Source organism: Streptomyces sp. NPDC004126, from assembly GCF_050275515.1.
Taxonomy (GTDB): Bacteria; Actinomycetota; Actinomycetes; order Streptomycetales; family Streptomycetaceae; genus Streptomyces.
In genome coordinates, this window is the sequence record NZ_JBNNPF010000052.1 from 1 (window position 1) to 50,247 (window position 50,247).

The 50,247-nt window shown below is 72.8% G+C and carries 51 protein-coding genes; 38 read left to right on the forward strand and 13 right to left on the reverse strand.

Features of this window, described 5'->3' with window-relative positions; genetic code table 11:
- Positions 1–100: 100 nt before the first annotated feature.
- Positions 101–1,954 carry a phosphatidylglycerol lysyltransferase domain-containing protein gene (locus ACQKM2_RS33430; protein ID WP_427716509.1) on the reverse strand — a complete coding sequence of 618 codons (1,854 nt, stop codon included), beginning with the start codon at positions 1,952–1,954 and terminating at the stop codon, positions 101–103.
- 152 nt (positions 1,955–2,106) lie between these two features.
- Between ACQKM2_RS33430 and ACQKM2_RS33435 the strand changes: the two genes are divergently transcribed.
- Positions 2,107–3,216, forward strand: coding sequence for an alpha/beta hydrolase (locus ACQKM2_RS33435; RefSeq protein ID WP_427716511.1), 1,110 nt, complete (start codon positions 2,107–2,109; stop codon positions 3,214–3,216).
- A 68-nt stretch (positions 3,217–3,284) separates the two neighbouring features.
- On the opposite strand, the gene ACQKM2_RS33440 is transcribed toward ACQKM2_RS33435, so the two are convergent.
- Entirely contained in the window at positions 3,285–4,250 is a 966-nt protein-coding gene (locus ACQKM2_RS33440) for an ABC transporter ATP-binding protein (protein WP_427716514.1), read from the reverse strand.
- A gap of 161 nt (positions 4,251–4,411) precedes the next feature.
- Between ACQKM2_RS33440 and ACQKM2_RS33445 the strand changes: the two genes are divergently transcribed.
- The 5 genes from ACQKM2_RS33445 (at position 4,412) to ACQKM2_RS33465 (ending at position 8,286) form a co-directional block, all read left to right on the forward strand.
- Positions 4,412–5,125, forward strand: coding sequence for an ABC transporter permease (locus ACQKM2_RS33445; protein WP_427716516.1), 714 nt, complete (start codon positions 4,412–4,414; stop codon positions 5,123–5,125).
- A 4-nt stretch (positions 5,126–5,129) separates the two neighbouring features.
- Complete coding sequence (locus ACQKM2_RS33450; protein WP_427716519.1) at positions 5,130–5,795, forward strand: ABC transporter permease; 666 nt, start codon at positions 5,130–5,132, stop codon at positions 5,793–5,795.
- A 45-nt stretch (positions 5,796–5,840) separates the two neighbouring features.
- Positions 5,841–6,827, forward strand: coding sequence for an ABC transporter substrate-binding protein (locus ACQKM2_RS33455; protein ID WP_427716521.1), 987 nt, complete (start codon positions 5,841–5,843; stop codon positions 6,825–6,827).
- Positions 6,828–6,922: 95 nt separating this feature from the next.
- Positions 6,923–7,957, forward strand: a complete 1,035-nt coding sequence (locus tag ACQKM2_RS33460) for a hypothetical protein (RefSeq protein ID WP_427716524.1) — start codon at positions 6,923–6,925, stop codon at positions 7,955–7,957.
- Positions 7,957–8,286 carry a CPCC family cysteine-rich protein gene (locus ACQKM2_RS33465; protein ID WP_427716526.1) on the forward strand — a complete coding sequence of 110 codons (330 nt, stop codon included), beginning with the start codon at positions 7,957–7,959 and terminating at the stop codon, positions 8,284–8,286. Before ACQKM2_RS33460 ends, ACQKM2_RS33465 begins: the two co-directional genes overlap by 1 nt.
- Before the next feature lie 64 nt (positions 8,287–8,350).
- Here ACQKM2_RS33465 and ACQKM2_RS33470 read toward each other — a convergent pair whose 3' ends face one another.
- From ACQKM2_RS33470 to ACQKM2_RS33485, 4 genes are all read right to left on the reverse strand, one after another.
- Positions 8,351–8,683, reverse strand: coding sequence for a hypothetical protein (locus tag ACQKM2_RS33470; RefSeq protein WP_427716529.1), 333 nt, complete (start codon positions 8,681–8,683; stop codon positions 8,351–8,353).
- Positions 8,684–8,776: 93 nt separating this feature from the next.
- A complete protein-coding gene (locus ACQKM2_RS33475; protein WP_427716531.1) occupies positions 8,777–8,992 on the reverse strand; it encodes a hypothetical protein in 216 nt (71 codons plus the stop codon).
- Positions 8,993–9,029: 37 nt separating this feature from the next.
- Positions 9,030–9,878: an arylamine N-acetyltransferase family protein gene (locus tag ACQKM2_RS33480; RefSeq protein ID WP_427716533.1), complete on the reverse strand. Its 849-nt coding sequence runs from the start codon at positions 9,876–9,878 to the stop codon at positions 9,030–9,032.
- 100 nt (positions 9,879–9,978) lie between these two features.
- A complete protein-coding gene (locus tag ACQKM2_RS33485; protein ID WP_427716535.1) occupies positions 9,979–11,121 on the reverse strand; it encodes an NADH-quinone oxidoreductase subunit D in 1,143 nt (380 codons plus the stop codon).
- Positions 11,122–11,152: 31 nt separating this feature from the next.
- Here ACQKM2_RS33485 and ACQKM2_RS33490 point away from each other — a divergent pair, with 31 nt between their 5' ends.
- The 17 genes from ACQKM2_RS33490 to ACQKM2_RS33570 all read left to right on the forward strand — a co-directional run bounded on the left by ACQKM2_RS33490 (position 11,153) and on the right by ACQKM2_RS33570 (position 29,078).
- Positions 11,153–11,644, forward strand: coding sequence for a PH domain-containing protein (locus tag ACQKM2_RS33490; RefSeq protein WP_427716537.1), 492 nt, complete (start codon positions 11,153–11,155; stop codon positions 11,642–11,644).
- 179 nt (positions 11,645–11,823) lie between these two features.
- The gene (locus ACQKM2_RS33495) at positions 11,824–13,245 is read left to right on the forward strand and encodes a PH domain-containing protein (protein WP_427716540.1); all 1,422 of its coding nucleotides are present in this window, start codon (positions 11,824–11,826) and stop codon (positions 13,243–13,245) included.
- 1 nt (position 13,246) lies between these two features.
- Complete coding sequence (locus tag ACQKM2_RS33500; RefSeq protein WP_427716543.1) at positions 13,247–13,423, forward strand: hypothetical protein; 177 nt, start codon at positions 13,247–13,249, stop codon at positions 13,421–13,423.
- An 80-nt stretch (positions 13,424–13,503) separates the two neighbouring features.
- The gene (locus ACQKM2_RS33505; RefSeq protein ID WP_427716545.1) at positions 13,504–13,836 is read left to right on the forward strand and encodes a hypothetical protein; all 333 of its coding nucleotides are present in this window, start codon (positions 13,504–13,506) and stop codon (positions 13,834–13,836) included.
- 20 nt (positions 13,837–13,856) lie between these two features.
- A complete protein-coding gene (locus ACQKM2_RS33510) occupies positions 13,857–14,165 on the forward strand; it encodes a pore-forming ESAT-6 family protein (protein WP_427716548.1) in 309 nt (102 codons plus the stop codon).
- Positions 14,166–14,213: 48 nt separating this feature from the next.
- Positions 14,214–14,594 carry a DUF6507 family protein gene (locus ACQKM2_RS33515; RefSeq protein WP_385765385.1) on the forward strand — a complete coding sequence of 127 codons (381 nt, stop codon included), beginning with the start codon at positions 14,214–14,216 and terminating at the stop codon, positions 14,592–14,594.
- Entirely contained in the window at positions 14,591–16,801 is a 2,211-nt protein-coding gene (locus ACQKM2_RS33520; RefSeq protein ID WP_427716549.1) for a hypothetical protein, read from the forward strand. Before ACQKM2_RS33515 ends, ACQKM2_RS33520 begins: the two co-directional genes overlap by 4 nt.
- Positions 16,798–17,646 carry a hypothetical protein gene (locus ACQKM2_RS33525; RefSeq protein ID WP_427716551.1) on the forward strand — a complete coding sequence of 283 codons (849 nt, stop codon included), beginning with the start codon at positions 16,798–16,800 and terminating at the stop codon, positions 17,644–17,646. The genes ACQKM2_RS33520 and ACQKM2_RS33525 overlap by 4 nt, the downstream gene beginning before the upstream one ends.
- 77 nt (positions 17,647–17,723) lie before the next feature.
- Positions 17,724–18,716 (forward strand): hypothetical protein, encoded by a 993-nt coding sequence (locus ACQKM2_RS33530; RefSeq protein ID WP_427716552.1) that lies wholly within the window; start codon positions 17,724–17,726, stop codon positions 18,714–18,716.
- A complete protein-coding gene (locus tag ACQKM2_RS33535) occupies positions 18,713–19,456 on the forward strand; it encodes a hypothetical protein (RefSeq protein WP_427716555.1) in 744 nt (247 codons plus the stop codon). The genes ACQKM2_RS33530 and ACQKM2_RS33535 overlap by 4 nt, the downstream gene beginning before the upstream one ends.
- Positions 19,453–20,031 (forward strand): hypothetical protein, encoded by a 579-nt coding sequence (locus ACQKM2_RS33540; protein ID WP_427716556.1) that lies wholly within the window; start codon positions 19,453–19,455, stop codon positions 20,029–20,031. Before ACQKM2_RS33535 ends, ACQKM2_RS33540 begins: the two co-directional genes overlap by 4 nt.
- Positions 20,032–20,080: 49 nt before the next feature.
- Positions 20,081–20,263: a hypothetical protein gene (locus tag ACQKM2_RS33545; RefSeq protein ID WP_050779875.1), complete on the forward strand. Its 183-nt coding sequence runs from the start codon at positions 20,081–20,083 to the stop codon at positions 20,261–20,263.
- Between the two features lie 22 nt (positions 20,264–20,285).
- Positions 20,286–21,626, forward strand: a complete 1,341-nt coding sequence (gene eccD / locus ACQKM2_RS33550) for a type VII secretion integral membrane protein EccD (protein WP_427716609.1) — start codon at positions 20,286–20,288, stop codon at positions 21,624–21,626.
- A gap of 16 nt (positions 21,627–21,642) precedes the next feature.
- The gene (locus ACQKM2_RS33555) at positions 21,643–22,875 is read left to right on the forward strand and encodes a hypothetical protein (RefSeq protein ID WP_427716559.1); all 1,233 of its coding nucleotides are present in this window, start codon (positions 21,643–21,645) and stop codon (positions 22,873–22,875) included.
- Positions 22,872–26,882 (forward strand): type VII secretion protein EccCa, encoded by a 4,011-nt coding sequence (gene eccCa / locus ACQKM2_RS33560; protein ID WP_427716561.1) that lies wholly within the window; start codon positions 22,872–22,874, stop codon positions 26,880–26,882. The genes ACQKM2_RS33555 and eccCa overlap by 4 nt, the downstream gene beginning before the upstream one ends.
- A gap of 4 nt (positions 26,883–26,886) precedes the next feature.
- Complete coding sequence (locus ACQKM2_RS33565) at positions 26,887–28,299, forward strand: DUF6177 family protein (protein ID WP_427716563.1); 1,413 nt, start codon at positions 26,887–26,889, stop codon at positions 28,297–28,299.
- Positions 28,300–28,463: 164 nt separating this feature from the next.
- A complete protein-coding gene (locus tag ACQKM2_RS33570; RefSeq protein WP_427716566.1) occupies positions 28,464–29,078 on the forward strand; it encodes a hypothetical protein in 615 nt (204 codons plus the stop codon).
- Between the two features lie 24 nt (positions 29,079–29,102).
- On the opposite strand, the gene ACQKM2_RS33575 is transcribed toward ACQKM2_RS33570, so the two are convergent.
- Both ACQKM2_RS33575 and ACQKM2_RS33580 read right to left on the reverse strand, forming a co-directional pair.
- On the reverse strand, positions 29,103–29,780 hold the full coding sequence (locus ACQKM2_RS33575) for a response regulator (protein ID WP_427716569.1): 678 nt from the start codon (positions 29,778–29,780) through the stop codon (positions 29,103–29,105).
- Between the two features lie 59 nt (positions 29,781–29,839).
- Positions 29,840–31,042, reverse strand: coding sequence for a sensor histidine kinase (locus tag ACQKM2_RS33580; protein ID WP_427716572.1), 1,203 nt, complete (start codon positions 31,040–31,042; stop codon positions 29,840–29,842).
- A 107-nt stretch (positions 31,043–31,149) separates the two neighbouring features.
- Here ACQKM2_RS33580 and ACQKM2_RS33585 point away from each other — a divergent pair, with 107 nt between their 5' ends.
- A complete protein-coding gene (locus ACQKM2_RS33585) occupies positions 31,150–32,136 on the forward strand; it encodes an SAM-dependent methyltransferase (protein WP_427716575.1) in 987 nt (328 codons plus the stop codon).
- 75 nt (positions 32,137–32,211) lie between these two features.
- Here the strand turns inward: ACQKM2_RS33585 and ACQKM2_RS33590 are convergent, their stop codons facing one another.
- Together ACQKM2_RS33590 and ACQKM2_RS33595 are read right to left on the reverse strand one after the other, a co-directional pair.
- Positions 32,212–33,762, reverse strand: coding sequence for a M28 family metallopeptidase (locus ACQKM2_RS33590; protein ID WP_427716578.1), 1,551 nt, complete (start codon positions 33,760–33,762; stop codon positions 32,212–32,214).
- Between the two features lie 174 nt (positions 33,763–33,936).
- Positions 33,937–35,061, reverse strand: coding sequence for a DUF5937 family protein (locus ACQKM2_RS33595; RefSeq protein WP_427716581.1), 1,125 nt, complete (start codon positions 35,059–35,061; stop codon positions 33,937–33,939).
- A 187-nt stretch (positions 35,062–35,248) separates the two neighbouring features.
- Here ACQKM2_RS33595 and ACQKM2_RS33600 point away from each other — a divergent pair, with 187 nt between their 5' ends.
- Positions 35,249–35,458 (forward strand): hypothetical protein, encoded by a 210-nt coding sequence (locus ACQKM2_RS33600; RefSeq protein WP_427716583.1) that lies wholly within the window; start codon positions 35,249–35,251, stop codon positions 35,456–35,458.
- Between the two features lie 44 nt (positions 35,459–35,502).
- Here ACQKM2_RS33600 and ACQKM2_RS33605 read toward each other — a convergent pair whose 3' ends face one another.
- Both ACQKM2_RS33605 and ACQKM2_RS33610 read right to left on the reverse strand, forming a co-directional pair.
- On the reverse strand, positions 35,503–35,913 hold the full coding sequence (locus tag ACQKM2_RS33605; protein ID WP_427716586.1) for a hypothetical protein: 411 nt from the start codon (positions 35,911–35,913) through the stop codon (positions 35,503–35,505).
- A 174-nt stretch (positions 35,914–36,087) separates the two neighbouring features.
- Positions 36,088–37,209 carry a threonine aldolase family protein gene (locus ACQKM2_RS33610; protein ID WP_427716588.1) on the reverse strand — a complete coding sequence of 374 codons (1,122 nt, stop codon included), beginning with the start codon at positions 37,207–37,209 and terminating at the stop codon, positions 36,088–36,090.
- 167 nt (positions 37,210–37,376) lie between these two features.
- Here ACQKM2_RS33610 and ACQKM2_RS33615 point away from each other — a divergent pair, with 167 nt between their 5' ends.
- From ACQKM2_RS33615 to ACQKM2_RS33670, 12 genes are all read left to right on the forward strand, one after another.
- Positions 37,377–38,291: a Rossmann-like and DUF2520 domain-containing protein gene (locus ACQKM2_RS33615; RefSeq protein ID WP_427716591.1), complete on the forward strand. Its 915-nt coding sequence runs from the start codon at positions 37,377–37,379 to the stop codon at positions 38,289–38,291.
- Positions 38,288–39,295, forward strand: coding sequence for a pantoate--beta-alanine ligase (panC, locus tag ACQKM2_RS33620; RefSeq protein WP_427716593.1), 1,008 nt, complete (start codon positions 38,288–38,290; stop codon positions 39,293–39,295). Before ACQKM2_RS33615 ends, panC begins: the two co-directional genes overlap by 4 nt.
- Positions 39,292–41,031, forward strand: a complete 1,740-nt coding sequence (locus ACQKM2_RS33625; protein ID WP_427716595.1) for an L-aspartate oxidase — start codon at positions 39,292–39,294, stop codon at positions 41,029–41,031. The genes panC and ACQKM2_RS33625 overlap by 4 nt, the downstream gene beginning before the upstream one ends.
- Positions 41,032–41,033: 2 nt before the next feature.
- Positions 41,034–42,002, forward strand: coding sequence for a carboxylating nicotinate-nucleotide diphosphorylase (gene nadC, locus ACQKM2_RS33630; RefSeq protein ID WP_427716612.1), 969 nt, complete (start codon positions 41,034–41,036; stop codon positions 42,000–42,002).
- Between the two features lie 4 nt (positions 42,003–42,006).
- Positions 42,007–42,816 carry a type III pantothenate kinase gene (locus tag ACQKM2_RS33635; protein WP_007264823.1) on the forward strand — a complete coding sequence of 270 codons (810 nt, stop codon included), beginning with the start codon at positions 42,007–42,009 and terminating at the stop codon, positions 42,814–42,816.
- 157 nt (positions 42,817–42,973) lie between these two features.
- Positions 42,974–43,726, forward strand: coding sequence for a GntR family transcriptional regulator (locus tag ACQKM2_RS33640; protein ID WP_427716597.1), 753 nt, complete (start codon positions 42,974–42,976; stop codon positions 43,724–43,726).
- A 135-nt stretch (positions 43,727–43,861) separates the two neighbouring features.
- Positions 43,862–44,053, forward strand: a complete 192-nt coding sequence (locus tag ACQKM2_RS33645; RefSeq protein ID WP_125818651.1) for a DUF397 domain-containing protein — start codon at positions 43,862–43,864, stop codon at positions 44,051–44,053.
- Between the two features lie 98 nt (positions 44,054–44,151).
- Positions 44,152–44,754 carry a hypothetical protein gene (locus ACQKM2_RS33650; RefSeq protein WP_427716598.1) on the forward strand — a complete coding sequence of 201 codons (603 nt, stop codon included), beginning with the start codon at positions 44,152–44,154 and terminating at the stop codon, positions 44,752–44,754.
- A 13-nt stretch (positions 44,755–44,767) separates the two neighbouring features.
- Complete coding sequence (locus tag ACQKM2_RS33655; protein WP_362467440.1) at positions 44,768–44,935, forward strand: hypothetical protein; 168 nt, start codon at positions 44,768–44,770, stop codon at positions 44,933–44,935.
- A gap of 126 nt (positions 44,936–45,061) precedes the next feature.
- Complete coding sequence (locus tag ACQKM2_RS33660) at positions 45,062–45,535, forward strand: BlaI/MecI/CopY family transcriptional regulator (protein WP_427716601.1); 474 nt, start codon at positions 45,062–45,064, stop codon at positions 45,533–45,535.
- A gap of 9 nt (positions 45,536–45,544) precedes the next feature.
- Positions 45,545–46,078 carry an amino-acid N-acetyltransferase gene (locus ACQKM2_RS33665; protein WP_007264818.1) on the forward strand — a complete coding sequence of 178 codons (534 nt, stop codon included), beginning with the start codon at positions 45,545–45,547 and terminating at the stop codon, positions 46,076–46,078.
- A 165-nt stretch (positions 46,079–46,243) separates the two neighbouring features.
- Positions 46,244–46,582: a histone-like nucleoid-structuring protein Lsr2 gene (locus ACQKM2_RS33670; protein ID WP_007264817.1), complete on the forward strand. Its 339-nt coding sequence runs from the start codon at positions 46,244–46,246 to the stop codon at positions 46,580–46,582.
- Here the strand turns inward: ACQKM2_RS33670 and ACQKM2_RS33675 are convergent.
- A complete protein-coding gene (locus tag ACQKM2_RS33675; protein ID WP_427716604.1) occupies positions 46,561–47,151 on the reverse strand; it encodes an SCO3374 family protein in 591 nt (196 codons plus the stop codon). The genes ACQKM2_RS33670 and ACQKM2_RS33675 overlap by 22 nt on opposite strands.
- Positions 47,152–47,602: 451 nt before the next feature.
- Between ACQKM2_RS33675 and ACQKM2_RS33680 the strand changes: the two genes are divergently transcribed.
- On the forward strand, positions 47,603–50,128 hold the full coding sequence (locus tag ACQKM2_RS33680; protein ID WP_427716606.1) for an ATP-dependent Clp protease ATP-binding subunit: 2,526 nt from the start codon (positions 47,603–47,605) through the stop codon (positions 50,126–50,128).
- Positions 50,129–50,247: the final 119 nt, after the last annotated feature.

The following is a 50,247-nucleotide window of genomic DNA, read 5'->3' on the forward strand; positions in this document are numbered from 1 at the left end:
GGCGGGGCTGTTCACAGCCCCGCCGGCGTTTGAGGCGAGAATGGGTGAAGGGCGGGTAGGGGACCAGCTCCGCGCAGCGGCCCCCCACCCCCCGGGCGGCTTAGGCGGCCTGGACCTCGCGGTCCTGCTGGGACGGGACCTTGGTCTCGTGGACCGTGTGGGTGCAGGTGCGGACCGGCTTGGGGCGGCGGCGGCTCGCGAAGAGGCGGGGGAGGGCCAGCGTGACGAAGCCCTCCGCCTGCATCACGGCGAAGCCGATGCGCGGCAGGTCGCGGTGGTGCCGGTAGACCATGAAGCGCGGCTCCCAGCGGGGGCGGAACTTCTCGTTGAACTTGTACAGCGACTCGATCTGGAACCAGCGCGAGAGGAACACGAGCAGGCCGCGCCAGGCCCGCAGGACCGGTCCGGCGCCGATCTTCTCGCCGCGGGCCAGGGCCGCGCGGAACATCGCGAAGTTCAGGGAGACCTTCTCGATGTTCAGCTCGGGGGCCTGCTGCAGGGAGGCGACGATCAGCAGCTCGTTCATGCCGGGGTCGGCCGCGCGGTCGCGGCGCATCATCTCCAGCGACATGCCGTCCTTGCCCCACGGCACGAAGTGCTGGATGGCCTTGAGGTCGCCGAAGGGGCTGGTGTCGCCCTCCTCGATGCGGTGCGCGGTGGCGATGATGCAGTCGCCGTCGCCCGGGTCGCCGACGCGGCCCAGGGCCATGGAGAAGCCGCGCTCGGTGTCGGTGCCCCGCCAGGCCTCGGCCGCCTTGCGGACCTGGGACAGCTCGAACTCGTTCAGCTCGCTGACCCGGCGGACCTTGGTGGTGTAGCCGTTGCGTTCGATGCGCTTGACCATCTGGCGGACGTTGCGCATCGGGCGGCCGGAGAGGGAGAAGTCTTTGACGTCGACGATGGCCTCGTCGCCGAGTTCCAGGGCGTCCAGGCCGGTCTCGCGGGTCCAGACCTCGCCGCCGGTCTCGCTGCAGCCGACGACGGCGGGGGTCCAGGAGTGGGCCTTGGCCTCCTCCATGAACCGTTCGATGGCGCCGGGCCAGGCCTCGACGTCGCCGACGGGGTCGCCGGAGGCGAGCATCACGCCGGAGACCACGCGGTAGGTGACGGCGGCCTTGCCGCTGGGGGAGAAGACGACGGCCTTGTCGCGGCGGAGCGCGAAGTGGCCGAGGGAGTCGCGGCCGCCGTGCTTGGTGAGCAGCTCGCGCAGCTTCTCCTCGTCGTCGGAGGTTAGCTGGGCGGCCGGGTGCTCGGGGCGGAAGGCCAGGTAGATCGTGGTGACGGCGGTCAGCATGCCGAGGGCGCCGAGGGAGTAGCCGACGGTCCAGGAGACCCGGCCGGCGTAGTCGACGGGGCCCTCGAAGCCGAAGAGGCCGTAGACGACGTGGGTGATCTGCTCGTACAGGCTGGGGCGGCCGACGACCTTGCCCGGGTGCACGTTGACGATGACCAGGCCGAGGCCGATGGAGCCGGCGCTCATCAGGACGAAGTTGGCCAGGGCCTTCCAGCGGCTGCGCGGGTCCGGCAGGGCCTTGAATTCACCCTGGTGGCGCACCAGCAGTGCGAGGAGGACGGCCGAGATGACCACGCCGATGACGGAGTGGCGGTACGCGAACTGCGCGACGGCGCCGGCCGGCAGCAGGATGACGGCGGACCGCCAGGCGCGGCGCTTGCGGCGCTTGAGTCCGTGCGCGAGGAGCAGGATGAGCACGCCCGCGCTGATGGAGAGGGCCGCGGCGAAGGGGCCCAGGGAGCCGGGCAGCACCTCGGTGACCGCGTGGATCCGACTGTGGCGGAATCGCGGGAAGACGCCCGCCGCGATGTCCAGAAGGCCGACGATCATGACGGCCGTACCTACGAGACCGGGCACCGACTCCGGTCGTGGTCCGCGGAAGATTCGCCGGACCGTACTCGGAACCTGTCCCGACTTATCGCCATCTATCCTGCTAGACATCGCTTCCCGTTGCTCCGCGAGAGATCATGTGGCCGAAGGCCGTGACAGCCTCCGGAGTGTGGTGCGTCCACTAGGACGACATCGGAGGGGAGCGGGTTCACTCTTCCGTCGGAAAAATCCGGTCCTGCCATCAGAAAGTCGACTGACTGCTCATGGGTCTCACCAGTAATACGGTTCTGGTCCTGGCCATCATCGCGGGCGTGGCCCTGTTCGCGGTCACGGTCTGGGCCTGGCCGAAGCTCTCGGGGCGCGGCGTGCGCGCGGTTCTCGGGCGGGTCGGCCTGCTGCTCGCGACCCAGCTGGCGCTGTTCTCGGCAGTCGGTCTCGCGGCGAACAAGTCGTTCCTCTTCTACGGCTCGTGGGCGGACCTGTTCGGCCAGGAGACGTCCATCGGCAAGGTCGTCGACCACTCGATGAGCAGCAAGGACATCAAGGTCATCGACAAGCAGAAGCTGGACGTGCCCGGCGGCGGCAAGCCGCAGGTCGGCGGGCAGATCCTGAAAGTGGCCATAACCGGGCAGAAGTCGAAGATAACGAGCCCCGGCTACGTGTGGCTGCCGCCGGAGTACTTCCAGCCGCAGCACAAGGACCAGAACTTTCCGGCCTCGATCGTCCTGACGGGCTACCCGGGTACCGCCGAGAACCTGATCAAAGGGCTGAACTACCCGATGACGGCCTTCAAGCAGGCCAAGGCGGGCAAGATGAAGCCGATGATCCTGGTCATGCTGCGGCCGACCATCGCGCCGCCGCGCGACACCGAGTGCGTGGACATACCCGATGGCCCGCAGACCGAGACCTTCTTCGCGCAGGACCTGCCGCAGGCCATCCAGTCCACCTTCCGGGTGGGCAAGAAGCCCCAGAACATGGGCTTCATCGGCAACTCGACGGGCGGCTACTGCGCCCTGAAGATCGCCGCGCACCACCCGCAGACCTTCGGCGCGGGCGTGGGCCTGTCCGCCTACTACAAGGCGGCGGACGACGCGACGACCGGTGACCTGTTCCACGGCGACGCCAAGCTGAAGGCCCGCGCCGACGTCCTGCAGAGCATGCAGAACAAGAAGCCGGCGGGTACGTCCTTCCTGGTCACGACCAGCGAGAAGGGCGAGGACAACCTGAACGACACCCGGAAGTTCATCAAGCTGGTCAAGGGCCCGGACCGGGTCTCCTCGATCGTCCTCGACAGCGGCGGCCACAACTTCAACACCTGGCGCCGGGAGATCCCGCCGATGCTGGTGTGGCTGAGCGGCCGCCTCCAGGCCTGACCCCGCGAGGGCGGGACGTACGCGAAGGGCCCGGCTCCGGCCGGGCCCTTCGGCGTGTCCGGGCCCGGTCAGGAGTCGTGCAGGCCGGCCCGGCGCAGCGCCCGGTGGACGTCGCCGGGGGTGAGTACGCCGGCCAGCGCGCCGGAGTCCGGGTCGGTGACCCCGATGCGGCCGGAGTCGTCCTGGAGCAGGGTGGCGAGGGCCTCGCGCAGCGACGCCCCCAGGGGCACCGCCACGGCGGGGTCCGGGCCGCCGTCGGGGGCGGTGAGGTCGGCCGCCGTGACGGGGGTGACGGCGAGCCGCTTGAGGCCGCGGTCGGCGCCGACGAAGGAGGCGACGTACTCGGTGGCGGGCGCGGCGAGGACGGCGGCCGGGCGGGCGAACTGCTCGATGGTGCCGTGCCCGTAGACGGCGATCCGGTCGCCGAGCCGGACGGCCTCCTCCAGGTCGTGCGTGACCAGCAGGATCGTCTTGCGGACGGTTCTCTGGAGGGTCAGGAACTCGTTCTGGAGCCGTTCGCGCACCACCGGGTCCACCGCGCCGAACGGCTCGTCCATCAGCAGCACCGGCGGGTCGGCGGCGAGGGCGCGGGCCACGCCGACGCGCTGGCGCTGCCCGCCCGACAGCTGCTGCGGGTAGCGGCTCCCGTAGACGGCCGGATCCAGCCCCACCAGTTCGAGGAGTTCGGCGGCGCGGGCGCGGGCCTTCGCCTTGGGGGTGCCGATCAGCTGGGGCACGGTCGCCGTGTTCTCCAGGACGGTCTTGTGCGGGAACAGCCCGACCTGCTGGATGACGTAGCCGATGCGGCGGCGCAGCTCGACCGGGTCGGCGGCGGCGATGTCCTCGCCGTTCAGCAGGATCCGGCCGGAGGTCGGCTCGATCAGCCGGTTGACCATCTTCATCGTGGTCGTCTTGCCGCAGCCGGACGGGCCGACCAGCGTGACCAGCTCGCCCTCCGCGACCTCGAAGGACAGCTCCTCGACGGCCGTCGTCCCGTCGGGGTAGCGCTTGGTCACTCGCTCGAATCGGATCACCCCGCCATCCTCCCCCAACGGTCCGCCCGGATGGGCGAAGGGTTTGTCAGGGGAGTGTTGCGGCTGTGCGAATGATTCCGGCCATTGTGGGCACCGGGGGTTATGGTCGCTCGGAGGCCGCTCTGCGGCACATCCGTGCGAGGGGGGAAGGAGTGAGCGGCTTGGCCGGGCAGGGCTGCCTGGTGGCGAACGACTGGATCTGCTGGGAGTACGTCACCTCCCGCTCCCAGGAGCTCACCGACGCCACCGTCGAACACGTCTGGATCACCGCCGTGTCGGTGTTCGTCGGCGTCGCCGTGGCCGTCCCCCTCGCCCTGCTGGCCCGTCGCGGCCGCCGCTGGGCGGCCCCCGTGCTGGGCCTGACCACCCTGCTCTACACGATCCCCTCGCTCGCCATGTTCTCGCTGCTGCTGCCCTTCTTCGGGCTGTCGGCGGCGCTCGTGGTGACCGGCCTGGTGCTGTACTCGCTGACCATCCTGGTCCGCAACGTGCTGGCCGGCCTGGAGGCCGTCCCCGAGGACGTACGGGAGGCCGCCCGCGGCATGGGCTACGGCCCGGCCCGGCTGCTGTGGCAGGTCGAACTCCCGCTGGCGCTGCCCGCCCTGCTCGCCGGGGTGCGGATCGCCACCGTGTCGACGGTGGCGCTGACCACCGTCGGCTCCATCGTCGGCAAGGGCGGGCTGGGCAACCTGATCGCCCCCGCCGTGAACAGCTCCTTCAAGGCCCAGGTGCTCACCGCGTCCGTGCTGTGCGTGCTGCTCGCGCTCGTCGCCGACCTGCTGCTGCTCGGCGTGCAGCGGCTGCTGACCCCGTGGACCCGGGCCGGCGGCCGTGCCGCGAAGACCGGGGCGGCCGCGAAGGCGAAGGGGGCGTGAGGGCGTGGGCGTGATGGCGAAGGCCTGGGACTGGCTGGCCGACGGGGCCAACTGGTCCGGCGAGGCGGGGGTGTGGCACCGGCTCGGCGAGCACGTCTACGTGAGCGGGATCGCCCTGGCCGTCGCCTGCGCGCTGGCGCTGCCGGTGGGGCTGTGGCTCGGCCACCTCGGCAAGGGCGGCGCCCTCGCGGTGAACCTCTCCAACGCCGGGCGGGCCGTGCCGGTCTTCGCGGTGCTGGCCCTGTTCATGGTCTCGCCGCTGCGCAGCGCGGGCTACCTGCCCACCATCGCCGCGCTGGTGCTGTTCGCCGTACCGCCGCTGCTGACCAACGCGTACGTCGGCATGCGCGAGGTGGACCGCTCGGTGGTCGAGGCGGCCCGGGGGATGGGCATGTCCGGGCGGCAGCTGTTCCTGCGCGTGGAACTGCCCCTCGCGCGCCCCCTGGTGATGACCGGGCTGCGCTCGGCCGCCGTGCAGGTCGTCGCCACCGCCACGATCGCGGCGATGGTCGGCCAGGGCGGCCTGGGCCGGATCATCACCGCCGGCTTCAACACGTACAACACCCCGCAGGTGGTGGCGGGCGCCGTGCTGGTGGCGCTGCTGGCCCTGGTGGTGGAGGGCGCGCTGGTGGCGGCCGACCGGCTGCTGCCGGGGGCCCCGTCGCGCTGAGGCGCGGCCGGCCGTCCTCCCCCTTACCGATCCCTAAGGAGCATCATGAGCAAGTCCACGCGCATCCTCGGCGCGACCCTGGGCGCGGTGGCCCTGACCGTCTCGCTGGCCGCGTGCGGCGGCGAGAGCCTGGAGAAGGCGAAGGACGGCGGTTCCGCCTCGGCCCCCGCCGGGGGCGGCGGCAAGGGCAAGCTGGTGGTCGGCGCGGCGGGCTTCACCGAGTCCAACGTGCTGGCGGAGCTGTACGCGCAGGTCCTGCGCGGCGCCGGCTACGACACCTCGATCACCACCGTCAACAACCGTGAGCTGTACGAGCCGTCGCTGGAGAAGGGCGAGATCGACGTCGTCCCGGAGTACGCGGCCACGCTCGCGGAGTTCCTGAACGCCAAGGTGAACGGTCCGAACGCGCCCAAGGAGAAGCCGGTCGCCTCCAGCGACGCGGCGGCGACCGTCGCGGCGCTGGAGAAGCTCGCGGCGCCGCTCGGGCTGAAGGCCCTCCCGGCGGGTTCGGCGGTCGACCAGAACGCCTTCGCCGTCAGCAGGGAATTCGCGCAGAAGAACAACCTCAAGTCCCTTTCCGATCTTGGAAAGTCGGGACTGAAGGTGAAGATCGCGGCGGGTGACGAATGCGCCGTCCGCCCCTTCTGCGCACCCGGACTGGAGAAGACGTACGGAATCGCCGTTTCCGGTATTGATCCCAAGGGAGTCGGCACCCCGCAGGCCAAGCAGGCCGTCAAGGACGGGGTGGACCAGCTGGTGCTGACCACCACCACCGACGCCACCCTCGACTCCTACGGCCTGGTCCTGTTGGAGGACGACAAGAAGCTGCAGAACGCCGACAACGTGCTGCCCGTCGTCAACGCCAAGGACGCCGGGGCTCCCGAGGTCGCCACCGCCCTCGACGCCCTCACCAAGGCCCTGACCACCGCCGACCTCGTCGAGTTGAACCGCAAGGTGGACGCGGAGCGCGCGAAGCCGGCCGACGTGGCGAAGGCCTATCTGGACTCCAAGGGACTCCTGAAGAAGCAGTAGTTACGTGTTTGATGGCCAATTGTGGGGTAACTGCCCGGGAACGGATTGCCGGGCGGGTACCCCACGCGCGGTCCACGCCCTGTAAATTTCGGGCCATGCCCCGTGGACGCCACCGCAATCCCGAACCCCTGCACCGACTTCTCACGCCGACGGCCGTCGCCGGGGTTTCCGTGGCCAGCGCCGGTGCGGCCTGGCTCCTCGCGGAACCCCTCGCGCTGCGCCTGCTCGTGGCCCTCACGGCGGCCGCGGGCGTGGGCGGTGCCGTCCTCATGCGCTCCTGGGACCGGGCGGCCGGCCGCCGGGTGGCGGAGCTGGCCCGCGAGCGGGTCAAGGACGAGTGGAAGACGGACGAGCGGATAGCCGAGCTCGAATCCGACATCGAGGAGGCCCGCCTGCTGCGCGCCCGCCTCGACGCCAAGCTGCGCGCCAAGCGCGTCGAACTGGCGGGCCTGCGCGGGGAGCACGCGGCTCTGCTGCGCCGGTACGCCACCGCCGAGACCGAGCGCGCCAGCGCCCTGGAGAAGCGCCGGCTGCTGGCCCTGGAGGCCGCCTCGGCCCCGGCCGGCCAGCCCTTGGAGCTCCCCGCCGTCTCCGAGGAGCGCACCGGCGCCGGAGCGCCCACCCCGGTCGGCTACGCCCGGGCCCACGCCGCGATGGCGGCCCTGGCCCGCAAGGCGGAGGAACGGTCCGCCGCCACTCCCGCCGAGGCGGCGCACGGCCGTACGGCCGCCCCCGCGACCGTCCCCGCCCAGGCGTCGGCGGTCCCGGCCCGCCGGCCGGCGGCCGCGGTGTCCCCGTACGCGGCCCAGCGCCGCACCGCCTCCCGCGCCGAGGGCGGCTTCGACTTCTTCGGCACCAAGAACGCCGCGCAGGCCCGCGCCGCGATCGAGTCCGTGCAGAACGAGGACCTCGCCGACGTGGTCGGCGCCGAGGCCCTCGCAGTCCACGAGGCGGAGACCGCGGGCGCTGAGGCCGGGCCGGAGCCCACGGACACCACGGACACCACGGACACCACGGACACCACGGAGACTGCCCCCGAGCAGGACGCGGCGGGCCAGGTCATCGACCTCACGGCACACGACGAGACCGAGCCCATCGAGGTGGTCCGCCTCCGCACGGCGATCTCCTAGTGCGCGAGCGCCGCATGGGAGGGCCGGGCGAGGTCTTCGACTGCCCGTGCTGCTTCCAGCCGACCCTGGAGTCGAGCGCCTGCTTCGACATCTGCCCGGAGTGCGGCTGGGAGGACGACGGCCAGGACGACGCGGAGGCCGACGAGGTCTGGGGCGGCCCCAACGGCGACCTGAGCCTCACCGACGCCAGGCGCGAGCACCGGGAGTGGCTGGCGGAGGCCGCCGGGGACCCGGACGGATCCTCGGTGACGCGGGGCGGGCCCGGGGCGTGGCGGACGGCGGCCGACGGAGTCCCGACCGGGGAGCCGGACGGGCCGGACGCGCCCTGAGGGGCCGGCCGGACGGCTTCTCCACTTCTCCACAGCCTGTGCACAACCCGGCGGAGCCGCCGGCTCAGGGGAAGGCGAGGACGAGGCCCACCGCGCCGAGCTCCAGCACCAGTTGGGCGCCCAGCGCCGGGCCCCGCAGCCTCGCCGGCGCGGCCAGGGCGAGCACCGCCGCCAGCACCGCCGCACCGCACAGCACCAGGAAGACGACCCCGGGGAAGGGCGCGCAGCCGCCGTACATCAGGCAGCGGCCGCCCTTCTCGGTCATCAGGACCAGGATCTTCGCCGCCACCAGCGCGGGCACGAACAGCGCGGCGGCGATCACCGCGGGCACGCGGCTCCGCCCCGCCCCGGCGGACGGGGACGCGGCGGCGGTCAGGGGCTGAGGGCTCCAGGTCATGCGGCCATCCTGGCCCGGCGGGCCGGCCCGGGGATCCGTACGCGTACTCAGTCCGCCCGGCCCCCGTACCCAGGGGGCGGCGGCCGGGGCGGCTCAGAACAGCGGCAACTGGCCCGGATTCGGGCCGAGGACGAAACCGTCCAGGGTCGGGGCGGAGGCGCCGAGCACCACCCGGGCCCGGGAGCCGGGGCAGGACACCATGTCGCTCCGGCCGCGCCCGGCCGGAGGGTCGTGGCGGGCGATCCGGCCGGCCGTCACGGCGCAGTCGCGGCCGCAGGAGGGGCAGGCCCGTCGGGGGGAGTGGGACATGCCCCCAGTCTGCCCTGCCGCACCGACAGCGAAGCCGTCAGGCCCGGGACGCCCGCCACGCCCGGTGCGCCTCGTCCACCCGGGCCCACAGGGCGTCCCGGTCGGCGGCCGTCAGATCGTCCAGGCTCCGCAGGAAGACGCGTTCCACGACCTCGAAGAACTCCTGCTGCCCGGCCACTTCCCGCTTCTCGGCCGTCTTCCCGGCACGGACCCGGCTCAGGACGCGGCCGCGCATGACGTCGATGCCGTCGGCGTCGCGCCGCAGCAGCGCGAGGGTCCGTACGAAGTGGGAGTCGGGGGAGGTCGTCAGCCAGGTGTGCATCTCCTCGAAGTCGGCCGTCGTGGCGGGCGCGTCGCGGAAGTTGACCCGGGGCGTGCTGCTGCCGGGGGAGAGGTAGCTCCAGCCCGGTCCCTCGCCCTCCAGGGGGTCCAGCCGCTCCAGCGCGCAGCGGAAGCCGCCCTGCTCGTACGAGCCCTCGCGCAGCGGCAGCGGCTCGTACGGGCCGTCCCCGAGACCGGCGTCCACCCAGTACGCCGCCCCGTCCACGCGGACCGTCAGGGTCAGGTGCTGGCCGTTGACCACGCGCGAGGCGGCGTCGTCCTCGACACCCCCGAGGTGGCGGGTCACGTCGTACCCCAGGTGCTCCAGGAGCGCGGCGAAGGCGCCGTTGAGGTGGAAGCAGTAGCCGCCGAACCCCGCGCCCAGCCGCCGCACCGACAGCGCGGGGTCGATGCCGGGCGGCCGGCCCGTGTGGATGTCGACGTTGTCGTAGGCGATGCGCTCCAGGTGGGCGCGCTGGAGCGCGAACAACCCCTCCGCGGAGGGGGCGCCGGGATCGGTGATGCCGAGCCGGCGCAGGTAGTCCGGGTACGTGCCAGTGGTCATGGGGGCACCCTAGGAGCCGCCACCGACACCGCCCGGCCGGATTCCCGCCGGACTGTCAGGTCACGGGGCGGGAGCCGGCCCGGCCCGTGACCGGCCCGGCCTACTTGTCGATGTCGCCGACCACGAAGAACAGCGAGCCGAGGATCGACACCATGTCCGCGACCAGCTGCCCGGGCAGCAGCACGGCCAGCGCCTGGATGTTGTTGAAGGAGGCGCTGCGCAGCTTCAGCCGGTACGGGGTCTTCTCGCCCTTCGAGACCAGGTAGTAGCCGTTGATGCCGAGCGGGTTCTCCGTCCAGGCGTACGTGCTGCCCTCGGGCGCCTTCAGCACCTTCGGGAGCCGCTGGTTGACCGGCCCCGGCGGCAGCTCCGCCATCCGGTCCAGGCAGGCCACGGCCAGGTCGAGGGCGTTGTGCGTCTGGTCGAGCAGCACCTCGAAGCGGGCCAGGCAGTCGCCCTCGGTGCGGGTGACGACCTTCAGCACGTCGGCCAGCTCGCCGTACGCCAGGTACGGCTCGTCGCGGCGCAGGTCGAAGTCCACGCCGGAGGCGCGGGCGATCGGGCCGGACACCCCGTACGCGTGCACCGCCTCGGCGGGCAGGACACCTACTCCGCGGGTGCGGGCCCGGAAGATCTCGTTGCCGTGGACCAGCTTGTCGTAGACGTCCATGCGGGTGCGGACGTCGGCGATGGCGGCGCGGGCCCGGCCGAGCCAGCCGGCCGGGAGGTCCTCCTTGAGGCCGCCGACGCGGTTGAACATGTAGTGCATGCGGCCGCCGGAGATCTCCTCCATCACGGCCTGGAGCTCCTCGCGCTCGCGGAACGCGTGGAAGATCGGGGTGATGCCGCCCAGTTCGAGGGGGTACGACCCGAGGAACATCAGGTGGTTCAGGACCCGGTTCAGCTCGGCGAGGAGCGTACGCATCCACACCGCGCGCTCGGGGACCTCCATGCCGAGCATCCGCTCGACGGCCATGACCACGCCGAGCTCGTTGGAGAACGCGGACAGCCAGTCGTGGCGGTTCGCGAGCATCACGATCTGGCGGTAGTCGCGCGCCTCGAAGAGCTTCTCGGCACCCCGGTGCATGTAGCCGACCACCGGCTCGGCGCTGGCGATGCGCTCGCCGTCCAGGACGAGCCGCAGGCGCAGCACGCCGTGGGTGGAAGGGTGCTGGGGTCCGATGTTGAGCACCATGTCGGTGCTCTCCGCCGCACCGCCGATGCCGACCGTGGTCTCCGTCATGGGCGCATTGTCTCAGTCCTAGGGTGGGCGTATGGATACGGGGACGAAGGGTGAGACGGGCCGCCCGGAGTGGGTGGGCCTGCCCGGCGGGCTGCGCGGGGTCCGGCGGCTGCTGCTGGTGATCTGGATGGCGGTGCTCACGGTGGTGACCGGCGTGTCGCTGGGGCTGGCCGTCGGGCCCCGGTGGGCGCTGTTCGCGGCGGTCTGGCCGGCGGTCCTGGTCTGGGGCTGGGTGCTGATCGGGCGGAACTGGCGGTCCTGGCGGTACGCGGAACGGGCCGACGACCTGCTGATCAGCCGGGGGGTGCTGTGGCGGGAGGAGACGGTGGTCCCGTACGGGCGGATGCAGCTGGTGGAGGTGACCTCGGGCCCCCTGGAGCGCCGCTTCGGCCTGGCCTCGGTCCAGCTCCACACGGCGGCCGCGGCGACGGACGCCAGGATCCCGGGCCTGGCCCCGGCGGAGGCGGAACGCCTCCGCGACCGCCTGACCGCCCTGGGCGAGGCAAGGTCGGCCGGCCTGTGACGGGCCGCTCCGCGAGCGAACCGGACCGGGGCACCCCCGCGCCCGGCGACGCCGGCCACCCGGGCACCCCCGCGCAGCGGGGTCCGGCCGCCCCGGCGCAGCCGGAAGCCCCGCACGTGCCGGGTGGCGCCCCGGCGGAACGCCCGGGGCCGGGGTCCGGGGCGGAGCCCCGGGGAACGGTGGAAGGGAGGGTAGGGGACGGCCCCGCGCAGCGGCCCCCCGCCGCGCCGGCTGCCGCCGCCTCGCCTGGGGCCGGCCCGCCGCGGCCGGAGACCCTGCCCGGGACGGGGAACGACACCCCCACCCCGCCGGGAGGCGAGCGGCGGCTGCACGTGCTGACCCCGCTGCGGCGCGCCTGGGTGCCCGGGGCGGCCCTCGGCGGTGTCGTCGTCCAGCAGGGCGAGCGGGCCCAGCAGTGGGTCAGCGGCCTCACCCCCGGCGTGCGCGTGCTCATCCTGGCCGGGCTCGCCCTCGTCTTCGGCACGTACGGCTTCCTCAGCTGGTGGTTCACCCACTACGCCGTCACCGACACCGAGCTCCGCATCCGCACCGGCCTGGTCTTCCGCCGCACCGCCCACATCCGCCTCGACCGCCTCCAGGCCGTGGACGTCACCCGCCCGATGCTGGCCCGCATCGCCGGCGTCGCCAAGCTCCGCCTCGACGTGATCGGCACCGAGGCCAAGGACGAGCTCGCCTTCCTCGACGAACGCGACGCCGTCGCCCTGCGCGCCGAGCTGCTGGCCCGTGCCGCCGGCTTCGCGCCCGCCGAGGCCGTCGCCGTCGGCCAGGCCCCCGCGCGGGAGCTGCTGCGCGTGTCCGTACGGGACCTGGTGGTCTCGCTGCTGCTCGGCCTCGACGTGTGGGCCGCGCTGGCCGGCGGGATCGTCGCCCCGCTCGTCGTTTGGCGGGTCAGCGACAGCCCCTGGGCGGCCGCGGTCATCCTCCTGCCGATGCTCGGCGCCGTGTGGGGCGGCACCGCGGGCCGGTTCCTCGCCGGGTACGACTGGACCGTCGCCGAGTCCCCCGACGGGCTGCGCCTGGACCACGGGCTGCTGGACCGGGCCCACGAGACGGTCCCGCCGGGCCGGGTGCAGGCCGTACGGATCGTGGAGCCCCTGCTGTGGCGGCGGCGCGGCTGGGTCCGGGTGGAGCTGGCCGTGGCCGGCTCCAAGAACGGGGTGCTGGTCCCCGTGGCCACCCGGGAGGCCGCCCACGCCCTGATCGCCCGCGTGCTGCCGGGCGCGGACCCGGCGGGCCTGGAGTTCAGCCCCTCCCCGCGCACCGCCTCGCGGTGGGTGGTGCCGGTGTGGTGGAAGGGGTACGGCCTGGCCGTCTCCGAGGAGGTCTTCGCCGCCCGCAAGGGCCGCCTGTGCCGCCGCACGGAGATCGTCCCGCATGCGAAGGTACAGAGCGTGCGCCGTTCACAGGGCCCCTGGGAACGCGCCCGCGGGGTGGCCGACGTACACGTGGACACCGGCGCGAACACCACCGTCACCGCCCGGCTGCGCCCCGCCGCCGAGGCCGACGGACTGCTGCACGACCAGGCGGTCCGCTCCCGCACCTCCCGCGCGGCGGCCCGCCCCGACCGATGGATGACCTGAGTTGACGACGGCCCACGAGCGGCTGCTCGGCACCGGTTCCGACGGCGCTCCCGTCGGCGACCCTTACGAGGTGATGCGGGCCTGGCCGTGGGATGCCGGCGACGACCGCGTACGGGAGTTGCTGGGGGAACGACAACCGGCCGACGGCGATTTTCGGCCAGACGTCAAGGCTGGATGAAACCGTGTTTGTGTTCGCAACGTCCCTTCGGTAGACAGGTACGCACGCAAGTGACGGAACAACACGTCAGGGGTGGGTGAATGAAGTTCGACATGGGCAGCACCACGCTGTCCGAACTGGGCAAGGCCACGAGCGGCTCCAGTGACGACCTCGGCACGCTGATCAGGCTGCTGGTCGCCGCGGCGGACCCGCTGGAGGGCAAGTTCAACGGCGTCGGACGCCAGGCGTTCAACTCCTTCAAGAGCCGCTCCGACGCGATCACCGCCGAGCTGAACGCCTCGCTGCGCGCCATCCTCGGCGGTCAGTCCGGGATGGACACCTCGTTCACCACCGGTGACCACGAGCAGGGTGACAACGCCCACCAGAACATGGGCTCCGCGAACTTCGACGCCGCTCGCTTCGGCGCGCGCTGACACCCGGGGGACTGACAGACATGGGGAACCAGGACCGCACCTCGTACGACATCGCCGCCTCCGTGGAGGTCCAGGGCGGACTCGGCGGGATCATCGGCCAGTTGGAGCGGGTGCTCGGCGAACGCGAGAACGCGGTGAAGGCCGCGATGGCCGAGTTCCAGGCCGACGGCGTCTCGGACGAGTACCACGGCAAGGAAGTCCGCTGGAACAAGGCGGCTAACGAGGTCCGCGACATCATCCGCCTCGTCCGCACCACGCTTGAGCAGAACGACGCCACCGCACAGGCCACGCTGCAGAAGGCCAAGGCGGCCGTCGACAACATCGGCTGACGCCGGGACGCACGCCGGACGAGGGACGCGAGGACACGGGGGTAGGGCATGGACTGGGACATCAAGCCGTCCGGCGTGCAGGGGGTCGTCAACAAGACGATCACCGCCGCGGAGGGCTTCCAGAAGGCGGGCAAGTCGCTCCAGACGGAACTGCCGGAGGCCGCGAAGCACGCGGGCACCATCACTCCGGGCGGCGGCACGGGCGGTGAGGGCGGAGGGATGGGCCCGATCGCCGGTGCGCTGGGCGGGCTCATGCAGTCCCACGACTACCGCCTCGCGTACATCGGCAAGCGCACGGAGGCCTCCATCAACGGGGCGATCAACGCGACGACGGCCTACGTGCAGGGCAATATCGAGCAGGCCCAGAACGCGCAGAACGAAGCGCTGAAGGAGCCCAAGGTCGACCTTCCGGGGGCGGGTCAGAAGTGACCGACCACGTACCGATCAATCCGTGCACGATCCCGCAGTTCACGGGTGACCTGGACGCGCTGGAGCAGGACCACGCGGCGATCACGGCGGCCGCGGGCACGTTCCGCACGGCCGGCGCGAACGTCGACTCCGAGTTCCAGGGCCTCTCGGCCTTCTACACCGCTCCCGAGGCGGCGCAGCTGTTCGCCACCACGAAGCCGGTGAAGACGGACAGCGACTTCTTCGCCGACCAGCTCGAATCGGCGGCGAAGGCGCTGGGCGAGTACGTCACCGAGGCCCGTCCGATCGTGGCGCGGCTGAAGGCGCTCCAGGCGAAGGCGACGACGTTCACGAACAAGATCGCCGGGGACGCGCACTGGAAGGACGACGGGAAGAAGACCGACGAGAACAACGACCTCATCCACGACGTCAACGCGGCGTGTGAGGCGTTCTGGGCGGCGGAGCGGACCTGCGCGAACAAGATCCGCGCCCTGTACTGCGCCCCGCCTCTGACCGTGAACGACGGTTCCAACGGCGCGAACATGTACGGCTACAAGGCCGATGACCTGAACAAGGTCCAGGACCTGCCCTGGGGCTCCCAGCTTGAGGAGACCCACCGGGCGTGGGAGATCGGCTACTGGGCCAAGTCCTTCGTCTGGGACGGGATCATCGTCGACGGGATCTGGGGCACCATCCGCGGCCTCGGCACGCTCGTCGGCGTCGACGGCTGGGACAAGGCCGGCCAGGCCTGGACGGGCCTGGCCAAACTCGCCACGGGCCTGGCCATCACCTCCATCCCCGGTGTCGGCACGGCGTTCTGGATGGCGGACGACAAGCAGCTGCCGGGCTGGCTCAAGGACTCGCGCACGGCGATGAAGGAGACCGGCAAGGCGCTGGTCGCGTGGGACGAGTGGGGCAAGAACCCCGCCCGCGCGGCGGGCGCGGTCACCTTCAACGTCCTGACGACCGTGTTCACCGGCGGCGCCGGCACGGCCGCGAAGACGGGCGGGATCGCGAAGGTCCTCTCCGTCGCCGGGAAGGCCGGCAAGATCATCGACCCGATCACCTACATCGGCAAGGCCGGCTCCCTCGCCAAGCTGAAGATCGGGGACCTGTTCGCGAACCTCGGCAAGGTCGACGGCGCGTTCCCCAAGATCGACGACGTGGTCTGGAAGGACCTCCCCAAGGCCGACGCGCCGGGCATCAAGTTCCCGCACCCGGACGACACCGTCCGCCTGCCCGACGACGCCCTCGGCCGCCCCCAGTACTTCGACAAGACCACGAACCAGCTCCTGGACCACAAGGGCCTCCCGAAGCAGGACCTCACCTCGGTCCCCAAGGGCCCCGACCACCCCCTCGCCGAGGTCCCGAAGAAGCAGGAAGTCACCGTCGGCGGCCCGGCCCACCAGGTCGACGCCACCACCCACACCCCGGGCGGCACCACCACCCACACCCCGGGCGGCGGCACGTCCCACACCCCGGGCGGCGGCACGTCCCACACCCCGGGCGGCACCGCCGACAACCTGCCGCACAACAGCCACACCGAACCCGGCGGCACCACCCCCGGCCACGGCGGCACCGACACCACCCCCACCGGCGGCCACACGGACACCCCGTCCACGGGCGGCCACGGCGACGGCCCCTCCACGGGCGGTGGCCACGGTGACGGCCCGACGGTCCCGCACCAGGGCGAGGGCCCCGGTGGCGCCGGCACGCCCGGCGGCGAAGGACCGGGTGGCGGCGCCGGGGATGCCGAGCCGCCCGCCAAGGTGAGGAAGCCGGAGGAGTCCTGGCCGGCCCAGGACGACATCGCGGGTACGGCCAGGGGCAAGGACCTGATGTACCCCAACTCCCGCCATGACCTAAACGGCATCAGGGGCGGTCGGGTGGACACGAAGAACACCATCATCCTGCCGGAGACCAAGGAACTGGTTAAGCAGGACATCGCGGAGATCGCCGCCGGGCGCGCCGACTTCGACCCGGTGAAGCAGATCTACACGGTCAACGGGCGCAGCTACGGTGTGGAACAGACCGGTCGTACCTTCCCCGTGTCGGGTCCCGGCCTCATCAACCTCGACCGCGTGGAGTTCGAGGCGATGAAGGCGATCATGAGGGCGGACGGAGACCTCAGCAAGCTCGACAGGATGTTCAAGAACGCGCCGAAGTTCAAGGAGAATCCGGAGAAGGTTCAGCGGATGATCGACCTCTACAGGGAGTACTACCCGTGATGTACGGATTCTTGACCGCAGCGGCACCGGAGCCGGAAGTCGTGGCCCGCGTGCTCGCGGAGACCTTCCGCGTGCCCCTGCAGTCGGTCGACGTCTCCCTGGCCAGTGAGCTGGACGACCGGAACTGGGATGCGACCGTCACCTGTGACTACGAGCTCCAGCCGGGCGACCTCGTGGGCCAGCTGAGCGTCTACGGGGCCGAGGAGGTGCCCGACCAGCCTGCAGAGGAGGAACTTGCCGGCGCGCTGGCGCGTGGGCTGTCCACGCCCGTGCTTGCCTCCTGGGGAAGCGCCCCGTCGATCCACCGGCTCGTGACCCCCGAAGGGCTCGTCACCTTCGCGCGTGTCGAGGAACTGGAGGACGAGGAGGCCGGCTTTACGGTCTCGACCACCCAGGTCGCCGTGGCCGCATTTCCCCACGCGGTGGTTGCGGGACTTCCCGAGGTGGCGCGGGAGCTTCCGGTGTCCACCCCGGTGACGGACGCCCTTCTGCCCGCCGTGGACCGGCACAGCCCGGCCGGCGAGGCGCGGACGCTCGTGTGGCTGTGGGAGGCGGCCCTCTCTCGGATGGCCACAGGCTGGCCGCCTGCGGGCTGGTACGGGGCCGACATGTACCGGGAGGACCTGGAGAACCGTGACCGGCTGAGCACCGCGATTGAGGGGCTCGCCGGCGACGAGCGGGCATCTGTGGCCGCCGCGGTGGTTTCCCTGGACACGGTGTTCCGGGAGCAGACGACGGAAGACGGTGGCCAGGCGCTCGCCACCGCTCTTGAGAAGGACACCGGGGACTTCGCCTCAGCGGCGTGGTACTGGCATCACCGCCCGGTGACCCTGCCCTGGAGCTGAGCCGAGGCGCTTGAGTGCGATTGCCGTGGCCGGGCAGGGAGTACCGCTTCGACCGACCACGCCGATGTGGAGCAGCAGTGATCACGACCGAGCCGGTGGGGGAGTGGTTCTGGGAGCCCTCTCCCGTGCTCGACGCCCCCGTGAGCGGGGTTTCGAGGGCCCTCGTGCTGGTGGGGGAGGTCAGGGACGTCCTGGCTTCCCTCGGGCTGGTCGCCGACGGCGGAACGGGCTCGGTCGAGCTCTGTGACCTGTCGGCCATGGCGCGGCCGCTGTTCGCGGTGCGTTACATGCCGCTCGACGTCCTGGCCGAGCAGGCATCCGCCGTGCGGCTGCTGCCCGGTCGGCACCTGACGGTCAGCCTCCGGCTCCCCGGCGAGTGGGCGGAGGCCGGGGTCCGGCGGCGGGCCGAGGAGCTGTTCGGCGTACGGGTCCACGTGTGGGGCGAGGGGGCGGTGATGCTCGGGATGGGCGTCTACGCCGATCCCTGGCTCACCCAGGACCTCCGGGAGCGGCCGCAGCCCGGGGTGGCCGTCGAGAACGCGCCCCGGCTCGCCGCCGCGCTGGGGCGGATCTCCGCGCTGACGGGGTCGGAGGTCGACCCCGGTGACGAGACCCGGCACGCCCGGCCCACGGCGGACGGGTTCGCCGACCTGCTGGCGGAGGGGGCTGCGTACGCGGACTCCTGGGGCACGTTCGAGGTGCCCGCGCGCCGGCGGCGGCTCATGAAGCTGCTCCCCGGCGGATACGGGGAGGAACAGGACTACGAGTGCACCACCGAGGAACCCGTCCGGTACGCCGAAGTACGGGGCGGGGAGCGGCTGCTCGGGTTCCTGTGGGCGGCCGCCGACGGCGCGGCCGGCTACGAGCCCCGCAGCGCGGCGGGGGACGAGGCCTTCGCGGCGGGCGTGCCCTGGCTGCTGCGGTTCCGGGCGGCCCGAGGGGCCGGGGCCTCGGCGCTGGAGGCCCTGGACGGCTGCCTCGGCCGTACCGAGGACGGTTGGGCCGTCGGAGCGGCCGTGGTCGGGGAGTCGTCACTGGACGCGCTCCAGGAGCTGTCGGGGAGGGGATGAGCGTGACGGCGTCGCGGATGCTGGAGCGGCTGCGGGCCGTGGACTGGGACATGCGGTGGGACCTCGCGTTCGAGCACTGCGGGTCCCGGCAGGTGCTGATGTGGGAGTACCTGCGCCGGGCCGCCGTGTGGGCGAAGGCCTGCGGGGCCGAGGAGGCGTGGCCGTTCTACGACGTCACGGCGTACGTGGACCCCGGGTTCGAGCTCCCGGCCGCGCAGGCGGCCGAGCTGGACGGGCTGGAGCGCACGGTCGTCTGGGGGGAGCTCCGCAAGACCTGTGCCGGGGCCGTGCGGCTGGCGGGGCTCGGGGAGCGGACGCCGGACGCGGTGGCCGGGCTGCCGGACCTGTACGAGCCGCTGGTGCTGTTCTACGAGCGCGGCGGGTCCTTCAGCCGTGACTGCTCCGGGGCCTTCATCGACCTCGTCGGGGTGATGTGCCGACCCGGCAAGCTCGCGGGCTACCTCGGCAGCCGGCCCGTCGCCGTCCTCGACGACGCCGTGCTCGACGCGCTGGAGGGCGAGGGGCGCATCACGTACTACGGCGCGGAGGACGGCCGGGAGACGGTCCAGCGGCGGCGGGAGGTCAGGGACGTGGACGTACCCGCGGACGAGGTGTTCGGGTGGGATCTGCGGTGGCAGCCGTCGGACCTGCCGGCCGAGCGGGCGGGGCTGGTCGTGATCGACCACCTGGAGGCGGCCCGGCGGCTCGGGCGGACCGTGTCCGCCGCCACCGCCGGGTGACCCGCGCGGAGGAACTGGTCCGGCGCGTCACCGCCGTCGACTGGCGGGCCAAGGAGCACGACTTCGGGCACGGGGCCGAATGCGCGCGGCTGCTGCGGGAGTACCTGCGGCGGGCCGCGCTCTGGGTGCGGGTGTTGCAGGAGGGACGGGAGGGGGACTTCTTCGCGGCCGGGCAGCCGGACCGGTGGCCCTTCTTCGACCTCGCGCGCCGGGTCGACCCGGGAGTGCGGGCGGATCCGGAACTCCTCGCCCGGCTCGACGGGTTCCTCGGCGCGCACGCGGGCAACCCGCTCACCGGCAGGATCTGCCGGGCCGCGCTGGACTGGGCCTCCCTGTCGCCGGAGGCCCTGGCGCCCCTCGCCGGAATGCCCGACCCGTTCGAGCCGCTCGTCGGGGTGTTGGAGGCGGGCGGCGGGTTCTGGATCGAGAACGGGTTCGTGGACTTCGTCGAGTGCCGGGTGCGGCTGGGAACCTGGCAGGAGCATGACGGAACCGGCGCTGCCGGTTTCGGCGTCGTGAGGGGGCGTACTAGCGTGCGGGGCGACAGGGAGAAGGGAGGCCGGGGTGGCGGCTGAGGACTACGACAGCCAGTTGCTGGAGTCGGTCGCGGTGCGGCGGCGCCGGATGCGCGACGCCGTGCTGTTCGGCGCGCAGCGCGGGCGGCGGGTGGCCGACGAGCGGATCGGGAAGGCCGTCGCCGGGCTGGTCATCGCGGCGGTGCTGTGCGCCGGCTGCGTCGGCTGGTCGTTCATCTCCCACCGCCTCATCGGCAAGGTCGGGACGCCCGGGCAGGTCAGTACTCGGTGATAGGTTCGAGCGCGTGGTGAGCATGGGGGCAGTGAGCGGTACGGCTTTGAGCCGGGTCACCCTGGTCGGTGAGCGGCGCCGGATGGATCTGGTACTCCCCTCCCAGGAGCCCGTCGGGCGGCTGCTGCCCGACGTCATACGGATGCTGGACGACCGGGTCGCCGCGCAGCCGATGCTGCGTCACCTGGTCACGGCCGACGGGTCCGTGATCGAGCACGGCACCTCCCTGGAGGACGCGGGCGTCGCAGACGGGGCCGTGCTGCGGCTCGTACGGGTGCAGGACGTGCCGTCCGCGCCCGTGGTGCACGACGTCACCGACGAGGCCGCCGAAGACCTGGACGTACGCGCCTGGCGCTGGCGTCCCTCCGCGCGGCGGGTCACCGCCGGGGCGGGGCTCGTGCTCTGGGTGCTGGTCGCCGGCTGGTTCGCCCGGCGGGAGTTCGCGCCCGGCGCCGTGGCCGGGGTGCTCCTCGGGACCGCCGCCGTCGCGGGGGCCGTCGGGGCGCTGGCGGGCCGGCTGAAGCGGTCGGGGCTGGCGGCCGCGCTGCTGGCCTGCGCCGCCGCGGTCGGGGTGCTCGGGGCGTGGACCCTGGGCGACGCGCAGCACTGGGGCGCCATGGGCCGGCTCGCCGCCGTCGCGGGTGCGCTGGCCGTCGGGCTCGCGCTGCTGGGGTGGTTCACGCCGCTCGGGCGGGGCGGGCTCGTGGGCGCCGCCGCCGTGCTGGGCCTGACCGTGGCGTGGGAGGCGACCGCGCTGGCGCAGGGCCAGGCGGGCGCCCGTACCGGGGCCGTGCTCGCCGTGTTCTCGGTGGTCCTGCTCGGGCTGCTGCCGCGCCTCGCGCTGGCCGCGGCCGGGCTGACCGGCCTGGACGACCAGCGGGCCCGCGGGGTCTCGGTCAGCCGGTACAAGGTCGCCACCGCCCTCGGTGCCACCCACCGGGGCATGGCGCTGGCCACCCTCGCCACCGCCGTCTCGGCGGGCGCGGCCGGTGTGGTCGCGCTGCGGGAGCCCGACGTGTGGACGGTGTCCCTCGCCTCGGCGGTCGCCGTCGTGCTGTGGCTGCGCGCGCGGGCGTTCCCGCTCGTCGCGGAGGTGGTCGCGCTGCTGCTGGCCGGGGCCGCGGTCACCGTGGCGGCGCTGCTGGTGTGGGCCGGCCGGGCCGGTGCGGCCGGGCCGCTGGCGGTGCTGCTGGTGCTGGCCCTGGCGGCGCTCGGCGTCCTCGCCGTCCAGCCGCCCGAGCACGTGCGGGTCCGGCTGCGGCGGGTCGGGGACACCGCCGAGTCGATCGGCGTCATCGTGCTGTTCCCGCTGCTCATCGGGGTGTTCGGCGTGTACGGGCGGCTGCTCGGCACCTTCGCGTAAGGGTTGCTACTCAGACATGTCAGACATGAGCATGAACCAGCGGCGTGACGACTGGCAGGCCGGCGTCCTCGGCGATCTGACCGGCACCCCCCAAGCCGCCCCGGCTCCGCAGGCCGCCCAGGCCGCCCAGGCACCGCAGGGTCCCTCGGCAGCCCAGGGCCTCCAGGCCTCCGAGGCTCCCCAGGCCGGCCCCCTGCCGGTGCAGCCGCACGCCCCCCTCCCGCAGCAGCAGGCGCCCGCGCAACAGCAGGCGGCCCCGCAGCAGGCGTACGCACGGCAGTACGCCCCGCAGGCGCCGCAGGCCCGGCAGGCCCGCGCGCCCGAGACCGTCCCGGTCCCCGGCGCGGACGCCCCCGCCGGCCGGCCCCGCCACGGCGACCCGCTGGCCCGCCGGACCCTGCGCACCCTGCGCGGAGCGCTCGGCTCCTCGGTCGCCAAGGCCGTCGCCGCCGAGACGGAACTCGCCACCCAGGTCCAGCAGCCCGTCACCACCGGCCGCCAGATCGTCGTCACCAGCATCCGCGGCGGCTCCGGCAAGACCACCGTCACCGCCCTCCTCAGCCGCACCTACAACCACTTCCGCCACGACCCGGTGCTCACCCTGGAGGCCGACGCCGCCCTCGGCACCCTCCCGGTCCGGCTCGGCGTCCCGTCCCTGCGCTGGACCTGCGCGGACCTCGCGCAGATCGTCCGCCCCTCCATGCAGCTCACCGACATCACCGGCTACCTCGTCCCGCTCCCCGACGGCGGCTGGCTGCTGCCCGGCAGTCAGGGCCGCATCGGCGCCCAGGTCGACGTCGCCACCTACCGGACCGTGATGGTCGCCCTGCGCCGCTACTTCGGCGTCACCGTCGTCGACTGCGAGACCCTCCCCGGCGAGGTCGCCCGCACCGCCCTCGACACCGCGCACGCCCGCGTGCTCACCGCGCCCGCCACCGCCGAGGGGCTCGTCTCCACCCACGCGGTCCTCGACTGGCTCGGCTCCCTCCCGGTGCCCGTGCTGCCGCGGACCGTCGTCGTCCTCACCGTCCAGGCCCCGCACCCCGCCGTCGACCTCGGCAAGGCCGTCGAGAAGCTGCGCGCCACCGGCGTGGGCGTCGTCGTCCTGCCCTACGACCGCCACCTCGCCTCCGGCGGCGCCGTCAAGTCCGAACTCCTCGCCTTCCAGACCCGGGAGGCGGCCGTGCGGCTCGCCGCCGACGTGCTCCAGCGGGCCGTGGCCCTCCCGGCTTCCGGTGCCGCCCGGTGACCCAGCAGCTGATCCACCGCCCGGCCCGGGGCACGATGCCCCCCGCCCCCGGCCGGCCCCACTCCGTCGAGGCCCCGCCCAACCTGCCCGAGGGCAAGATCGGCAGCCCCGCCACCGCCCTGCTGCCGATGGCGGGCGTGATGGGCTCGGTCGTGATGATGACCGTCATCCGCAACAGCCAGTTCGCCGCCGTCGGCGCGATCGTGCTCGTCTTCGCGCTGATCGGCGCCGTCGCCCTGTTCTGGTCCCAGCGCGGCAAGGCCCAGCGCACCCGCCGCGCCCAGCGCGAGCGCTACCTCGAATACCTGGAGGAGCAGCGCGAGGAGCTCGGCGCCCGCGAGAAGGCGCTGCGCGACGAGGCCCGCCGCCTCAACCCGCCGCCGGAGGCCCTGTACGACCTCGTGCGCGACCCCGCGCGGCTGTGGGAGCGGCGCCGCACCGACCCCGACTTCCTGCGCCCGCGCCTGGGCACCGGCGCCGTCGCCGTGCAGGAGCTCTCCCTCGCGGCGGGCGCCGGCGGCGTCCTCACCCCGCCCGACCGGTTCATGCTCAACGAGGCGGGCGCCCTCATGGCCCGCTTCGGCCGGGCCAGCGACTTCCCGCTGACCGTCCCCCTCGACCGGGCCGGCAACGTCAGCATCGTCGGCGACCGCGAGGGCGTGCTGCGCGTCGCCCGCGCCCTGCTCACCCACACCGCCGTCCTGCACGCCCCCGACGACGTGGCCGTCGCCCTCGGCGTGCCCGGGGACCGGCTCGGCGACTGGGAGTGGGCCAAGTGGCTGCCCCACGTCCTCGACCAGCAGGAACAGGACGGGCCCGTCGCCGCCCGGCGGATCGCGCCCAGCCTGCCCCAGCTCGCCTCCGGGGTCCTCGCACCCGACCTGCGCCGCAGGGCCTCGTACGCGGCCGAGGTGCGCCGCGGCCTGTCCGACAAGCGCGCCCTGCGCCTGGCCGGCCGGCTCCTCGTCGTCAGCGACGAGTACGGCGAGAACGCCGTCGAACTGCCCCGCCCCGACACCGCCGTGGGCCTGGCCGACATGAACACCACCGTGCTGCACCTGCTCGCCGAGCAGGTCCACGAGCCCGACGAGGTGACCATACGGATCACCGTGGACGGCAGCCACGTCACTGTCCGGGACCTGCGCACCCCCGAGGCCCCCGCCGCCGAGGGCATCAGCGACGCCCTCGGCCCGGCCACCGCCGAGGGCCTGGCCCGCATGCTCGCCCCGCTGCGGCTGTCCGCCGAGTCCGTCGCCGAGGGCACCCCCGTCTCCGGGCCGGTCGACTTCATGGGCCTGCTCGGCATCGCCGACCCCGCCGCCCTCGACGTCAAGCGGATGTGGGCGCCGCGCGGCGAACGGGACTTCCTGCGCGTCCCCATCGGCATCGACGACCGGCACGGCCCGGTGCTCCTCGACCTCAAGGAGTCCTCGCAGCTCGGCATGGGCCCGCACGGCCTCTGCGTCGGCGCGACCGGCTCCGGCAAGAGCGAGCTGCTCCGTACGCTCGTCCTCGCCCTCGTCGCCACCCACTCGCCCGAGGACCTCGCGATGGTCCTCGTCGACTACAAGGGCGGCGCGACTTTCGCCCCCTTCGAGAAGCTCCCGCACGTCGCCGGCGTCATCACCAACCTGGAGAACCAGGCCGGGCTCGTCGAACGCGTCCACACCAGCCTCGCCGGCGAGGTCAAGCGCCGCCAGCAGGTCCTCAAGGACGCCGGGCACGTCGCCGACATCGGGCACTACGCGGTGCTGCGCGCCGAGAAGCCCGAACTGGAGCCGCTGCCGCACCTGTTCGTCGTCATCGACGAGTTCGGCGAACTCCTGACCGCCAAGCCCGACTTCATCGACCTGTTCCTGTCCATCGGCCGCATCGGCCGCTCCATCGGCGTGCACCTGCTGCTCTCCAGCCAGCGCATCGAGGGCGGCAAGCTCAAGGGCCTGGACACCTACCTGTCGTACCGGCTGGGCCTGCGCACCTTCTCCGCCGACGAGTCCCGGACCGTCCTCGACACCACCGACGCCTTCCAGCTGCCGCCGCTGCCCGGCTTCGGCTACCTCAAGGTGGACACCTCCACCTACACCCGCTTCAAGGCCGGCTACGTCTCCGGCCGCTACCGGGGCCCGGCCGCCGCCCTCGACGACACCGAGCGCGGCCCCCTCGCCCTGCCCTACCCCACCTTCAACACCCTCCAGGACAGCACCGGCCCGGCCGAGCCCGCCGAGGAGAAGCCCACCGCCACCGCCCGCGAGACCGGGCCCAGCGTGCTCTCCGTCATCGTCGACCAGCTCGCCGACGCCGCCCCGCCCGTCCGTCGCATCTGGCTGCCGCCGCTGCCCGACGCGACCCCCCTGGACGCCGCCGCCGGACCGCTGTCCGTCACCGGACACGGACTGCGCCTCGGAACCGCGGAGCGCGCCCCGCTCAAGGTGCCGCTCGGCGTCCTCGACGACCCCGCCCGCCAGTGGCGCGGCCCCTGGGAGCTGGACCTCACCGTCGCCGGCGGGCACACCGCCGTCACCGGCGGCCCCCAGTCCGGCAAGACCACCCTGCTGCGCACCCTCGCCCTGTCGCTCGCGCTGACCCACACCCCGCAGGAGGTCGCCGTCTACGGCCTCGACCTCGCCGGGGGCGGCCTCGCCGCGCTCGCCGGGCTCCCGCACGTCGGCGGGATCGCCGGCCGCGCCGACCGGGAACGGGCCGCCCGCACGGTCGCCGAGGTACGGGCCATGCTCGCCACCCGCGAGGAACTGTTCCGCGAGCACTCCATCGACTCCGTCGACCAGCTGCGGCAGCTGCGCTCCCGGGGCCGGCTGCCCGAGCTGGCGTCCACCGACATCGTCCTGCTCGTCGACGGCTACGGGGCCCTGCGCGAGGAGTTCTCCGAACTCGACGACTCCGTCACCGACCTCCTCAAGCGGGGCGGCGGCTACGGCATCCACGTCGTCGCCGGCATGCTCCGCTGGAACGACGTCCGCATCGCCAACCAGTCCCTCTTCGGCGGCCGCGTCGAACTGCGCCTGGGCGACCCCTCCGACTCGGCCATCGACCGCAAACTGTCCGAGACGATCTCCCCGGACACCCCGGGCCGCGTCCTCACCGACGGCAAGCTGTTCGCCCAGACCGCCCTGCCGCGCATTGACTCCCGGGCCGGGAACACCGACCTGGCCGCCGCCCTGGAAGAGGCCGCCGGAACCGTCCGCGCCACCTGGCACGGCGAAATCGCCTCCCCCGTACGGGTCCTGCCCGCACGGCTGCCGTCCGCCCGGCTGCCCGGCGTCGACGAGGAGCCGTACCGGATCCCCGTCGGCGTCGACCAGGACGTCCTCGCCCCGGTGCTCCTCGACCTCTTCGGCCAGGACCAGCACCTGCTGATCCTCGGCGACAACGAGTGCGGCAAGACCAACCTGCTCGCCCTCGTCGCCCGCCAGCTCATCGCCCGCTACGGCGAGGAGGAACTGGTCTTCGCCGTCTACGACCCGAGGCGCGGGCTGCGCGGCGTGGTCCCCGAGCCCTACCGGGGCGGCTACGCCCACAACGCGAAGATCGGCGCCGCCCTCTCGGCCGGCATCGCCAAGGAACTCGACAAGCGGCTCCCCGAGGACGGCATCGACCCCGACGCCGAACCGGGCGAGGGCCCCGGCTTCGCCGGACCGCGCATCGTGGTCCTCGTCGACGACTACGACATCCTCACCACCGCCGGACAGCAGCCCCTCCAGGCGTTCGTCCCCTACCTGCCGTCCGCCCAGGACATCGGCCTGCACTTCGTGATCGCCCGGCGCGTCGCCGGCTCCTCGCGGGCCCTGTACGAGCCGCTGCTGACCACCCTGCGCGAGTCCGGCACCACCGCCCTCGTGATGAACGGCGAACGCTCGGAGGGCCAGCTGTTCCCGCAGCTGTACGCGAGCGCCCAGCCGCCCGGCCGCGGCACGCTGGTCCGGCGCGGACGCCCGCACCAGATCGTGCAGACCGCCCTCGCCGACTCCCCGACCCAGGAAGCGCCCTGACACCGTGACCAAGGACGTCATCGCCCTCACCGCCAAGATGCCCGACACCACCGCCCTGATGGTGGCCCTGACGGCGGGCGGCGCGGACCTCGACGCCCAGGCCGTCGGGGACGGCGCCGTCATCCAGCTGCTCGGCGCGGCCGGCCGGCCGCTCGTCTCCGTCGAGGCACCCGTACTCGTCCAGGTCCCCGGCGAGGTGGAACGCCTCCTCGGGACGCCCTCCGCCACCCCCGTCTGGTGGACGGAGACCCGCGCCTCCACCGCCGTACCCGAGGCGGCCCCCCTCGCCGGGGCAGTCGCCGGACGCCTCGCCGAGGTCCTCGGCGGCGCGGTCTGGCCCGAGGGCGCCGGGCACGTCGGGGTGGTGCCGGTGACCTCCGAGGCCTCGGCGGCACCCGCGCCCGTCGGAGCCCTCCCGACCGTGGACGTGGTCACCGAGTCCACCGCCGTCGTCCTCGCCGACCGGCCCGTGATCGGGCTGACCACCTGGCTGTCGGACGTCCTGCGCACCACCGCCGAATTCGGCGCGGCCCTGCACATCGTCACCCCCGACCACTGCCGGCTCAGCCTGCCGCTGCGCACCGCGCTCGCCGGCGCGCCGAACCGGTGGGTGGTCCAGGACCCCGCCTCCGGCTACTACGACGGCCTGTCCGGCGCGGTGCTGGCCTGGCAGGACGGCACCTTCGCCCCGGTCCGCGACGAGGCGGGCGACCCGCGGCCCGCCGCCGCGTTCCGGCGGGCCGAGGCGTCGGGCGAACGCCGGCTGACCGTGCAGTTCCGCACCGAACACCCCGCCGAGGAAGGGCTGCTGGTCGGCCGCTCGCTGGAGGCCGCCTGGCGCACCCTGACCGGGGGCCCGCCCGCCGGCTGGGGCACCGCCGAGCCGGTGAACCTGCCGTGGTCGCCGCGCCAGCTCTCCGACCTGGCCCGGGGCCGGGCGCCCGAGCCGACGCTGGTCACCGCCGTCGGGTCGCCGGAGCGGCCCGCGCTGGCCACCGTACGCGTGCTCCGCACGGCCGCCGGGGTCGAGGAGGACGTCACCCTGTCCCTCGGGTACGGGCCCTCCGAGGAGGTGCCGCTCGACGCGCTCGCCCGGCTGGCGGAGGAACTCGTCGCCGGGCACGGCCTGATCAGCATGCTGGCCGCGCTCGGGCCCGGCCGGCGGGACCTGAGCCTGACCCCGCGGGTGTCCGCCCCGGCGGTACCGGTGTCCTTCACCCTGGGCGGCGCCGGCGTGGCCGAGGCGACGCTGACCCAGGCGCGGCGGCCCCCGCTGGAGGTCAAGCCCGTCCAGGTGGGACCGCAGCGCAGGCCCGGGCTGCACTACCCGCTGGGCGACGGCGGCGACCCGGCGGCGTGGGAGTCCCTGTCGGTGCTGCTGGCGCACCTGCGGACGGCGGTGCCGCCGCTGCCGTAGGCGGGCGCCGTCGTCAGGGTGGCGGCGGGCCGGACGTGGGGTTGCGTACGGCAGCCGGGGTAACTCCGGGCCGACAATATGAATCTGACGGTTGCTCCGGGTAGTGCAGGTCCGGACGGACCCTCGACCCGGTCCGCGTCTCGCAACCGAAGGACAGCACACCCATGAAGCTCTCCCGCACCGCACGCGTCGCCGCCCCCGCCCTGGCCGCCCTGGCCCTCACGATGGCCCTCGCGGGCCCGGCCTCCGCCGACCCCGCGCTGGTGACGCGCAACGGCGGCCAGATCCTCTTCACCGCCCAGCCGGGGGAGACCAACACCGTCACCTTCAGCACGAGTGGCGGATTCTTCCAAGTGCAGGACACCACCAGCGTCCTGATCCCGGGACCCGGTTGCGTCCAGTTCGGCAACCCCAACACCGTCCGCTGCGGCTCGCCGACCGGCTTGACCCGCATCCTGGCCTCACTGGGCGACCGGGACGACCAGGCCACCAACGAAACCTCCATTCCCAGCGACCTCATCGGCGGAGAGGGCCAGGACCGCCTCATCGGCGGCTTCGGCCCCGACCGGCTCATGGACTCCGACGGCTGGAGCGTCTCGCCCGGCAGCACGACCACCTTCGAGGGCAGGACCGGCAACGACACCATCATCAGCCGCAACGGCGGCCTGGACCGGATCGACTGCGGCGAGAACCCCGGTGACTTCGACCTGCTGCTGGCCGACTCGGCACTCATCGACTTCGTCGTCCCGTCGACCTGCGAGTTCACCCAGCGCGCCTGACCCCCCCCCGAGGGGGCGGCGGGACTACCCCGCCCCGCCGCCCCCGGCGCGCACCAGCCCCGTCTCGTACGCCAGCACCACCACCTGCACCCGGTCGCGCAGGTCCAGCTTCGTCAGGATGCGGCCCACGTGCGTCTTGACCGTCGCCTCCGACAGCACCAGCCGGGCCGCGATCTCCCCGTTCGACAGGCCCTGCGCCACCAGCAGCATGACCTCGCGCTCGCGGTCCGTCAGCCGCTCGATCTCCTTGTTCTCCGGCTCCGCCGCCGTCGTCGGCAGCATCGGCGCGAACCGGTCCAGCAGCCGCCGCGTCGTCGAGGGCGCCACCACCGCGTCCCCGCTGTGCACCGACCGGATCGCGGCCAGCAGCTCCGCCGGCGGCACGTCCTTCAGCATGAAGCCGCTCGCGCCCGCCTTCAGGCCCGAGAACGCGTACTCGTCCAGGTCGAAGGTGGTCAGGATGATCACCTTCGGGTGCTGCTCCGGCTCACAGATGCGCCGCGTCGCCTCCACCCCGTCCAGCTTGGGCATGCGCACGTCCATCAGGACGACGTCGACCGTCGTGGCCCGCAGCACCTCCAGCGCCTCCAGGCCGTTGCCCGCCTCGGCGACGACCTCCATGTCCGGCTGCGCGGCCAGCACCATGCGGAAGCCGGTGCGCAGCAGCACCTGGTCGTCGACCAGCATCACTCGGATGGACATCCGTGACTACCTCTGCCTCTTCTAACGACGTACGACGTCTAAAGCGGTCCCGTGCGGGGCTAACTCTTCTTGAGCGGGAGCAGGGCACTGATCCGGAAGCCCCCGCCGGGGCGCGGACCCGCGTCCAGGGTTCCACCGACCATACCGATGCGCTCCCGCATGCCGATCAGACCGTGTCCGGCGCCGTCCGCGCCGCCGTCCTCGTACAGTTCGTGCGCCGCGCCCCGCCCGTCGTCCTCGACCAGCAGGCCCAGCCCGTCGTCGAAGTAGACCAGCCGCACGCTCGCCCTGGCGTCGGGGCCCCCGTGCTTGCGCGTGTTCGTCAGCGCCTCCTGCACGATCCGGTACGCCGTCAGCTCCACCCCGCTGGGCAGCCTGCGCGGTGCGCCCTCCACCTCGAAGTCGACCGTCAGCCCGGCCGCCCGCACCTGCTCGACCAGCACCTCGATCTGCTCCACGTCGGGCTGCGGCACGTAGTCCTCGGACTCCTGCGGCTCGCCCGTGCGCAGCACGCCCAGCAGTCGGCGCATCTCGGCCAGTGCCTGCCGGCCGGTGCCGGAGATGGTCTGGAGGGCCTCCTTGGCCTGGTCGGGCGCCACGTCCATGACGTACGCGGCTCCGTCGGCCTGGACCACCATCACCGAGACGTTGTGCGCGACGACGTCGTGCAGCTCGCGGGCGATCCGGGCCCGCTCGGCGGCCACCGCGACCTTGGCCTGTGCCTCGCGCTCCTTCTCCAGCCGCTGGTTGCGCTCCACCAGCTGCGCGTAATAGGCGCGGCGGGTGCGCAGCGAGTCGCCCATCACCCAGGCGAGGGCGAAGGGCACCATCATGAAGAGGACGGAGAGGGCCTGCTCCGTACCGCTGGACGTCTCGTCCACGCCGAAGCGCAGGAAGTACACCGGTGAGGCCAGTAGACCGGAGGCCAGTGCGGCGCGCGAGACCCAGCGCGGCACGTCGGCGGCGGCCACCGTGAACAGCACGACCAGCAGCGCGACGTCGCAGAACTGTATTTCCTGCCCGATGGCCAGCTGGTAGAGGCCGGCGCCCACCGACAGCCAGAACATCGGCACGGTCCACCGGCGGCGCAGGGCCAGGGCGGCCGTCAGCGCGCCGACGACGGGCACGGTGGCCAGCCGCAGGGCGGTGCTCTGCCCCTCGGCCCCGGCCACGTTCATCATCGAGATCCCGAAGAAGAGGACAGCCCAGAAGCTGTCGACGCCCGTCGGGTGTCTGCGGATGAAGTCGTAGAGGCGCTGCACGTAACCCAGAGTAGGGAAAGGAAATAGGTGCTGGAGTCAACCACAGGTGCGATCCCTGCGACGGGTGAGTACTCCCCAAGGTGGAGGGTCGCCTTAACCTGTGGGTGATGAGCGCTGAGGGTGAGGTCAGGGGGCCGGTCCGGTGGCGGGCCGCGATGGAGGCCGCGCTGTACGGGCCCGGCGGTTTCTACGTGCGCCCGGGCGGGCCGGGGCCCGCGGGGCACTTCCGGACCTCCGTGCACGCCTCCGTCCTGTACGCGGGGGCCGTGGCCCGGCTGCTGGAGTGGGTGGACGCGGAGCTGGGCCGGCCCGCGCGGCTCGACCTGGTCGACATGGGGGCCGGGCGGGGCGAACTGCTGGCCGGCGTCCTCGCCGCCCTGCCCGCGGAGACGGCGGCGCGGGTGTGCCCGTACGCGGTCGAGCGCGCGGCCGAGCCCGAGGGGCTGGACCCCCGCATCCGCTGGGTGGACGGGCCGCCCGAGGGGGTGACGGGGCTGCTGTTCGCGAACGAATGGCTGGACAACGTACCGCTGGAGATCGCGGAGGACGGCCGGTACGTGCTGGTCGCCCCCGACGGCGCGGAGACCCCCGGCGGGCCCCTGGAGGACGCCGACCGGGAGTGGCTGGAGCGGTGGTGGCCCGGCGCGGCCGGGCCGGACGGCGGCCGGGCGGAGATCGGCCGGGCCCGCGACGAGGCCTGGGCGGCGGCCGTCGCCACCCTGGACCGGGGCCTCGCGGTGGCCGTGGACTACGCGCACACCCGCGACGCACGCCCCCCGTACGGCACCCTCACCGGCTTCCGCGGCGGCCGCGAGACCGCTCCCGTCCCGGACGGCGGCTGTGATGTCACGGCGCACGTCGCGCTCGACGCCTGCGCGGGACCGGGCGCCGCCCTGTTCACCCAGCGCGCGGCCCTGGCGGCCCTCGGCGTCTCGGGCGGCCGGCCGCCGCTGGCCCTGGCCTCCACCGACCCGGCCGGCTACGTCCGCGCCCTGTCGGCGGCGGGCGAGGCGGCGGAGCTCACCGCGCGCGGGGGCCTGGGCGACTTCGGCTGGCTGGTCCAGCCGGTCGGGATCGGGGTCTGGCCGGGGTAGCCGGCCGCCCTCCGGAACACGGCCGAGGGCCGGCCCCCGCGCGGGAGGCCGGCCCCTGGTGTGTCCTGCTGCTGCTTACTCGGTGACGTCGTGGTCGTGGCCCGGGCGCAGACCGCCGCCGTTGCCGGAGCCGGTCGACGGCTTCGGGGTGACCGGCTGCGTCAGCGGCGCCAGGTCCCAGGCGTAGTGGCCGACCGCGTTCGCGATGACGTCGACGTTGATGTCGAGCGCCTTCTGGTCGATGTTGTTGATGTCGTCGCCCTTGCCGTGGTAGTTCGGGTCGTAGGCGACGCCCGCCTGACCGCCGAACTTCGCGGCCTGCGCCGGGGTCTTGATGCCCTCGGCGCCCGTGTCCGTACCGCCCGAGGGGATGCCGGCCTCGATGAACGGGCCGTAGTCCGAGCGGCCGGTGAAGTCACTGCCCTCGTGCGGGATCTTCTGCGCGTCGAGGAAGTCGGTGATCTGCTTCTCCAGCTGCGCCGAGCCCTCCGGGCCGGGGCCCGAGCCGACCTTGTCCGAGTCGTCGCCGTCGTAGACGAAGTACGCGGAGTTCGGCGAGGCGATCATGTCGAAGTTCAGGTAGAGCTTGATCTGCTTCTTCTGCTCGGGCGTCAGCGAGGCCACGTACGCCTCGGAGCCGAGGAGACCGAACTCCTCCGCCGACCACCAGGCGAACTTCACCTTGTTCTTGATCTTCTTCTGCTCGCTCGCGAGGCGCTGCGCGACCTGGAGGATGCCCGCCGAGCCGGAGCCGTTGTCGTTGATGCCCGGGCCGGCCGCGACCGAGTCCAGGTGCGCGCCGAGGAAGACGGTGTTCTCCGGGTCGCCGCCCTTGGTCTCCGCGACGACGTTGAACGTCTTGCGGTTCTCGCGCAGCTCGCGGACGTCCAGGGTGAGCGAGACGGGACCGGCGGCCGCCTCGGCGGCGAGCTTCTCGCCGTCCTCCTGGGAGATGCCGCCGGTGGGGACCTTGCCGGCGTTCGCGTCGCCGAGGGTGCCGTTGAGGGCGCCCGCGGTGTTGTTGTAGATGACCGCGCCGACCGCGCCGGCCGCCGCCGCGTTCGCCTGCTTCGCGGCGAAGGTGCAGCCGCCGCGCTTGATCAGCGCGATCTTGCCGGTGAAGGCGCCGGCCGCGAAGTCCGTGGCCTCGCAGCCGTTGGTGCCGTCGGCGTCGACGGGGGCGACGGCGACGGGCGCGGTGATGCCGCCCTCCGGGCCGCTGGCCGTGTACGTCATCAGCTTGAGCGGCACGTCGCGGCCGGTGGCGCCGTTGACCTTCAGCTTCTCGGAGATCGTCTCGACGTACACGAAGTCGAACTCGTGGCGCGAGACCTGGTACCCGGCGCCCTTCAGCACGGCCTCGACGTACTGGGCCGACTGGGCGTGGCCCTTCGAGCCGGCCACCCGGTTGCCGTTGTTGTAGTCGGCGATCGACTGGAAGACCTTCAGGTGGTTGTTGGCGCCCTTGCCCGTCGAGTCCTTGACCAGCTTCCTGGCCAGCGCGTCACCCCGGGCGGCGTCGCTCTGCGGGCTCGTCGCACCGGCCGGACCGGCGAGGAGCAGCGGGGAGACGAGGGCGGCGGCCGCCAGGACGGCGGTGGCTGTGGCTATACGGCGAGAGGGCATGAAGGTCCTTTCACAGCAGGAAGCGTCTGTGGGGGAGGCGTGGTGGACGCACGTTAGACACCAAGAGGCGGCCCTCGCCAGAGTTTTCACTGCTTCCGGTTTGTGAAATCCGGATATCGGTACCTCTGCCGAGGGGCGAAATCCGGCCACCGTCCGATCGTCGGGCAGATCCGCTCAGCGCAGGATTCCCTCGATGAAATCGCCACCTATTCGTGCGACCACGGACAGATCCAACTGGTGCTGTACATAACGCCCCTGGCGCCGGGTGTGCATCAGACCCGCCCGCTTCAGCACCGCCAGGTGCCGGGACACCTCCGGCGCGGAGATCCCGTAGACCCGCGCCAGCTCGCTCGTCGTGTACGGGGCGCGCGCCAGACTGCGGCACAGCATCATCCGCATGGGGTGCGCCAACGCCTCCATCCGGCGCTGCAGCAGCTCCACCGAGCCCGGCTCGGAGGCCAGTTCGGGCGAGTCCAGCGGGTAGTGCACCACCGGCCGCCAGCCCGGGGCGTGCAGCACCAGCAGGTGCGGCCAGCCGAAGTTCGTCGGCACGAAGAGCAGCCCCGGCCCGACCAGCGGATCCGTCGCCGTGGTCTGGCCGTTGACCATCTTGTCGGCGGTGATCACCGTCAGCGCCTCGTCGACGCTCAGCGCCGACGACACCTCCCGCAGCACCGCCGGCAGCCCCTTGTGGCGCAGCACCTCCGTCTTGTGCCGGGCGTCCGCCGTCTGCCGGGGCTCGATCCGCCGCCAGGTCTGCGCGAAGAAGGCCTCGTCGCAGTCCTCCAGCAGCCGCCGCATCCACACCCGCACCCCGGCCGGGTCGTCCAGCAGCCGGATCGAGAACTCCAACTGCCGCGGCCCGCGCGCCGCCGCCGTCTCCAGCGCCTTCGCCCGCGCCCCCGCGTCCTTCAACGGGTGCGGGCCGCCGCCCTCGTTGTACAGCGCCAGCCAGCAGTGCTCCAGGGCCGCCATCACGAACCGCTCGTCGTCCAGCCGGTCGAGCACGTCCAGCTCCTCGGCCAGCGTCGCCCCGGGGCGGCCGGTACCGCCGGGGATGCCGGCGAAGGCCATGAAGATGTCCGAGAACGAACTGCGCCACATGAAATCGGCCTCTAGGAGCCGGTCGGCGAGGCAGGGGTCGAGCGAAGCTGTGGTGGCCCTCGTCCAGGACTGGAGCCCCGGGTGATGGGACGGCTGCGAGAGCGCGTGCAGGGTCATGCAGAGCTCGGCGAGCGGCGACGGCGCGAAACCGATCCGCTCCGAGGGGAGCCCGGCGATGTCGATGGTGACGCTCATCGCCCCATTGTGGCCTCCCGCGCGCGCCGCGGGCAGGGCAGGGCACGTCGCGAGGGTACGGGCGGGCGCACGCCCGTACGAGGGGCCGTGAAGTCTCTGCCGGGGCATCGCCGCAGGTGAAGGGCGTCGATTGACGGGGAGCGTCAATCGGCGAGCGTGCCGCGCCCAACGGAGTGAGGGTGGATGCATGACAGCGATCGAGCAGTACCTCATCGACACCTACCGCGCGGCCCAGCACGGCACCCCCACACCCCCGCCCCCGGGCCGCGACGACGTGGCCACCCTCCGCGCCCTGCGCACCTCGGCCCAGTTCGCCGCGGTCCTGGACGGCCGCCCGTCCACCCACCCCTGGTTCCACGCCCTGACCCGCCGCCTCCACCGCGGCGGGGCGTGCTGAGGGGGGAGGGAGCGGGGCCGGGCGCCGGCCGCACCGGGGCGCGGCTAAGGACGTCTGGTCAGAATGCAGTGGGGATCGTCGTTGTCCTCATCGCCCACGCGGGTCCAGAGCATCAGCGTGTTTCCGTGGCGCCACACGCCGAGGGAGTCCTGCACCTCGTCGCCCTTGGGGCCCTTGGCGTCGAAGGTCCGGTGGACGGCCGACCCGACCGGCCCCGTCCCGCTCCTCCAGGTGCCGGATCCCGACCGGGGGCCGTCCCAGTTCCAGTCCGAGGCGCCCATCCAGTCGCCGCACACCTGGTTGGCGGTGAAGGTCCCGTCCGACTCCAGCGTCAGGGTGCCGCCGTAGGCGTCGGTCCAGGTGGCCGCGAGTTCGGCCCGGGGCAGTGCGACGGCTTCGCCCTCGGGCGGCGGCCGGTTCCAGATCCTGCCGCAGGCCGTGAGTGCGAGAGCCATGGTCAGGAGGACCAGCGGGATCCGGCAGGAACGCGACACGCTCCACCCCCAACGGTTTCTGCGGGTCGCACGTGCGACCCGGAGGACGTGTGCGCAGCCTGGCACAGGCTTTGAACGTGTTCAAGTCGTGCTGCCGCCGCCCGGGACGCCCCCGCCCACCGCTCCGCCGGCCCCCTAAACCCGCGCCAGGAACCCCGCCACTGCCTCCCGGACCTCCTCCGCCGTCCACGTCAGGCCCGGCCGCGTGATTTCCAGCTCGGTCACCGACAGGCCCGGCGGGCCGTCCGCCGTCCAGCGGCGGAAGAGGGCCGTGCCCGTCTCCTCCGCCTGGCGGGCGCCCGCCTCCGTGAGGCGGTCGGCCTCGTACGGGAGCCACACCTGGAACTGGTGCGTGTGCGGCACCTCCGGGTGGACCCGGGACCACGGCACGCCCGCCTCCGCGAAGGCCTCCCGCAGCGCGGCCGCGACGACCCGGGCCTGCTCCACGTACGCCGGCAGCAGCGGCAGCTCCCGCTCCAGCCCGGCCAGGGCCGCCAGGACCTGGGGGAACTGGCGGAAGATCTGGCCCCCGTACCGGTGGCGCCACACCCGGGTCTCCTCCACGAAGTCCCGGGGTCCGGCCAGGCAGGCCCCGCTCAGCCCGCGCAGCGACTTGTAGAAGGAGACGTACACCGAGTCCGCGAGCCGCGCGATCTCCGGCAGCGGCCTGCCGAAGTGGACCGTGGTCTCCCACAGCCGGGCCCCGTCGAAGTGGACGACCGCGTCCCGCTCCCGGGCGGCGTCCACCAGCCCCTCCAGCTCCTCCCACGAGGGCAGCAGGAACCCGGCGTCGCGCAGCGGCAGCTCCAGCATCAGCGTGCCGAAGGGCTCGGGGTGCTCCCGGACCTCCTGCGGGGTCGGCTGGCGCGGCTCCGTCACCGGGTGGGTGGTCCGCAGCCCGGCCAGTGCCGTCAGGGCGCCGCCCTCCCACTGCTCGGGGTGGCTCACGGGGTGCAGGGCCACGACCTGGTTGCCGGTGCGCCCCGCCCAGCAGCGCAGCGCGACCTGCTGGGCCATCGTCCCCGAGGGGAAGAACGCCGCGTCCTCGGTGCCGAGCAGCCCGGCGACCCGCCGCTCCAGGTCGGCGACGACCCCGTCGCCGTAGACGTCCGCCGGGGCGTCCAGGTCGTACGGGGCGTCGGCGAGCCCGGCGAGCAGCTCCCGGACCGTCTCCTCCCGTCCGCCGCCGGTGAGGGCCCGGCGGGCGCCCTTCCAGGCCGCCACCAGCCGCTTCGTCTGCTCCGCGTCATCGCTCATGGCCCAGATCATCGCGGACGGCCACCGGCCGCCGCCCCCGAATTCAGGCTCGGACGCACCCTTCCGGCCCCCGGCGGGCCTGACCGGCACCAGGCCGTCGAAAGGGCCTAGCATGGCGACGTATCGTCCGGTACCCCTCGCGGACTGGAACGGAAGGCCCTCACCGCGTGAACTCATCCCAGGAACCGCGCCCCGCCCGGCTCACCGTCGGAGTCGTCGGCGCGGGCCGTGTCGGCCCCGCGCTGGCCCGTGCGCTCCAGCAGGCCGGGCACCGTCCCGTCGCCGTGTCCGGGGTCTCCGACGCCTCCCGGCGCCGGGCCGAGCGGATGCTGCCGGACGTGCCGCTGCTGTCGCCGGCGCAGGTGCTGGAGCGGGCCGAGCTGGTGCTCCTCACCGTCCCCGACGACGCCCTGCCGGGCCTGGTGGAGGGCCTCGCCGAAACCGGCGCCGTCCGCCCCGGGCAGCTCCTCGTGCACACCTCGGGGCGCTACGGGACGGCCGTGCTGGACCCCGCGCGGCGCGCGGGCGCGCTGCCGCTGGCGCTGCACCCGGCGATGACCTTCACCGGCACCGAGGTGGACGTGCAGCGCCTGGCAGGCTGCTCCTTCGGCGTGACCGCCCCGGACGAGCTGCGGCTCGCCGCCGAGGCCCTGGTCATCGAGATGGGCGGGGAGCCCGAGTGGATCGCGGAGGAGAGCCGCCCGCTCTACCACGCGGCCCTCGCCCTGGGAGCGAACCACCTGGTCACCCTGGTCGCCCAGGCCATGGAGCTGCTGCGCACCGCCGGCGTCGAGCACCCCGACCGGATGCTCGGCCCCCTCCTCGGCGCCGCCCTGGACAACGCCCTGCGCTCCGGCGACGCCGCCCTCACCGGGCCCGTGGCCCGCGGTGACGCGGGCACCGTCGCCGCGCACGTCTCGGAGCTGCGCAAGCACGCTCCCGCCACCGTCGCCGGGTACCTGGCGATGGCCCGTACGACCGCGGACCGCGCCCTCGCGCACGGCCTGCTCAAGCCCGAACTGGCCGAGGACCTCCTCGGCGTGCTCGCGGACCCCGCCGACCCGAAGGATTCCGAGCGATGACCGGCCCGCTCCAGTTGCTGAACACCGCCGAAGAGCTCCACAAGCTCCCGCGCACCGGCCGCCGGGCCGTCGTGATGACGATGGGCGCCCTGCACGAGGGCCACGCCACGCTCATCCGCACGGCCCGCGAGGAGGTGGGACCGGACGGCCAGGTGGTGGTGACCGTCTTCGTCAACCCCCTCCAGTTCGGGGCGAACGAGGACCTCGACCGCTACCCGCGCACCCTCGACGCCGACCTGCGGATCTCCGAAGGGGCGGGCGCCGACGCCGTGTTCGCGCCGTCCGTGGACGAGGTGTACCCGGGCGGCGACCCGCAGGTGCGGATCACGGCCGGGCCGATGGGCGAGCGGCTCGAAGGCGCCACCCGCCCCGGCCACTTCGACGGCATGCTGACCGTCGTCGCCAAGCTGCTCCACCTCACCCGCCCCGACCTGGCCCTGTTCGGCCAGAAGGACGCCCAGCAACTGGCGCTGATCCGGCGCATGGTGACCGACCTGAACTTCCCCGTCGAGGTGGCCGGCGTGCCCACGGTCCGGGAGGACGACGGGCTCGCCCTGTCCTCCCGCAACCGCTACCTCGGCCCGGTCGAGCGCCGTACCGCCCTGGCCCTGTCCCGCGCCCTGTTCGCCGGCCGCGACCGGCTCGCCGCGCAGGCCGCGCTGTGCGCCCGCGCCGAGGCGGCCCCGGCCAGCGACGAGCGCGCCACCGCCCTGGCCCGGCTCGGCGAGATCCGCGCCTCCGCCGACGCGCACGCCGTGTCGGCCGCGGCCGGCGGCGTCACCGGCCTGCCGGACGCCGTACGGGCCGCCGCGCGGCACGTGCTGGAGGAGGCGGGCCGGCACGAGCCGCCGCTGGTCCTGGACTACCTGGCCCTGGTGGACCCGAAGGACTTCACCGACGTCGGCCCCGACTTCACCGGACGGGCCGTGCTGGCCGTCGCGGCGAAGGTCGGCGCGACCCGGCTGATCGACAACATCCCATTGGAGTTCGGAGCACACGCGTGAGCACCACAGGCAACCCAGGCACCCCCGGCGCCGCCGGTACGGGCATACGGCTGCACGCCCCCGCCCCCGGCTGGGCCCTCGACGCGGACGTCGTGGTCGTCGGTTCCGGCGTCGCGGGCCTGACGGCCGCGCTGCGCTGCGCCGCCGCGGGCCGCCGTACGGTCGTGGTCACCAAGGCACGCCTCGACGACGGCTCCACCCGCTGGGCGCAGGGCGGCATCGCGGCCGCCCTCGGCGAGGGCGACACCCCCGAGCAGCACCTGGACGACACGCTGGTCGCGGGCGCGGGCCTGTGCGACGAGGCGGCCGTGCGGCTGCTGGTCACCGAGGGCCCTGACGCGGTGCGCCGGCTGATCGCCGCGGGCGCCGTCTTCGACACCTCCGCCGAGACCGGCGAGATAGAGCTGACCCGCGAGGGCGGCCACCACCGCCGCCGCATCGCGCACGCGGGCGGTGACGCGACCGGCGCGGAGATCTCCCGCGCCCTGGTCGAGGCCGTGCACGCGGCGGGCATCCGCACCGTGGAGAACGCGCTGGTCCTGGACCTCCTCCAGGACGCGGAGGGCCGTACGGCCGGCGTGACCCTGCACGTGATGGGCGAGGGCCAGCACGACGGCGTCGGCGCCGTCCACGCGCCCGCCGTGATCCTGGCGACCGGCGGCATGGGCCAGGTGTTCTCCGCGACGACCAACCCGGCGGTCTCCACGGGCGACGGGGTGGCGCTGGCGCTGCGCGCCGGCGCGGAGGTCTCCGACCTGGAGTTCGTCCAGTTCCACCCGACGGTCCTGTTCCTGGGCCCGGACGCCGAGGGCCAGCAGCCGCTGGTGTCCGAGGCGGTCCGCGGCGAGGGCGCGTACCTGGTCGACGCGGACGGGGTCCGCTTCATGGTGGGGCAGCACGAGCTGGCCGAGCTGGCGCCGCGGGACATCGTCGCCAAGGGCATCATGCGCCGCATGCAGGAGCAGGGCGCCGGGCACATGTACCTGGACGCGCGGCACTTCGGCGCGCAGATGTGGGAGAACCGGTTCCCCACGATCCTGGCGGCCTGCCGCTCCCACGGCATCGACCCGGTGACCGAGCCGATCCCGGTCGCCCCGGCCGCGCACTACGCCTCGGGCGGCGTACGCACCGACCTGCACGGCCGTACGACCGTGCCGGGTCTGTACGCGTGCGGCGAAGTGGCCTGCACGGGCGTGCACGGCGCGAACCGGCTGGCCTCCAACTCCCTGCTGGAGGGCCTGGTCTTCGCCGAGCGGATCGCCGAGGACATCACCGCGAACCCGCCCGTGGGCAGCGGCCCGGGCATACCCGTGCCCGCCACCGGTCCGCTCCAGCCGGCCGAGGCCCGGTACGAGGTCCAGCGCATCATGACGGAGGGCGCGGGCGTGCTCCGCTCCGCCGGGTCCCTGGCCGGGGCCGCCGAGGCGCTGGAGACCCTGTACACGACGGCCCTGGGCGAGCTGGAGAGCCAGGGCAAGACCGCCGTGCCGGGCGTGGAGACCTGGGAGGCGACCAACCTGCTGTGCGTGGCCCGCGTCCTGGTGGCCGCCGCCCAGCGGCGCGCCGAGACCCGCGGCTGCCACTGGCGCGAGGACCACCCCGACCGGGACGACGCCGAGTGGCGCCGCCACCTCGTGGTGCGGCTGTCGCGCACCGAGCGGCGGGCGCTGGTCGTCACCCCCACCGACTCCGCGGACTTCCCGTCCGTCCACCACCCCCTCAGCCTGGAGAAGTGACCGTGAGCACCCCCGAACTCCCCCTGATCGAGCAGAACGAAGGCGGCTGCGGCGACGACTGCGGCTGCGGCGACGGCGAGGAGAGCGGCCTCGACCCGGCGCTCGCCCAGCTGCTGGCCGACGCGGGCCTGGACCCGATCGAGGTCGAGGACATCGCGCACATGGCGCTGTCCGAGGACCTGGACGGCGGCGTCGACGTCACGACCGTCGCGACCGTCTCCGAAGAGGCCGAGGCCATCGCGGACTTCGTGGCCCGCGAGGCCGGTGTCGTGGCGGGTCTGCGGATCGCCGAGGCCGTGTTCTCCGTGGTCTGCACGGAGGCCTTCGAGGTCGAGCGGCACGCCGAGGACGGCGACAAGGTCGAGGCCGGGCAGCTGCTGCTGTCGGTGCGCTCGCGCACCCGCGACCTGCTGACCGCCGAGCGCAGCGCCCTGAACATCCTGTGCCGGCTGTCCGGCATCGCGACGGCCACCCGCCGCTGGGCGGACGTCCTGGAGGGCACGAAGGCCAAGGTCCGCGACACCCGCAAGACGACCCCGGGCCTGCGTTCGCTGGAGAAGTACGCGGTCCGCTGCGGCGGCGGCGTCAACCACCGCATGTCGCTGTCGGACGCGGCGCTGGTCAAGGACAACCACGTGGTCGCCGCGGGCGGCGTCGCGCAGGCCTTCAAGGCCGTTCGCGAGGCCTTCCCGGACGTGCCGGTCGAGGTCGAGGTCGACACGATGCACCAGGTCCGCGAGGTCGTGGACGCGGGCGCCGACCTGATCCTGCTGGACAACTTCACCGTCCCGGAGACGGAGGAGGCCGTGACGATCGTCGCGGGCCGCGCGGTCCTGGAGTCCTCGGGCCGGCTGTCTCTGGAGACGGCCCGCGCCTACGCGGAGACCGGTGTGGACTACCTGGCGGTGGGCGCGCTGACGCACTCCTCGCCGATCCTGGACATCGGCCTCGACCTGCGCGAGGCGGTGTAAGCAGATGCTGCTCACCATCGACGTGGGCAACACCCACACGGTCCTGGGTCTGTTCGACGGCGAGGAGATCGTCGAGCACTGGCGCGTCTCGACGGACCCGCGGCGCACGGCGGACGAGCTGGCCGTCCTGATGCAGGGCCTGATGGGGATGCACCCGATGCTCGGCAGCGAGCTGGGCGACGGGATCCACGGCATCGCGATCTGCTCGACGGTCCCGTCGGTGCTGCACGAGCTGCGCGAGGTCACGCGCCGCTACTACGGCGACGTGCCGGCGATCGTGGTGGAGCCCGGCGTGAAGACGGGCGTGCCGATCCTGATGGACAACCCGAAGGAGGTCGGCGCGGACCGCATCGTCAACGCGGCGGCCGCCGTCGAGCTGTACGGGGGCCCGGCGATCGTCGTCGACCTCGGTACGGCGACGACCTTCGACGCGGTCTCCGCGCGCGGCGAGTACGTGGGCGGGGTGATCTCCCCGGGCATCGAGATCTCGATGGAGGCGCTCGGGATGCGCGGCGCCCTGCTGCGCAAGATCGAGCTGGCCCGGCCGCGCAACGTGATCGGCAAGTCCACGGTCGAGGCGATGCAGTCGGGCGTGGTCTACGGGTTCGCGGGCCAGGTCGACGGGATCGTGCACCGCATCGCCCGGGACCTGGTGGGTCCGGACGGCGATCCGGACGACGTCCGCGTCATCGCCACGGGCGGGCTGGCCCCGGTCATCCTCGGGGAGACCACGGTGATCGACGAGCACGAACCGTGGCTGACGCTGATCGGGCTGCGGCTCGTGTACGAGCGCAACGCGCCCAGCTTCGAGTGATCCGGCCGCCGGTGGGGTCCCGCGTACGGCGGGGCCCTACCGGGCGGTAGCTGACCGTCATGCGGAATCCTCAGCTTGAACCTGATCCGTTAGCTTGTCGGCGTCGGACGCACACCCCCGCGAAGCGGCACAGCCGAGACGGCACAGGACGGCCCAAATGCCCCGTAAATCACCGTACTTGCAGGTGGTCGCATCACTCAGGACCCGCATCGAGGCGGGTGAGTGGGCAATAGGCGACAGGCTCCCCTCGCGCGCCCGGTTCGCGGAGGAGTACTCCGTCGGGCAGGGCGTCACCCAGCGGGCCATGGAGCAGCTGATCATCGAGGGGTTCCTCGAAGGCCGCGCCGGTTCCGGCACCTACGTGCGCACCCCGCGCCGGCGCATGCGGATGCTCCGCACCCGCCGCCGCGTCCCCGGCTCCGGCAACACCTTCCGCTCCGAGGCCGCCGCGCACGGCATCGCCGCGTCCTGGGAGTTCAGGACCCTCCCGCAGGTCCCGGCGCCGGAGCGGATCGCCGCCCGGCTGGCCATCGAACCCGGCTCCCCCTGCGTGATGACCCGCTACGAGTTCATGGCCGACGGCAGCCCGGCCGAGCTGTCCGAGTCCTGGGAGCCGCTGGCCATCACCTCCGGGACCCCGGTCGTGCTCCCGGAAGTGGGCGAACTGCGCGGCGCCGGGGTGGTGGCGCGCATGCGGTCCATCGGCATCACCGTCACCTCCGTGGTGGAGGTGCCGCGCCCCGCCCGGGCCAACCAGAACCAGGCCAACCTCCTCGGGATCAGCCTCGGCGCCATGATCACCGCGATCGAGCGCACGTACCTCGACTCCGACGGCCGCCCCGTGGAGACCGCCGACCTGGTCATCCCCGACTCGCGCTACGAGATCGCGTACGCCTTCCCGGTGGAGTGACCAACGGCGCGTATTGTGAACGGCCGTACTTTCCGACGACCGGGTTTTTTACGGAACTGGCCGGAGTGTGCCTCTCGTGGAGATAGCGTCACGCCCGAGAAGCACCGCGACCTCGTCCACTGCGGAGGAGACACCATGACCGCGAACGCTCGACCCGACTGGCGCAAATCGTCCTACTGCGGCGCGGGCGACGCCTGCGTGTACGTGGCGGCCGCACCCGGCACCCTGGTGCGCGTGGCCGACCGGGCCGACCCGGCGCACCTGGTGATGGCGACCACCCACGCCGCCTGGGCGGAATTCGTGAAGTCCGTCAAAGAGACCGGCTGAGGCGAGCCGGACCGCCCGGAGGGGCGGCGTGGACCCCCGCCGCGCCGCAATCCCGCACCCTCAGGGGATTTTGTCCGATTAGCGCGTATCTTCGCCCCATGCCCACGCCCTACGGATCCCGCGGCGGCATGGCGTTCAGCGCCGCCGAGCTTCACGTGCTCAGGCGTTCCCTCGCCCACGCCCTCCAGTCCTCCACGGCCCCCCTGACCGCCTCCGAGGTCCAGGACTGCCTGCGCCTCGCGGCGTCGGTGGACGACGCCGTCCTGGAGGCGGGCCGGCTCAGAGCCTTCCTGCTCGACGACCTCGCCCGCTACAGAGGAGCCCTCCCCGGGAGCCTGTCCGGCTACCTGGAGCTCCTCCAGGACGCCCTGGCCGCCGGGTACGAGCCCCTGGCCGACGACCTGGCCGCCCTGCGCGCCCTGCGGGCCAACCCGGTCGCCGCCGCCGTCCTGGAACGGGCCCAGGCCGTCGCCGGACGCTCCGTACGCCGCCGGCTCGCCACCGGGACCGCGCCCGCGGCCCCCGCGCCGCGCACCCGGCTGCTGGCCCTGGCCGGCGGCAAGGAGCAGCCGCCCTCGCCGCCGCCGAAGCCCGTCCCGGCGAAGGAGCCCCCGGCCCGGCCGGTGCCCACCCCGGGCGAGGTCTTCCCGCCGCGCCGCAAGCCCACCCCGCCCCCGGCGGCCGGGCGCGCGGCGGTGTAGCTACGCTGGGGGCATGGACTACGTCTCCGCGCTCGTGCCCCCCTTCGTGATGGCCGCGTTCTTCATCGCACTCGTCGTGACGATCGTGAAGACCCAGGGCGGGGCCAACAAGGCCAAGGAAGACGCGGTCGTCGATGCCGCGCTCGCCCGTGCCGAGGCCGGGCAGCAGTCGCAGAAGTGAAGTAACCCCGGCGACCGCGGCCGGGGTTTTCCACCGCGCGTTGCGGCGAATAGTCGGGCAATTCGCCGCAATCGGCACTATTGTGCTGCTGTGCCTCGCCCCTTGGGAGAACTCGAAGACGCAGTGATGACGCGGGTGTGGCAGTGGAACCGCCCGGTCACCGTTCGGGAAGTCCTGGAAGACCTCCAGCAGGAACGGTCCATCGCGTACACCACGGTCATGACCGTTATGGACAATCTCCATCAGAAGGGCTGGGTCCGGCGGGAAGCCGAAGGCCGCGCCTATCGATATACGGCGGTCTCCACCCGCGCCGCCTACTCGGCCGCACTGATGAACGAGGCCTGGTCCACCAGCGACAGCCCGGCGGCCGCCCTCGTCGCCTTCTTCGGCATGATGTCCCCCGAACAGCGCGAGGCCCTCCGCGACGCCGTCCGCATCGTCCAGCACGACGAACCCGGACCCGAAACCGGACCCGAAACCGGATCCGAACCCGAAACCGGATCCGAACCGGGAACGGGGACCGGCCCGGCCGGCGAGCACCCCTCCGCGGCCGCGCCGGAAGGGGACTCCGGCGCGCACGGGAGCGACCCGGGGCGATAGCGTCCGGGTATGGGAGAGCTTTCCACCACAGCCGACGCCAAAACAGTGACGATCCGCCGCGCGCGCACCAGTGATGTTCCGGCGCTGCGCCGCCTGCTCGACCAGTACGTGCAGCAGCGGATCCTCCTCGACAAAGCCCCCGTCGTCCTTTACGAGGACATCCAGGAGTTCTGGGTCGCGGAACGCGACTCCGACGGGCAGGTGGTGGGCTGCGGAGCCCTCCACGTCATGTGGGAAGACCTCGCCGAAGTGCGCACGCTCGCCGTCGACCGCGACTTGAAGGGCGCCGGTGTCGGGCACCTGGTGCTCGCCAAGTTGTTGGAGACCGCCCGCCGGGTCGGGGTCAGCCGGGTATTCTGCCTGACCTTCGAAGTGGACTTCTTCGCGAAGCACGGCTTCGTCGAGATCGGCGAGACCCCGGTGGAGACCGATGTCTACATGGAGCTCCTGCGTTCCTATGACGAGGGAGTCGCCGAGTTCCTCGGTCTCGAACGAGTGAAGCCGAACACCTTGGGCAACAGCCGGATGCTGCTGCACCTCTGATCGAGCGTGGCGGCTATTACGGGCCCCCGTCCGCCTGAGGCCTATGTCCGAATCGCGCACGTTTCCCGCCCTGTTGAGGTCCTGAACCTCTCGACGGGGGTTTGTGTTTTCCAGGCAAAAGCGGTTTCCTTTCCGCGTACTGCATTTTCGATGAAAGGAAATCCGGTGGCACAGAAGGTTCAGGTCCTTCTTGTCGACGACCTCGACGGTGGCACGGCGGACGAGACCGTGACGTTCGCTCTTGACGGCAAGACCTACGAGATCGACCTCACCACCGCCAACGCTGAAAAGCTCCGCGGTGCGCTGGAGGACTTCGTGAAGGCGGGCCGCCGTACCGGCGGGCGTGCTTCCACCGGCCGCGCCAAGGGCCGCGCCGCCGCCGCCCCGGGCAGCCCGGACACCGCCGAGATCCGCGCGTGGGCCAAGGCCCAGGGCCTCAGCGTCAACGACCGCGGCCGGGTCCCCGCCGAGATCCGCGAGGCCTACGAGAACGCCAAGGGCTGAGGCGTACGCCGCCCCAGGCGGGCGCGGTGGCATTCCGTCGCCGCCGCGGCCACCAGGCGTACGAGATCGGGCCCGGCCGGCTCCGCACAGAGCCCGGGTCCGGCGCCCCGCCCCGGACCGGGCAGGGCGGGCAGCGACGCCTCGCACCCCAGCTCGGGGGGCCGCAGCCACACGGCGGCCCCCCGAGGGCTTTCTCCCGGTGCCCGTCCGGGCGGCACGGGGGCGGTGATCCCGCCCCCCGCGCCCACGGCGGTCAGGTCCAGCGCCACCCCGCCCCATTCCAGCCAGTCGAGCAGCCCCTCCAGCTCCTCGGCGCCGCCCGGGGCGATCAGGAACCGCATCCGGCGCCCCATCACGGCCACCGGACCGGTGGCGGTGAAGCCGGGCCGGCGGAGCACCGCGGCCCCGGCGTCCGAGGGCAGCTCCAGCACGTCGAACCGGACCCCGGTGACCAGCCGCGGGGGCGCCCCCCCGGCGCAGGCCCAGCCGAGCACCCGCTCGTACCAGGTACGGGTGTCGTCCTCGGACGGGACGCGGGGCGAGGGGACGCTCACGGCGCTGAAGGACATGACCGGAGCAACTCCGGCGGCGGCCGACGGGTTACGCGACGCGCCCGTACCAATGCGGAGCGTAAACATCGGTCGAGCGGAGTCCCACATTCGGGACACAAGCGTGTTCGCCCGTAGCGGAGGGAACCATGCGTACCGGCATGGAGTGTCAGTCCTTACGGGTAAGACATTCCTAGTGGATCGGGGCGACACGCTGATTTGAGCGTGTTCCGTTCGCCATCGGCGTACACCTGTGACGGGTATCTGCCTGGCCTGCGGGAACATCGTCTCGCACCATCGAGTTGGAGCAGTAGTCGGCTCTTACAGCCGGTTTTCCTCACCGACGTGGGGGTGAGCCGTGGACGGATGTCGGCAGTTGGAATGAGCTGTCCCGTCCCGCGGGACTAGCATGCGGAAGGACAGGGCGGGGACCGACCCCGAACTGCCCGACCGCTCTGAGGAGCGATAAACGATGTTCGAGAGGTTCACCGACCGCGCGCGGCGGGTTGTCGTCCTGGCTCAGGAAGAAGCCCGGATGCTCAACCACAACTACATCGGCACCGAGCACATCCTCCTGGGCTTGATCCACGAGGGTGAGGGTGTCGCCGCTAAGGCCCTGGAGAGCCTCGGGATTTCGCTCGAGGCTGTTCGCCAGCAGGTTGAGGAGATCATCGGTCAGGGCCAGCAGGCCCCGTCCGGCCACATCCCCTTCACGCCGCGGGCGAAGAAGGTCCTGGAGCTGTCGCTCCGAGAGGCCCTCCAGCTCGGCCACAACTACATCGGCACCGAGCACATCCTGCTCGGCCTGATCCGCGAGGGCGAGGGCGTCGCCGCCCAGGTCCTCGTGAAGCTGGGCGCCGATCTGAACAGGGTCCGGCAGCAGGTCATCCAGCTGCTCTCCGGCTACACCGGGGGCGGCAAGGAGTCGGCCACCGCAGGCGGCCCGGCCGAGGGTACCCCCTCGACCTCGCTGGTCCTCGACCAGTTCGGCCGCAACCTCACCCAGGCTGCCCGCGAATCCAAGCTCGACCCGGTCATCGGGCGCGAGAAGGAGATCGAGCGGGTCATGCAGGTCCTGTCCCGCCGGACCAAGAACAACCCGGTCCTCATCGGCGAGCCCGGCGTCGGCAAGACCGCCGTCGTCGAGGGCCTGGCGCAGGCGATCGTCAAGGGCGAGGTCCCCGAGACCCTCAAGGACAAGCACCTCTACACGCTCGACCTGGGTGCCCTGGTCGCCGGTTCCCGCTACCGCGGTGACTTCGAGGAGCGCCTGAAGAAGGTCCTCAAGGAGATCCGCACCCGCGGCGACATCATCCTGTTCATCGACGAGCTCCACACGCTGGTCGGTGCGGGTGCCGCAGAGGGTGCGATCGACGCCGCTTCGATCCTGAAGCCCATGCTGGCCCGTGGCGAGCTCCAGACCATCGGTGCCACCACGCTGGACGAGTACCGCAAGCACCTGGAGAAGGACGCGGCCCTGGAGCGCCGCTTCCAGCCCATCCAGGTCGCGGAGCCGTCGCTGCCGCACACCATCGAGATCCTCAAGGGTCTCCGTGACCGGTACGAGGCCCACCACCGCGTCTCGATCACGGACGAGGCCCTCGTCCAGGCCGCGACCCTGGCCGACCGGTACATCTCGGACCGCTTCCTCCCGGACAAGGCGATCGACCTGATCGACGAGGCCGGCTCCCGGATGCGCATCCGCCGGATGACCGCGCCGCCGGACCTCCGCGAGTTCGACGAGAAGATCGCGGCCGTCCGCCGCGACAAGGAGTCGGCCATCGACTCCCAGGACTTCGAGAAGGCGGCTTCGCTCCGTGATTCGGAGAAGCAGCTGCTCGCCGCGAAGTCCAAGCGCGAGAAGGAATGGAAGGCCGGCGACATGGACGTCGTCGCCGAGGTCGACGGCGAGCTCATCGCCGAGGTCCTCGCGACCGCGACCGGCATTCCCGTCTTCAAGCTGACCGAGGAGGAGTCCTCGCGCCTGCTGCGCATGGAGGACGAGCTCCACAAGCGCGTCATCGGTCAGAAGGACGCCATCAAGGCCCTTTCGCAGGCGATCCGCCGTACGCGGGCCGGCCTGAAGGACCCGAAGCGCCCCGGTGGCTCGTTCATCTTCGCCGGTCCGTCCGGTGTCGGTAAGACCGAGCTCTCCAAGACGCTCGCCGAATTCCTCTTCGGCGACGAGGACGCCCTGATCTCCCTCGACATGTCGGAGTTCAGCGAGAAGCACACGGTTTCCCGCCTCTTCGGTTCGCCCCCCGGCTACGTGGGCTACGAAGAGGGCGGCCAGCTGACCGAGAAGGTCCGCCGGAAGCCGTTCTCCGTCGTCCTCTTCGACGAGGTCGAGAAGGCGCACCCGGATATCTTCAATTCCCTTCTCCAGATCCTGGAGGACGGTCGCCTGACCGACTCCCAGGGCCGGGTCGTGGACTTCAAGAACACGGTCATCATCATGACGACCAACCTGGGTACGCGGGACATCTCCAAGGGCTTCAACCTGGGCTTCGCCGCCCAGGGCGACGTCAAGACCGGTTACGACCGGATGAAGGCGAAGGTCAACGAAGAGCTCAAGCAGCACTTCCGGCCCGAGTTCCTCAACCGTGTCGACGACACGGTCGTCTTCCACCAGCTCAGCCAGGAAGACATCATCCAGATCGTCGACCTGATGATCGCCAAGGTGGACGAGCGCCTCAAGGACCGCGACATGGGCATCGAGCTCAGCGGTGACGCGAAGCAGCTCCTGGCCAAGCGCGGCTACGACCCGATCATGGGTGCCCGCCCGCTGCGCCGGACCATCCAGCGCGACATCGAGGACCTGCTCTCCGAGAAGATCCTCTTCGGCGAGCTGCGCCCCGGCCACATCGTGGTCGTCGGCGTGGAGGGTGAGGGCGAGGACGCCAAGTTCACCTTCCGCGGCGAGGAGAAGTCGGCCCTGCCCGACATCCCCCCGATCGAGGCCACGGGCTCCGGCCCGGACCTGTCGAAGGGCGCGTAAGCGCGTAGGCGCGTAGGCGCGTAGGCAGTACCGAGGGGCGGCCCCGGGACCCATGAGGTCCCGGGGACCGGTTCTACAAGGCCGACGCCGCCCGCGCCCGCTCCGCCGGCAGCGGTCTC

What these genes read in the sequence shown, in the direction of transcription:
- ACQKM2_RS33430 (WP_427716509.1), bottom strand. Translation starts at nt 1,954, where the DNA reads ATGTCTAGCAGGATAGATGGCGATAAGTCGGGACAGGTTCCGAGTACG.
- ACQKM2_RS33435 (WP_427716511.1), top strand. Translation starts at nt 2,107, where the DNA reads ATGGGTCTCACCAGTAATACGGTTCTGGTCCTGGCCATCATCGCGGGC.
- ACQKM2_RS33455 (WP_427716521.1), top strand. Translation starts at nt 5,841, where the DNA reads ATGAGCAAGTCCACGCGCATCCTCGGCGCGACCCTGGGCGCGGTGGCC.
- ACQKM2_RS33460 (WP_427716524.1), top strand. Translation starts at nt 6,923, where the DNA reads ATGCCCCGTGGACGCCACCGCAATCCCGAACCCCTGCACCGACTTCTC.
- ACQKM2_RS33470 (WP_427716529.1), bottom strand. Translation starts at nt 8,683, where the DNA reads ATGACCTGGAGCCCTCAGCCCCTGACCGCCGCCGCGTCCCCGTCCGCC.
- ACQKM2_RS33475 (WP_427716531.1), bottom strand. Translation starts at nt 8,992, where the DNA reads ATGTCCCACTCCCCCCGACGGGCCTGCCCCTCCTGCGGCCGCGACTGC.
- ACQKM2_RS33480 (WP_427716533.1), bottom strand. Translation starts at nt 9,878, where the DNA reads ATGACCACTGGCACGTACCCGGACTACCTGCGCCGGCTCGGCATCACC.
- ACQKM2_RS33485 (WP_427716535.1), bottom strand. Translation starts at nt 11,121, where the DNA reads ATGACGGAGACCACGGTCGGCATCGGCGGTGCGGCGGAGAGCACCGAC.
- ACQKM2_RS33490 (WP_427716537.1), top strand. Translation starts at nt 11,153, where the DNA reads ATGGATACGGGGACGAAGGGTGAGACGGGCCGCCCGGAGTGGGTGGGC.
- ACQKM2_RS33505 (WP_427716545.1), top strand. Translation starts at nt 13,504, where the DNA reads ATGAAGTTCGACATGGGCAGCACCACGCTGTCCGAACTGGGCAAGGCC.
- ACQKM2_RS33510 (WP_427716548.1), top strand. Translation starts at nt 13,857, where the DNA reads ATGGGGAACCAGGACCGCACCTCGTACGACATCGCCGCCTCCGTGGAG.
- ACQKM2_RS33515 (WP_385765385.1), top strand. Translation starts at nt 14,214, where the DNA reads ATGGACTGGGACATCAAGCCGTCCGGCGTGCAGGGGGTCGTCAACAAG.
- ACQKM2_RS33535 (WP_427716555.1), top strand. Translation starts at nt 18,713, where the DNA reads ATGAGCGTGACGGCGTCGCGGATGCTGGAGCGGCTGCGGGCCGTGGAC.
- ACQKM2_RS33545 (WP_050779875.1), top strand. Translation starts at nt 20,081, where the DNA reads ATGCGCGACGCCGTGCTGTTCGGCGCGCAGCGCGGGCGGCGGGTGGCC.
- eccD (WP_427716609.1), top strand. Translation starts at nt 20,286, where the DNA reads ATGGGGGCAGTGAGCGGTACGGCTTTGAGCCGGGTCACCCTGGTCGGT.
- ACQKM2_RS33555 (WP_427716559.1), top strand. Translation starts at nt 21,643, where the DNA reads ATGTCAGACATGAGCATGAACCAGCGGCGTGACGACTGGCAGGCCGGC.
- ACQKM2_RS33570 (WP_427716566.1), top strand. Translation starts at nt 28,464, where the DNA reads ATGAAGCTCTCCCGCACCGCACGCGTCGCCGCCCCCGCCCTGGCCGCC.
- ACQKM2_RS33575 (WP_427716569.1), bottom strand. Translation starts at nt 29,780, where the DNA reads ATGTCCATCCGAGTGATGCTGGTCGACGACCAGGTGCTGCTGCGCACC.
- ACQKM2_RS33585 (WP_427716575.1), top strand. Translation starts at nt 31,150, where the DNA reads ATGAGCGCTGAGGGTGAGGTCAGGGGGCCGGTCCGGTGGCGGGCCGCG.
- ACQKM2_RS33590 (WP_427716578.1), bottom strand. Translation starts at nt 33,762, where the DNA reads ATGCCCTCTCGCCGTATAGCCACAGCCACCGCCGTCCTGGCGGCCGCC.
- ACQKM2_RS33595 (WP_427716581.1), bottom strand. Translation starts at nt 35,061, where the DNA reads ATGAGCGTCACCATCGACATCGCCGGGCTCCCCTCGGAGCGGATCGGT.
- ACQKM2_RS33600 (WP_427716583.1), top strand. Translation starts at nt 35,249, where the DNA reads ATGACAGCGATCGAGCAGTACCTCATCGACACCTACCGCGCGGCCCAG.
- ACQKM2_RS33605 (WP_427716586.1), bottom strand. Translation starts at nt 35,913, where the DNA reads ATGGCTCTCGCACTCACGGCCTGCGGCAGGATCTGGAACCGGCCGCCG.
- ACQKM2_RS33610 (WP_427716588.1), bottom strand. Translation starts at nt 37,209, where the DNA reads ATGAGCGATGACGCGGAGCAGACGAAGCGGCTGGTGGCGGCCTGGAAG.
- panC (WP_427716593.1), top strand. Translation starts at nt 38,288, where the DNA reads ATGACCGGCCCGCTCCAGTTGCTGAACACCGCCGAAGAGCTCCACAAG.
- ACQKM2_RS33635 (WP_007264823.1), top strand. Translation starts at nt 42,007, where the DNA reads ATGCTGCTCACCATCGACGTGGGCAACACCCACACGGTCCTGGGTCTG.
- ACQKM2_RS33640 (WP_427716597.1), top strand. Translation starts at nt 42,974, where the DNA reads ATGCCCCGTAAATCACCGTACTTGCAGGTGGTCGCATCACTCAGGACC.
- ACQKM2_RS33645 (WP_125818651.1), top strand. Translation starts at nt 43,862, where the DNA reads ATGACCGCGAACGCTCGACCCGACTGGCGCAAATCGTCCTACTGCGGC.
- ACQKM2_RS33650 (WP_427716598.1), top strand. Translation starts at nt 44,152, where the DNA reads ATGCCCACGCCCTACGGATCCCGCGGCGGCATGGCGTTCAGCGCCGCC.
- ACQKM2_RS33655 (WP_362467440.1), top strand. Translation starts at nt 44,768, where the DNA reads ATGGACTACGTCTCCGCGCTCGTGCCCCCCTTCGTGATGGCCGCGTTC.
- ACQKM2_RS33660 (WP_427716601.1), top strand. Translation starts at nt 45,062, where the DNA reads ATGACGCGGGTGTGGCAGTGGAACCGCCCGGTCACCGTTCGGGAAGTC.
- ACQKM2_RS33665 (WP_007264818.1), top strand. Translation starts at nt 45,545, where the DNA reads ATGGGAGAGCTTTCCACCACAGCCGACGCCAAAACAGTGACGATCCGC.
- ACQKM2_RS33675 (WP_427716604.1), bottom strand. Translation starts at nt 47,151, where the DNA reads ATGTCCTTCAGCGCCGTGAGCGTCCCCTCGCCCCGCGTCCCGTCCGAG.
- ACQKM2_RS33680 (WP_427716606.1), top strand. Translation starts at nt 47,603, where the DNA reads ATGTTCGAGAGGTTCACCGACCGCGCGCGGCGGGTTGTCGTCCTGGCT.